The sequence below is a fragment of the Pseudomonas vranovensis DSM 16006 genome, assembly GCF_000425805.1.
Classification (GTDB): Bacteria; Pseudomonadota; Gammaproteobacteria; order Pseudomonadales; family Pseudomonadaceae; genus Aquipseudomonas; species Aquipseudomonas vranovensis.
In genome coordinates this window covers 115344-170582 of the sequence record NZ_AUED01000017.1, presented here as the reverse complement: position 1 = coordinate 170582, position 55239 = coordinate 115344, and the positions used below count along the sequence as shown (strand labels likewise).

At 61.5% G+C, this 55239-nt stretch carries 55 protein-coding genes, 1 tRNA gene, 1 pseudogene and 1 riboswitch (2 of these 58 running past the window's edge); of the genes and pseudogenes, 29 read left to right on the top strand and 28 right to left on the bottom strand.

From position 1 onward, the window contains the following. The 3 genes in view from H621_RS0114685 to H621_RS0114675 are tightly spaced (at most 34 nt apart) and all read left to right on the top strand, a layout consistent with a single transcriptional unit that may run on beyond the window. Nucleotides 1-627 carry the end of an FAD/NAD(P)-dependent oxidoreductase gene (locus H621_RS0114685; protein WP_028944135.1) on the top strand. The gene continues 780 nt to the left of window position 1, outside the view, so the window shows 627 of its 1407 coding nt (coding positions 781-1407); its start codon lies beyond the left edge, outside the window; it ends in the stop codon at nt 625-627. Next, nucleotides 624-983: a RidA family protein gene (locus H621_RS0114680; RefSeq protein WP_028944134.1), complete on the top strand. Its 360-nt coding sequence runs from the start codon at nt 624-626 to the stop codon at nt 981-983. Before H621_RS0114685 ends, H621_RS0114680 begins: the two co-directional genes overlap by 4 nt. 34 nt (nt 984-1017) lie before the next feature. Next, nucleotides 1018-1800 carry a transporter substrate-binding domain-containing protein gene (locus tag H621_RS0114675; RefSeq protein ID WP_028944133.1) on the top strand — a complete coding sequence of 261 codons (783 nt, stop codon included), beginning with the start codon at nt 1018-1020 and terminating at the stop codon, nt 1798-1800. Between the two features lie 18 nt (nt 1801-1818). Here the strand turns inward: H621_RS0114675 and H621_RS0114670 are convergent, their stop codons facing one another. The 6 genes from H621_RS0114670 to H621_RS0114645 all read right to left on the bottom strand — a co-directional run bounded on the left by H621_RS0114670 (nt 1819) and on the right by H621_RS0114645 (nt 11456). Continuing rightward, on the bottom strand, nt 1819-2403 hold the full coding sequence (locus tag H621_RS0114670) for an MliC family protein (RefSeq protein WP_051270543.1): 585 nt from the start codon (nt 2401-2403) through the stop codon (nt 1819-1821). 74 nt (nt 2404-2477) lie between these two features. Next, complete coding sequence (locus H621_RS0114665; RefSeq protein ID WP_028944131.1) at nt 2478-5204, bottom strand: helix-turn-helix transcriptional regulator; 2727 nt, start codon at nt 5202-5204, stop codon at nt 2478-2480. Nucleotides 5205-5408: 204 nt separating this feature from the next. After that, nucleotides 5409-6773 carry a DUF1329 domain-containing protein gene (locus H621_RS0114660; protein WP_028944130.1) on the bottom strand — a complete coding sequence of 455 codons (1365 nt, stop codon included), beginning with the start codon at nt 6771-6773 and terminating at the stop codon, nt 5409-5411. 27 nt (nt 6774-6800) lie between these two features. Beyond that, complete coding sequence (locus H621_RS0114655) at nt 6801-8687, bottom strand: DUF1302 domain-containing protein (RefSeq protein ID WP_028944129.1); 1887 nt, start codon at nt 8685-8687, stop codon at nt 6801-6803. 334 nt (nt 8688-9021) lie between these two features. Next, complete coding sequence (locus tag H621_RS0114650; protein ID WP_028944128.1) at nt 9022-10704, bottom strand: fatty acid--CoA ligase; 1683 nt, start codon at nt 10702-10704, stop codon at nt 9022-9024. A 122-nt stretch (nt 10705-10826) separates the two neighbouring features. After that, on the bottom strand, nt 10827-11456 hold the full coding sequence (locus H621_RS0114645) for a LysE family translocator (protein ID WP_028944127.1): 630 nt from the start codon (nt 11454-11456) through the stop codon (nt 10827-10829). 531 nt (nt 11457-11987) lie between these two features. Here H621_RS0114645 and H621_RS0114635 point away from each other — a divergent pair. The 3 genes from H621_RS0114635 to H621_RS0114625 all read left to right on the top strand — a co-directional run bounded on the left by H621_RS0114635 (nt 11988) and on the right by H621_RS0114625 (nt 14837). Beyond that, on the top strand, nt 11988-12953 hold the full coding sequence (locus H621_RS0114635; protein WP_028944126.1) for a 2-hydroxyacid dehydrogenase: 966 nt from the start codon (nt 11988-11990) through the stop codon (nt 12951-12953). A gap of 50 nt (nt 12954-13003) precedes the next feature. Next, the gene (locus tag H621_RS0114630) at nt 13004-14002 is read left to right on the top strand and encodes a methyltransferase (RefSeq protein ID WP_028944125.1); all 999 of its coding nucleotides are present in this window, start codon (nt 13004-13006) and stop codon (nt 14000-14002) included. A gap of 38 nt (nt 14003-14040) precedes the next feature. Beyond that, nucleotides 14041-14162, top strand: a riboswitch (yybP-ykoY riboswitch). A gap of 87 nt (nt 14163-14249) precedes the next feature. Next, nucleotides 14250-14837, top strand: a complete 588-nt coding sequence (locus tag H621_RS0114625; RefSeq protein ID WP_028944124.1) for a TMEM165/GDT1 family protein — start codon at nt 14250-14252, stop codon at nt 14835-14837. Nucleotides 14838-14902: 65 nt separating this feature from the next. Here the strand turns inward: H621_RS0114625 and H621_RS0114620 are convergent, their stop codons facing one another. Beyond that, nucleotides 14903-15718: a M48 family metallopeptidase gene (locus tag H621_RS0114620; protein WP_028944123.1), complete on the bottom strand. Its 816-nt coding sequence runs from the start codon at nt 15716-15718 to the stop codon at nt 14903-14905. Between the two features lie 154 nt (nt 15719-15872). Here H621_RS0114620 and H621_RS29255 point away from each other — a divergent pair. Next, a pseudogene (locus tag H621_RS29255) lies at nt 15873-17159 on the top strand (methyl-accepting chemotaxis protein); the annotation flags it as partial. A 12-nt stretch (nt 17160-17171) separates the two neighbouring features. Beyond that, nucleotides 17172-18014 (top strand): methyl-accepting chemotaxis protein, encoded by an 843-nt coding sequence (locus tag H621_RS29250; RefSeq protein WP_425337422.1) that lies wholly within the window; start codon nt 17172-17174, stop codon nt 18012-18014. Between the two features lie 44 nt (nt 18015-18058). Here H621_RS29250 and H621_RS0114610 read toward each other — a convergent pair whose 3' ends face one another. From H621_RS0114610 to H621_RS0114600, 3 genes are read right to left on the bottom strand one after another with little or no spacing between them, the layout of a single operon-like run. Beyond that, entirely contained in the window at nt 18059-18679 is a 621-nt protein-coding gene (locus H621_RS0114610; protein ID WP_028944121.1) for an SOS response-associated peptidase, read from the bottom strand. Nucleotides 18680-18692: 13 nt separating this feature from the next. Next, nucleotides 18693-18953, bottom strand: coding sequence for a putative signal transducing protein (locus tag H621_RS0114605; RefSeq protein ID WP_028944120.1), 261 nt, complete (start codon nt 18951-18953; stop codon nt 18693-18695). Further along, the gene (locus tag H621_RS0114600; protein ID WP_028944119.1) at nt 18953-19135 is read right to left on the bottom strand and encodes a CPXCG motif-containing cysteine-rich protein; all 183 of its coding nucleotides are present in this window, start codon (nt 19133-19135) and stop codon (nt 18953-18955) included. Before H621_RS0114600 ends, H621_RS0114605 begins: the two co-directional genes overlap by 1 nt. Before the next feature lie 121 nt (nt 19136-19256). On the opposite strand from H621_RS0114600, the gene H621_RS0114595 reads away from it, so the two are divergent. Then, entirely contained in the window at nt 19257-20423 is a 1167-nt protein-coding gene (locus tag H621_RS0114595) for a 1-acyl-sn-glycerol-3-phosphate acyltransferase (RefSeq protein ID WP_167332118.1), read from the top strand. 40 nt (nt 20424-20463) lie between these two features. Here the strand turns inward: H621_RS0114595 and H621_RS0114590 are convergent, their stop codons facing one another. Next, nucleotides 20464-20724 carry a hypothetical protein gene (locus H621_RS0114590; protein WP_028944117.1) on the bottom strand — a complete coding sequence of 87 codons (261 nt, stop codon included), beginning with the start codon at nt 20722-20724 and terminating at the stop codon, nt 20464-20466. A gap of 147 nt (nt 20725-20871) precedes the next feature. On the opposite strand from H621_RS0114590, the gene H621_RS0114585 reads away from it, so the two are divergent. Next, nucleotides 20872-21078, top strand: coding sequence for a hypothetical protein (locus tag H621_RS0114585; protein WP_028944116.1), 207 nt, complete (start codon nt 20872-20874; stop codon nt 21076-21078). A 65-nt stretch (nt 21079-21143) separates the two neighbouring features. Here the strand turns inward: H621_RS0114585 and H621_RS0114580 are convergent, their stop codons facing one another. Then, the gene (locus tag H621_RS0114580; RefSeq protein WP_028944115.1) at nt 21144-21728 is read right to left on the bottom strand and encodes a YajG family lipoprotein; all 585 of its coding nucleotides are present in this window, start codon (nt 21726-21728) and stop codon (nt 21144-21146) included. A 177-nt stretch (nt 21729-21905) separates the two neighbouring features. On the opposite strand from H621_RS0114580, the gene H621_RS0114575 reads away from it, so the two are divergent. Together H621_RS0114575 and mqo are read left to right on the top strand one after the other, a co-directional pair. Beyond that, the gene (locus H621_RS0114575; RefSeq protein WP_028944114.1) at nt 21906-22139 is read left to right on the top strand and encodes a hypothetical protein; all 234 of its coding nucleotides are present in this window, start codon (nt 21906-21908) and stop codon (nt 22137-22139) included. A gap of 606 nt (nt 22140-22745) precedes the next feature. Then, a complete protein-coding gene (mqo, locus tag H621_RS0114570) occupies nt 22746-24251 on the top strand; it encodes a malate dehydrogenase (quinone) (protein WP_028944113.1) in 1506 nt (501 codons plus the stop codon). A 54-nt stretch (nt 24252-24305) separates the two neighbouring features. Here mqo and H621_RS0114565 read toward each other — a convergent pair whose 3' ends face one another. From H621_RS0114565 to H621_RS0114550, 4 genes are all read right to left on the bottom strand, one after another. After that, a complete protein-coding gene (locus H621_RS0114565; RefSeq protein ID WP_028944112.1) occupies nt 24306-24593 on the bottom strand; it encodes a PA4642 family protein in 288 nt (95 codons plus the stop codon). Nucleotides 24594-24663: 70 nt separating this feature from the next. Then, nucleotides 24664-25131, bottom strand: coding sequence for a hypothetical protein (locus H621_RS0114560; protein ID WP_028944111.1), 468 nt, complete (start codon nt 25129-25131; stop codon nt 24664-24666). Between the two features lie 129 nt (nt 25132-25260). Next, nucleotides 25261-25734 carry a WbuC family cupin fold metalloprotein gene (locus H621_RS0114555; RefSeq protein WP_028944110.1) on the bottom strand — a complete coding sequence of 158 codons (474 nt, stop codon included), beginning with the start codon at nt 25732-25734 and terminating at the stop codon, nt 25261-25263. A gap of 3 nt (nt 25735-25737) precedes the next feature. Further along, on the bottom strand, nt 25738-26295 hold the full coding sequence (locus H621_RS0114550; protein ID WP_028944109.1) for a hypoxanthine-guanine phosphoribosyltransferase: 558 nt from the start codon (nt 26293-26295) through the stop codon (nt 25738-25740). A gap of 165 nt (nt 26296-26460) precedes the next feature. On the opposite strand from H621_RS0114550, the gene upp reads away from it, so the two are divergent. Beyond that, nucleotides 26461-27099, top strand: coding sequence for a uracil phosphoribosyltransferase (gene upp / locus H621_RS0114545; RefSeq protein ID WP_028944108.1), 639 nt, complete (start codon nt 26461-26463; stop codon nt 27097-27099). Between the two features lie 2 nt (nt 27100-27101). Further along, entirely contained in the window at nt 27102-28364 is a 1263-nt protein-coding gene (locus tag H621_RS0114540) for a uracil-xanthine permease family protein (RefSeq protein ID WP_028944107.1), read from the top strand. A 45-nt stretch (nt 28365-28409) separates the two neighbouring features. Here the strand turns inward: H621_RS0114540 and hemH are convergent, their stop codons facing one another. Further along, nucleotides 28410-29423, bottom strand: coding sequence for a ferrochelatase (hemH, locus tag H621_RS0114535; RefSeq protein WP_028944106.1), 1014 nt, complete (start codon nt 29421-29423; stop codon nt 28410-28412). 13 nt (nt 29424-29436) lie between these two features. Beyond that, on the bottom strand, nt 29437-30342 hold the full coding sequence (locus tag H621_RS0114530) for a TIGR01777 family oxidoreductase (protein ID WP_028944105.1): 906 nt from the start codon (nt 30340-30342) through the stop codon (nt 29437-29439). A 183-nt stretch (nt 30343-30525) separates the two neighbouring features. On the opposite strand from H621_RS0114530, the gene H621_RS0114525 reads away from it, so the two are divergent. The 3 genes from H621_RS0114525 (at nt 30526) to phrB (ending at nt 34111) form a co-directional block, all read left to right on the top strand. Beyond that, complete coding sequence (locus tag H621_RS0114525) at nt 30526-31512, top strand: NAD(P)/FAD-dependent oxidoreductase (RefSeq protein WP_028944104.1); 987 nt, start codon at nt 30526-30528, stop codon at nt 31510-31512. A gap of 152 nt (nt 31513-31664) precedes the next feature. Next, on the top strand, nt 31665-32633 hold the full coding sequence (locus H621_RS0114520) for a YbgA family protein (protein ID WP_028944103.1): 969 nt from the start codon (nt 31665-31667) through the stop codon (nt 32631-32633). A gap of 35 nt (nt 32634-32668) precedes the next feature. Beyond that, the gene (gene phrB, locus H621_RS0114515) at nt 32669-34111 is read left to right on the top strand and encodes a deoxyribodipyrimidine photo-lyase (protein ID WP_028944102.1); all 1443 of its coding nucleotides are present in this window, start codon (nt 32669-32671) and stop codon (nt 34109-34111) included. Nucleotides 34112-34151: 40 nt separating this feature from the next. On the opposite strand, the gene H621_RS0114510 is transcribed toward phrB, so the two are convergent. From H621_RS0114510 to hemA, 6 genes are all read right to left on the bottom strand, one after another. Beyond that, nucleotides 34152-34670 carry an acyloxyacyl hydrolase gene (locus tag H621_RS0114510; RefSeq protein ID WP_028944101.1) on the bottom strand — a complete coding sequence of 173 codons (519 nt, stop codon included), beginning with the start codon at nt 34668-34670 and terminating at the stop codon, nt 34152-34154. A 115-nt stretch (nt 34671-34785) separates the two neighbouring features. After that, nucleotides 34786-35586 carry a glutamate racemase gene (murI, locus tag H621_RS0114505; protein ID WP_028944100.1) on the bottom strand — a complete coding sequence of 267 codons (801 nt, stop codon included), beginning with the start codon at nt 35584-35586 and terminating at the stop codon, nt 34786-34788. Next, nucleotides 35579-36334, bottom strand: coding sequence for a molybdopterin-synthase adenylyltransferase MoeB (locus H621_RS0114500; RefSeq protein WP_028944099.1), 756 nt, complete (start codon nt 36332-36334; stop codon nt 35579-35581). Before H621_RS0114500 ends, murI begins: the two co-directional genes overlap by 8 nt. Further along, a complete protein-coding gene (gene prmC / locus H621_RS0114495) occupies nt 36328-37158 on the bottom strand; it encodes a peptide chain release factor N(5)-glutamine methyltransferase (RefSeq protein ID WP_028944098.1) in 831 nt (276 codons plus the stop codon). Before prmC ends, H621_RS0114500 begins: the two co-directional genes overlap by 7 nt. Continuing rightward, entirely contained in the window at nt 37159-38241 is a 1083-nt protein-coding gene (gene prfA, locus H621_RS0114490) for a peptide chain release factor 1 (RefSeq protein ID WP_028944097.1), read from the bottom strand. Continuing rightward, entirely contained in the window at nt 38238-39515 is a 1278-nt protein-coding gene (hemA, locus tag H621_RS0114485; RefSeq protein WP_028944096.1) for a glutamyl-tRNA reductase, read from the bottom strand. The genes prfA and hemA overlap by 4 nt, the downstream gene beginning before the upstream one ends. Nucleotides 39516-39691: 176 nt before the next feature. Here hemA and H621_RS0114480 point away from each other — a divergent pair, with 176 nt between their 5' ends. The 8 genes from H621_RS0114480 (at nt 39692) to ychF (ending at nt 46501) form a co-directional block, all read left to right on the top strand. Next, the gene (locus tag H621_RS0114480) at nt 39692-41413 is read left to right on the top strand and encodes a tetratricopeptide repeat protein (RefSeq protein WP_028944095.1); all 1722 of its coding nucleotides are present in this window, start codon (nt 39692-39694) and stop codon (nt 41411-41413) included. Between the two features lie 4 nt (nt 41414-41417). After that, entirely contained in the window at nt 41418-42035 is a 618-nt protein-coding gene (gene lolB, locus H621_RS0114475) for a lipoprotein insertase outer membrane protein LolB (RefSeq protein ID WP_028944094.1), read from the top strand. A gap of 1 nt (nt 42036) precedes the next feature. Further along, nucleotides 42037-42882 carry a 4-(cytidine 5'-diphospho)-2-C-methyl-D-erythritol kinase gene (ispE, locus tag H621_RS0114470; protein ID WP_028944093.1) on the top strand — a complete coding sequence of 282 codons (846 nt, stop codon included), beginning with the start codon at nt 42037-42039 and terminating at the stop codon, nt 42880-42882. Nucleotides 42883-42916: 34 nt separating this feature from the next. Further along, nucleotides 42917-42991 (top strand) — tRNA-Gln (locus tag H621_RS0114465). A 48-nt stretch (nt 42992-43039) separates the two neighbouring features. Then, entirely contained in the window at nt 43040-43981 is a 942-nt protein-coding gene (locus H621_RS0114460) for a ribose-phosphate pyrophosphokinase (RefSeq protein ID WP_028944092.1), read from the top strand. A gap of 139 nt (nt 43982-44120) precedes the next feature. Next, nucleotides 44121-44717: a 50S ribosomal protein L25/general stress protein Ctc gene (locus H621_RS0114455; RefSeq protein ID WP_028944091.1), complete on the top strand. Its 597-nt coding sequence runs from the start codon at nt 44121-44123 to the stop codon at nt 44715-44717. A 77-nt stretch (nt 44718-44794) separates the two neighbouring features. Then, a complete protein-coding gene (pth, locus tag H621_RS0114450; RefSeq protein WP_028944090.1) occupies nt 44795-45379 on the top strand; it encodes an aminoacyl-tRNA hydrolase in 585 nt (194 codons plus the stop codon). A gap of 21 nt (nt 45380-45400) precedes the next feature. Then, on the top strand, nt 45401-46501 hold the full coding sequence (gene ychF, locus H621_RS0114445; RefSeq protein WP_028944089.1) for a redox-regulated ATPase YchF: 1101 nt from the start codon (nt 45401-45403) through the stop codon (nt 46499-46501). A gap of 122 nt (nt 46502-46623) precedes the next feature. On the opposite strand, the gene H621_RS0114440 is transcribed toward ychF, so the two are convergent. Next, nucleotides 46624-46884, bottom strand: coding sequence for a hypothetical protein (locus H621_RS0114440; RefSeq protein ID WP_028944088.1), 261 nt, complete (start codon nt 46882-46884; stop codon nt 46624-46626). A gap of 118 nt (nt 46885-47002) precedes the next feature. On the opposite strand from H621_RS0114440, the gene H621_RS0114435 reads away from it, so the two are divergent. From H621_RS0114435 to ppk2, 4 genes are all read left to right on the top strand, one after another. Next, nucleotides 47003-47875: a BrxR family helix-turn-helix transcriptional regulator gene (locus H621_RS0114435; protein ID WP_028944087.1), complete on the top strand. Its 873-nt coding sequence runs from the start codon at nt 47003-47005 to the stop codon at nt 47873-47875. Nucleotides 47876-47994: 119 nt separating this feature from the next. Further along, on the top strand, nt 47995-49659 hold the full coding sequence (locus H621_RS27120; protein ID WP_051270541.1) for a hypothetical protein: 1665 nt from the start codon (nt 47995-47997) through the stop codon (nt 49657-49659). Between the two features lie 275 nt (nt 49660-49934). After that, nucleotides 49935-50939, top strand: coding sequence for a hypothetical protein (locus tag H621_RS27115; protein ID WP_156905614.1), 1005 nt, complete (start codon nt 49935-49937; stop codon nt 50937-50939). A 176-nt stretch (nt 50940-51115) separates the two neighbouring features. Beyond that, nucleotides 51116-51925 carry a polyphosphate kinase 2 gene (gene ppk2, locus H621_RS0114420; protein ID WP_028944086.1) on the top strand — a complete coding sequence of 270 codons (810 nt, stop codon included), beginning with the start codon at nt 51116-51118 and terminating at the stop codon, nt 51923-51925. Between the two features lie 75 nt (nt 51926-52000). Here ppk2 and H621_RS0114415 read toward each other — a convergent pair whose 3' ends face one another. The 3 genes in view from H621_RS0114415 to doeB are tightly spaced (at most 31 nt apart) and all read right to left on the bottom strand, a layout consistent with a single transcriptional unit that may run on beyond the window. Continuing rightward, the gene (locus H621_RS0114415; RefSeq protein ID WP_028944085.1) at nt 52001-53386 is read right to left on the bottom strand and encodes an aspartate aminotransferase family protein; all 1386 of its coding nucleotides are present in this window, start codon (nt 53384-53386) and stop codon (nt 52001-52003) included. Nucleotides 53387-53397: 11 nt separating this feature from the next. After that, nucleotides 53398-54870 (bottom strand): NAD-dependent succinate-semialdehyde dehydrogenase, encoded by a 1473-nt coding sequence (locus H621_RS0114410; RefSeq protein ID WP_028944084.1) that lies wholly within the window; start codon nt 54868-54870, stop codon nt 53398-53400. A gap of 31 nt (nt 54871-54901) precedes the next feature. Then, nucleotides 54902-55239 carry the 3' portion of a N(2)-acetyl-L-2,4-diaminobutanoate deacetylase DoeB gene (gene doeB / locus H621_RS0114405; RefSeq protein ID WP_028944083.1) on the bottom strand. It continues 682 nt past the right edge of the window, so only the last 338 of its 1020 coding nucleotides appear in the window; its start codon lies beyond the right edge, outside the window — the gene reads right to left on this strand; it ends in the stop codon at nt 54902-54904.

The window sequence follows — 55239 nt, the reverse complement described above, 5'->3', positions numbered from 1 at the left end:
GGCGTAGTACCCAACACCCAGATCAGTAGCGCCCTGAGACTGGACCACGACTGGGACAAAGCCCAGCACTGCTGGACAGCCCGGCGTAACCGCTGGGGCGAAACCAGCCTGGCAGGTGTGTTCATCGCCGGCGACGGGAGCCGCATCGGCGGTGCGTTGGCGGCCCAGCAACAAGGTCGTCTGGCCGCCCTGGCCATCGCCCGCCAGACAGACTCGATCGAACCCCAGCAGTGGACAGAACGTGAACGCGATTGCCGCAAGCGTCTGGCCCGGCATCTGGCCCTTCGTCCGCTGCTCGACAGCCTGTACCCACCAAGCCCGCAATGCCGGGCGCCCAACGACGACGTGATCATCTGCCGCTGCGAAGAGGTACGCGCCAAAGACATCCGCGCCATGGTCGCCCTGGGCTGTCTTGGGCCCAACCAGACCAAGGCGTTCAGCCGCTGCGGCATGGGCCCTTGCCAAGGCCGGATGTGCGGTTTGAGCGTCACCGAACTGATCGCCAGCGAACGCCGGGTAACGCCGGAACACGTGGGTTACTACCGTATCCGCCCGCCGCTCAAGCCCATCACGCTGGCGCAATTGGCCAGTGAAACACCACATACCCATCGCCTGGAGGCACCATGAGTACCCTTGAACATTTCGACAGCAACCCACGCCTGAGCCGAGTGGTGGTGCACAACGACCTGGCCTGGCTCAGTGGCATCGTCGCGGCCGATTGCAGCCAGTGCATCGAAGGCCAAACCCGCCAGATCCTGCAACGCCTCGATCAGTTGCTCGCCGATGTCGGCAGCAGCCGTGAGCGCCTGCTCAGCGTGCAACTGTGGATGAGCGACATGAAAGCCGACTTCGCCACGATGAATACGGTATGGACCGACTGGCTGAACGGTGCTGCGGCCCCCGCCCGCGCCACGGCCCAGGTAGTGTTCGACGACCCCGCCATTCGTCTGGAACTGATCGCCACCGCCGCATGCCAGGCCTGAACGGCTACTCCTTTACCTGATGCTGGAGCTGATCATGAAAACAACAACACTGCTCACCCGTCTGGCCCTCTCCACCCTGCTGGGGCTATCGCTCGCAGCCCATGCCGAGCAAGAAAGCCTGCGCCTGGGTATCGAGGCGTCTTATCCGCCGTTTGCCTACAAGTCTCAGAACAATGAACTACAAGGTTTTGACTACGACATCGGCGAGGCGTTGTGTGCGCAAATGAAGGTCAGTTGCCAGTGGAAGGAAATCGAATTCGACGGCCTGATCCCGTCGCTCAAAGTACGCAAGATCGATGCGGCGATCTCCTCGGTCTCGATCACCGATGAGCGCAAGCGCTCGGTGGACTTCACCCACAGCTATTACCGCATCCCGGCCAAACTGGTAACGCGTCAGGGCAACGGTATCGAGCAAATCCCGCAACAACTGAACGGCAAACGGGTAGGCGTACAACGCGGGACCAACTTCGATCGTTATGCCACTGAGCAATTTGCCCCGTTGGGTGCCGAAATCGTGCGCTATGGCACCCAGAACGAAGTATTCCTCGACTTGCTGGCCGGGCGGCTGGATGCCTCGCTTGCAGGCATGGTGGCCATTGAAGAAGGGCTGTTCAAACAGGCCGAGGGCGCGGCGTTCCATTTTGTCGGCCCCGACTACAGCGAAGAGCGTTACTTCGGCTACGGTGCCGGCATGGCCGTGCGCAAGAACGACCCCTTGGGGCAACGCCTGAACGATGCCCTGGCGGCGATCAAGGCCAATGGCACGTATGACAGCATCCGCAAGAAGTACTTCAGTATCGATATTTCAGGCAATTGAGCCTCGCAGGCTGCGCATTCACTGCGCAGCCCGGCAGGTCAGCTCCTGGCCATACCACTTCACCTTGGCTTCGCCCTGGTGCTCCCAGAACTCGACGCCTTCACGGGCATACTTGCTGCCGCTGGCCGCGCGCTGGGCAATGGCGATGGTCTGGTCGTCTCCGTAGGTCAGTACGGCGGCCTGCGGATCGAGCTGGTTGTAGAACACGGCGGTAAAGGGCTTGTCGTTGTCATCGCACTCGAACTCGACCGCCGCCGGTACCTGCACCGATCCGGACTTGATCTGCAACTCGACCAGCCGCGTCTGGTACTGCTCGCGCACACAGGCTTCGGCATCGGTGGCTTTCCAGCATTCGTCACGGCCCTTGATCCAGCCGCGCTGGGTGGCCTTGAGCAGCTTTTGCGAATCACTGTCGGCCTGACCCAGGGCTTTTTTGAAGACGACTGCCAGGTCGCGGTCCAGCTTGCTCAGTTCCGGGCTCTGGCACACCTTCAGTTCCATGCCCTGGGCCTTGTCGCAGGAGAACGAAGGTCCGTCCGCCGCCAAGGCCGCCGCGGCCGACAACAAACCGATCAACAGCACCGAGGTGCGTGTGGCAAACATGGGCAAAGCCTCCATCAGGGAAATATCTGCCAGAGAGTACAGCAGATATCCACAGGGCAGGTGCCGGTTAGCCGTCAGCTCAACAGGCCCAAGGCCTTGGCACGGGCCACGGCCTGGGTGCGCCGTTCGACCCCCAGCTTGCTGTTGATATGGCTGGCGTGGGTTTTGACGGTGTGCAGCGAGATGAACAGGCGCTCGCTGATTTCCTGGTTCGAGCAACCCTGGGCGATAAGTTCCAGCACCGCCGTTTCCCGGGCGCTCAAGGCCTCGCAGGTGGCAGTCGTGGCGGTTTCCGCGGCCTGCAGGGCCGGCAGCAAGGCGAGCAAGCCGGCCTGCGCCGCACTGGCAGGTTGCGCCAACAGTTGCTCGCGCAGCCACAGCGGGTGTTCGTGCAGCAAGCGCTGGAAGGGTTGCAGGACGCCGCCACGTGCCGCGTCGAGGCTCAATACCAGCAGGTCGCGGGCCTGGTCTTCGCTGTTGTTTGCCAGCAGCAGCCCGATCCACTGGCACAAGGCGGTGACGCACAGCAACTGTCCGCCACTGGCCTGACCGCGTTCCACCAGCGCCTGCAAACGTCGCCCGGATGGCTCCAGACGCCCCTGAGTGCGCTCAAGCAGGGCTTGCTGCAGTTCGATGTGCAAGGGCAGCAACGGATGGAACTCCGGCGCCGAAGCCGCTTGCTGGCCGCCGTAGGTCTGGCCCAGGCGCAGCAGCCAGGACTCGGCGAGGTCGGTACGGCCCTGGGCCAGCCAGAGCTCACATTTGACCAGGGTAATCATCGCCAGATAGAACACTGGCGGCACATCCCAGATGTGCATCAGCCGCTCGGCCTCGGCCAGTTCGGCGAACGCTTCGGCAAAGCGCCCTTCACGCCCGTCCAGCGAGGCGATCACGCAGTGGCCGATCAGCACACTGATGTCGCGGCAGGCCCGCGCCTCGACCAGGCCGGCGCGCAGGCGGTTGCGCCCGGCCTCCGGTTGCAGGCGGGCGGCCAGCAGGTAGCCCTCGTACAAGGTCAGTCGCGCCCGCACCGCATATAGGCGTTGCGCCGACAGCCCCTGCAAGCGCTGCAGGCCCTGGCGCACTTCATCCTGGGCGCGCACTACCTCGCCACGGGCGTGCAGCACCCGCGCCCGGTCGTAATGGGCCAGGGCCTCGAACAGCGGGTTGCCAACGCGCTGTGCCAGCTCCAGCGCCTCGCGGTTCCAGCCCCTGGCACGCCAGAAATCACCATCGGCAATGGCCAGGTTGGACAGCGTCGACAGGCACACCAGTCGCTGGCCATAACGCTTTTGCGGCAGGCTGTGCAGCGCTTCGCTGCAATAGGCCAGGGTGGCCTCGCGATCGCCGCGCCCACGGGCAATCACGCCACTGAGCGCCAGCCACTGCGCCAGCATGGATTTTTGTGCCGTCGCCGACGGCGCCGGCAGGAACCGGCTCAGATGGCTGGCCAGCTCTTCGGCAGCATCCAGTTGCCCGGCCAGGCCCAGGGCCCAGCTGTACAGGACGATCAGGCGCGGTGTGCTGATCAGCAGGCTGTCGGGCAGGTCCATCTTCCAGCGCAGCAGCATGCCCACGTTCTGCTCGGCCAGCAGTTGCTCCTCGGACAGGTTCTGCACCAGGTTGGCGGCAACATCCAAGTGCCCCGCCCGCAGGGCCTGCTCTACTGCTTCATCGAGCAAACCCTGGCCATGGAACCAGCGGCAGGCGCGCAGGTGCAGGCTCGACAACGGCAGGCTGGTCTGGCGACTGCGCAGCAGATCGGAAAACAGGTGGTGATAGCGGAACCAGCGCCCATGCTCGTCCAGCGGCACCAGGAACACTTGGTGCGCTTGCAGGTAACGAATGATCTCGGCGCTGTCATGGCTTTCGCGCAGGGCATCACACAGCTCGCTGCAGAAGCGCTCCTGGCAGGCGGTGTCGTTCAGAAAGCCCTGGACTTCGGGTGGCAGGATGTCGATCACCTCTTCGAGCAGGTAGTCGCGAATCAGTCCTTCACCGCCATGCAGTGCCTGGGGCAATGCGCTGTCGGCCCCCGATTCGCTGGTCGCCAGTTGCCAGAAGCGCAAGCCGGCCACCCAGCCATCGCTGCGCTGGATCAGGTTGTCCAGCGCCTGGCCGCGCAGGGCCGTGGGTTGTTGACCGAGCACCGCCAACGACTCGTCCGGGGTCAGGCGCAGGTCTTGTTCGTTGAGCTCCAGCAGTTGGCGCGACAGGCGCAAGCGGGCCAGGTGCCAGTCCGGGCGCTGGCGGCTGGTGACCAGCAACACCAGGCCCGGCGGCAGGTGATTGAGAAAAAACTGCAGGCAGCGATCAAGCACCGGGCCCTGGGCCAGGTGATAGTCGTCCAGTACCAACAGCAAGGGATTGTGCGGTTGCAGGTGGCGGGCCAGTTCGTCGAGCAGGCCGTCGAGCCACTCCTCGAAGGCGAAGGGTTGGTGGCGCTGGCGCATCTTGAGCAGGCCCAGGGCCTGATTGCCCACCGCCGGGCAATACTGCTGAAGGCCTTCGAGCAACCGTTCGAGGAAACGCCCCGGATCGCTGTCCCGCCGGCTCAGGCCCAGCCACAGGCTGCTCCAGTGGTTGGGCAGGCCCTGGCAGAACTCCACCGCCAGCGAGCTCTTGCCGAAACCGGCCGGCGCATTGACCAGCAACAGCCGCCCGCCCAGCCCGGACTGCAGACGCTGGCACAATCGCGCCCGCGGCACATGCCCGTCAGGCAGTGGCGGGCGATAGAAACGCCCTTCCAGGGCACTCATGGCCTGGCTGGAGAACCCTTGCGTACGGGACAGATCAGTCATCGCCGGCTCGTTTTAGTTAGGGAATCTTCGGCAGTACGGGTCAGGGCAGACTAGCGGTTATAACGACGCATTTGAAGATGATTGCCCCTCATTGCAGAAAAAAGACTACATCAACGAACGACATTGTTTATTTCAGCATGTGACACAAACAGAAACGCCCCGGCAAGCCGGGGCGTTCTGGGAGATCACACGGAGGTTTGAAGCTTAGCGCACACCTTCCTGGCGAAGCGCTGCGGGCTGGAAGTCACTGAGGGTGGCCGTGAAACCGAAGTCATACGCCCGTTTTTCCTCGTTCTTCATGCCCAGTGCCAAGTAGCGACCCGACTGCAGGTCGTAGATGGCTTCCAGGGTGTACCACGGCACCTGGACGTTGTAATAGTCCTGGGAGTGGGCCTCGGAAACGCGCCACAGTTGGTTGCGACCGTCATACTGGTCGATCACTGCAGCCTGCCAGGTGTCTTCGTCGATGTAGAAGTCACGCTTGGCGTAGATATGACGCTGGCCTGGCTTGAGGGTTGCTACCACGTGCCAGACACGGCGCAGCTCGTAGCGGCTCAGGTCCTGGTTGATGTGACCGGGCTTGATGATGTCCGCATACTTGAGCTTTGGATCGTCGAGCTTGTAGCTGTTGGAGGCGATGTACATCTCCTTCTTGCCTTCCAGTTTCCAGTCGTAACGGTCTGGCGCGCCGTTGAACATGTCCAGGTTGTCGGAGGTACGCAGGCCGTCGGCCGCGGTACCCGGACCATCGTAGGACACTTGCGGGGCCTGGCGTACACGACGCTGGCCGGCGTTGTAGACCCACGCCTTGCGCGGTTCCTTGACCTGGTCGAGGGTCTCGTGGACCAGCAGTACGGTACCGGCCAGGCGCGCTGGCGCCGTCACCTTCTGCTTGAAGTAGAACAGCACGTTGCCAGGGTTGGCCGGGTCGTAGCCCTTGATGCGGTCACGGAAGACGAACTGGTCCTGGAAGTACACCAGGCTGAACGAGCCGTTCTGCTGTGGCGTGGCCTGGGTCACCAGGCGGGTCACGCTGCCGCCGCGGTAACGGGTGATGTGGTTCCAGATCACCTCGACACCGTCCTTGGGAATCGGGAACGGCACGGCAGTGTCGAAGTTCTCCAGGCCGTTGCCACCGGCTACCAGCTTGGTGGTGGTGGCGTTCTTCTTGATCGCGGCGAACACTTCATCCGGCACTGTGGAGCCACGATGGGTCGGGTACACCGGGATCTTGTAGGTGTCCGGGTAGCGCTTGAACATCGCGACCTGGCCAGGGGACAGTTTGTCCTTGTACTGGTCGACGTTCTGCGCCGTGATGGTGTACAGCGGCTTCTCGTTGGCATAGGGGTCAGCCAGGAAGCCCTTGGCATCGACCGCGCCCGCCGTCTTGCCCAGCGGCTTCCAGGCGCTGATCGAACCATCGGCGTTACCGGCCTTTTCAGCACCCATCGGGGTCAGCGTGCTACCCAGCTTGGCCGCCTCGTCGGCGGACACCGCCGCCATGACGCTGGTGGCCAGCAGCGACAAACCCAATACACCGGCTTGCAGCAGATTCTTGGTCATTTTCATATTCATGCTCGTCCTGAATCCGTGTTCTTAGAAGTTCACGCCGAAGCTGAGGGCGATGAAATCGCGATCATCCACAGTGGTGTACTTACCGTCGAAGAAGTTGGTGTACGACAGGCTGGTGGTGTAGGTGTTCTGGTACTCGGCGTCCAGGCCCAGGCTGATTGCCTTGCGCCCTTCCTCGAAGTTGCCGCCAGGGCCCGGGGAGTAGCCGGAAACGTCGTGGGACCAGGCCACGTTGGGCTTGAGGTTGACCCCGGCGAAGACGTCCGGGTAGTCCCAGATCGCCCGGGCACGGTAGCCCCAGGAAGTGCTGGTGGTGTAGCCGTCGTTCTCGCACTTGCGGCTGAGGTTGGCGGTCGAGGCGCCTGGGCCGGCACCGGCGATGGTGCTGGTGTTGAGCGCAACGCAGGTGTCCTGGCCGCCAGTGGCCGGCAACGGACCTGGACCGTAGACCGGGTCACGGCCATAACGGACTTCATGGGCGTTCTCCAGGCCGCCGACATGGGTCACGCCCACTTCACCTACCAGGGTCAGACGGCTGGCGCCCATGACCTGGTCGAAGAAGTGCGTCAGGGTGGTCTGGAACTGGGTCACTTCCTTGCGGCGGTAGCCGTTCAGGTCCTGGCCCGGTACACCGTTGAGCAGGGAGGCGTTGGCCACCGCACCGCCAATCGGACGCACACCGGCGAACAGGATGTCGGTGGTGTTGAGCTGTACCGGCGCGTTCGGACGGTAGCTGATTTCACCGCTCCACGCCGTGCCGGTAGGTAAGGTGGTGGAGAAACTCAGGCCGTACAGGCGAATGTCTTCAGGGTATTCGACGAAGTACTCGGAGTTGCCTGCCACGATCAACGGAGCCAGTGGGCGCAACTGCGCAGGCAGGCTGGCGAGGCTTGCGTACACCGACGGGTCGGCGCCGTGGGCACTGAAGATCGGCGCGCGGCTGTGATAGTTCATGAAGTAGGCGCCGAACTCGGTATCCAGCGGTTCGAACATATAGCGCAGGGCCACGCCGAACTGGCCGCTGTCACGGGCATCACGGTCAGCGCCGCGGCGCACCATCACGCCTTCTTCGTTGATGTTCACGCCACGGCTGGCGAGGAACTGCTGGGCCGCTGCCGGCACGGTGCGGCTGCTGTTGAGCACGCGCAGGTTGTCGGTACAGCCGTCGGCGATGATGTCCGGCTGGGAGAAGAAGGTGCCGCAGTTGTCGACGACCGTCTGGTCCCATTCGATCTGGTAGAAGGCTTCGGCCGAGAGCGTGTCGGTCAGGCTCTGGGAAACATAGAACATGTTGACCGGGATCAGGCCTTCCTTGACCTCGGCGCCGGGACGTCGAAAGGCGGCCACGTCGACCGGGTTGATCGAGTTGATACCGTTCTGGATAAAGGTACTTTCACCCCAGCTGACCACCTGCTTGCCCAGGCGCACCGAGCCTGGCTGATCGGCGATCGAGTAGTTGTGGTAGACGAAGGCGTCGAGGATCTGGCCGCCGGAGGACTGGGCGCCCTCTTTGCGGTTGTCGTCGCTGATGTCCTTGAACTCGCGGTGTTCATCCTTGAGCTCGAAGTCGTACCAGTACTTGCCCCGGACAAACACACCGGTATCACCGTACTTGAGCTCCAGGTCGTGGATGCCCTTGAAGATCTTCGAGAAGGTTTCACCGCGCTTGAAGTTCAGGTGGCCATCGTCGGAGGTCTGGGACAGGCCCTTGCCGCCGTTGTTGACGCCGATCAGGTTCTCGTTCGGCTTGGCGGTCGACCAGCTGGCGCCCACGGATAGCGACGAGTCGAATTGACCTTCGATTTCACCGATGTTGAAGCTGACGCCGAATGCAGGACCGGCGAGCGTAGAAGCGAGGCTGACGGCCAGTGGCAGTTTTGCCCGGCGCCAGAACAGATTTACTGATGTCATCGACGCTACTCCATGTACTTTTATTTTTATGGCAGTGAGTCCTTTGCAGAAACGACCCGTTCGACCTGGTGTGAGCTCACCGAATGGCCGCGCGAGTGGCTTTGGCACATGCATGTGCACCCCCCGTTCCTGAAAATCCCCTGACCCGACTATAGCCAGCAGGTACTGGCGCTTGATCCCTCTAAAGTGTGATTTGCATGCTTGCCCCTTCGATGCGGTCGCTATGCCCCACCGCGGCACAACCTCGGGAAGGATGGCTGAAAAATCTCGTTTGACAAGGCCGTCATGTGTCTAGCCTGCGGGTCACGCCCTATCGGGCGTGACCCGCTTGCATTCAGAGGGTGGACAGAAATGTACTGTTACTTGCCTGCCACTGGGTGATGTCCAGGCGGATACGCTTCTTGTCGAGCTTGCCGACACTGGTCTTGGGAATTTCGGTAACAAGGGCAATCTGGCTGGGAATCGCCCACTTGTTGATATGTCCCAGCTCCACGAACGGCTTGAGGTGTTCCTTGAGCAGCTTGGCGTCGACGCTCTGGCCTTCGTGTACCACCAACAGGGCAAACGGGCGTTCGCCCCACTGCGGATCGGCCACGCCGACCACGGCCACTTCGCGAATGGCGGGGTGTCGGCTGATCAGGTCTTCAAGCTCAAGGGACGAGATCCACTCGCCACCGGTCTTGATCACATCCTTGATGCGGTCGCGGATATCGATCACACCCATGCTGTCGAGGGTGGCCACATCGCCTGTGTGCAACCAGCCGCCTTCCCACAGTTCGCGACCTTTTTCCGCTTCGCGGAAGTAGCCCATGGTCAGCCAGGGCGCACGCAGCACCAGCTCGCCCTGGGTTTCACCATCGGCCGGGAGGAAGTTGCCTTCGCCATCGACAATCGCCGCCTCCACCATCGGTACCGGTACCCCGGCCTTGATCCGGTAGGTAATGCATTCGTCTTCGCTGCCCGCCAACAGTTCGTCGTTGAGGTGGGCGGCAGACACCAAGGGGCACGTCTCCGACATGCCGTAGGCCGCGGTCAGCTGGATGCCTCGGGCCTTGGCGGCCTCATACAGGGCGCGGTTGAGCGAACTGCCGCCAATGATGATCTTCCAGCCGCCGAAATCCTGGCCCTGCGCACCCTTGGCATTGAGCAGCATCTGCAGGATGGTCGGCACGCAGTGGGAAAAGGTGACCTTCTCGTTGCGCCACAGCTCGCACATCATTTCCGGCTCGTAGCGCCCCGGATACACCTGCTTGATCCCGAGCATGGTCGCCACATAGGGAATGCCCCAGGCGTGAACATGGAACATCGGGGTGATGGGCATGTACACATCATCGCTGCCCAGCAGGCGCACGCTGTCGATACTGCCGGTGACAGCGGCGGCGGCCAGGGTGTGCAGCACCAGTTGGCGGTGAGTGAAGTACACCCCCTTGGGGTTACCGGTGGTGCCGGTGGTGTAGAAGGTGGTGGCCACCGAGTTCTCGTCGAAATCCGGGAAGTCGTAGACCGGGCTAGCCGCTGCCAGCAACTGCTCGTACTCCCCCACCAGGTTCGGCAGGTCGGCAGTCTTGGCATCGCCATCGGTCAGCAGAAGGGTTTTCTCCACCGTGGTCAGCTGCCCGGCAATCGCCTGGTAGAGGCCGACGAAGTCGCTGTTGACCAGCACGAAGCGGTCGTCGGCGTGATTCATGGTGTAGAGGATCTGCTCGGGTGACAGGCGCACGTTGATGGTGTGAACCACCGCGCCAATCATCGGGATGGCAAACATGCACTCCAGGTAACGATGGCTGTCCCAGTCCATCACCGCCACGGTGTCACCGCCCTTGACCCCGGCCTCGGTGAGTACGTTGGCCAGACGGGCGATGCGCTCGTTGAGGGTCAGGTAGTTGTAGCGCAACCGGTCGCGGTAGACGATTTCGCGGGTTTTCTCGTAGCGGCTGCCGGACAGCAACAAACGCTTGATCAGCAGCGGATACTGATAGGCGCCCTCGGCGGGAGGAATGACACGAGTCTGCAACATAAGAGTCCCTTTTCTAGAGTGCACAAGCGGGGCAAGACATAACCCACTCTAGAACGCCGCAACGCCGGCCAAATCAGCCAAAGGAATGATTTGACCGGCAAAGGGTTAGCGGCAAATCGCTATCAGTGCATCTCGGTCAAGGCGATTTTCACACCCAGGGCAATCAGCACCGCGCCCATGGTGCGGTCGAACCAGTGCCCCATGCGGGCAAAGCCGGCACGCACGCGCTGCTGGCTGAACAGCATGGCCACCAGGCAGAACCACAGGCCGGTGGCTGCAGCCAGGTACACGCCGTAACCGGCCTGAATGGCCAGCGGGGTGTGCGGATTGATCACCACGGTGAACAGCGACAGGAAGAACAGCGTGGCCTTGGGGTTCAGGCCGTTGGTCATGAAGCCGGCGACAAAGGCGGCGCGCGGTGTGCGTTCGACGGTCGAGGCCTGGATCGCCTCGCTGCCCGGTGCGGCTGGGCCCGCACGCAGCGCCTTGAAGCCGATGTACAGCAGGTAGGCGGCAGCCAGCCACTTGAGTGCGTTGAACAGCACGATCGACTGCGACACGATCAGGCCGATACCCAGCAGCGAGTAACCCACATGCAGGAAAATCGCCATGCCCACGCCAAAGGCCGTCCAGGTGCCGGCGCGACGGCCGTGGGTCACGCTCTCGCGTACCACCACGGCAAAATCGGGACCGGGGCTGGCCACGGCCAGCAGGTGAATCAAGGCAACAGTGAGAAATTCAGCCCAATACATGGGGGCTCCTTGCGCTGAGGGATGAAAAAGAAAAGTACATTACGCCTTGGACACACAAAGTAACAACCTGTGCAGGAGCAACGGTCTTGAACCACGACCGCTACGCGGTCGATCGAAGGCTGTCGCCAGCGGCTACCCCGGTTTGCCTTGCCACCTGTAGCCGCTGCCGAGGAACGAGGCTGCGATCGACGGCGCAGCGCTCGCCACTCAGGTCGCTTGACTCTCCCCTCGGGGGCAACCCCTGGCCTCATCGCTTTTCAGGATGCTCCCACCTTCGATGAGCAAACGTGTACGGGTCATTCTCGGCCATCCTTCACGCCAAAGCTTTTGCGCCGCCTTGAGCACTGCCTATGCCACCAATGCCCGCACCGGATGCCGGGGCTGCAACAAATGCGCCGTACCGCCCTGGGCTTCTGTGGAATCAGGCCGCAAAAGACGTTAACGTTCGGCCCGATCATCCGCCTCGAACAGACCCGCTACGACTGCATCACCTATCCCACCTGAGCCCCTCGTCAATCATTGGAGCCGCCCATGTCCGCCCCTCGCCGCGCCGTATTCCTCGACCACCTTTCCCTGGACCTTGGCGACCTGAGCCTGGCGCGCCTGCGCAGTTGCTTCGACGAGCTGCAGCTGTTCCCGGCCACCCCGCCCGATCACGTTGCCGAGCGCTTGCAAGGTGCAACCGTGGCCATCAGCAACAAGGTGATGATCAATGCCGCCACCCTGGCCGCCTGCCCTGATCTCAAGCTGATTCTGGTAGCCGCCACCGGTACCAACAATGTCGACCTGCAGGCCGCCCGCGCCCAGGGCGTCATGGTCAGCAATTGTCAGGGCTATGGCACCCCGTCGGTCGCCCAGCACACCCTGGCCCTGCTGCTGGCCCTGGCCACGCGCCTGCCGGACTATCAAAAAGCCGTGGCGGCAGGTCAATGGGGCCAGGCCAAGCAGTTCTGCCTGCTGGACTTCCCTATCGTCGAACTGGAAGGCAAGACCCTCGGCCTGCTCGGTCATGGCGAACTGGGTGGCGCAGTAGCGCGCCTGGCCGAGGCCTTCGGCATGCGTGTGCTGCTCGGCCAACTGCCAGGGCGCCCGCCACGGGAAGACCGCCTGGCGCTGGATGAGCTGCTGCCACAAATCGATGCCCTGACCCTGCACTGCCCTCTCAATGAACACACCCGCAACCTCATCGGCGCCCGCGAACTGGCGTTGCTCAAGCCGGGCGCCTTTGTCATCAACACGGCGCGCGGCGGCCTGATCGACGAACAGGCACTGGCCGACACGTTGCGCGCCGGGCACCTCGGCGGCGCGGCCACCGATGTGCTGACGGTCGAGCCACCGGTCGATGGCAACCCGCTGTTGGCGCATGACATCCCCCGCCTGATCGTCACGCCGCACAGCGCCTGGGGCGCGGTGGAGTCGCGCCAGCGCATCGTCGAGCAACTGAGCGAGAACGCCGAGGCCTTTTTTGCCGGCAACCCGCGCCGACAGGTCGGCTAAGCCAGCGCCAGCTCTGGTAAACTGCGCCACTTTTTCAGGAGCCGCCGTCCATGGACCCGCGCAGTGAAGTGTTGCTTCGTCAGGCCGAACTTTTCCAGGGCTCGCTGCTGCTGGCTGGCCTGCCCGCCGACGATCTGCTCGGCAAGCTGCCGGCCGCCGGTGGCTGGTGCTGGCATGCCGGGGATCAGGCTGCGCTCGATGCCCGCTTCGGCGGTCGTAGCCACTTTGGCGTAGAAGCACCGGCCCATGGCTTCGACGCCGCCGTGCTGTTTCTGCCCAAGTCCCGCGACCTGGCCAACTACCTGCTCAATGCCCTCGCCTCGCGCCTGGCCGGGCGCGAACTGTACCTGGTCGGCGAAAAACGCGGGGGGATCGAAGGCGCAGCCAAGCAACTGCACGCCTTCGGCAAGCCGCGCAAGCTCGACAGCGCCCGTCATTGCCAACTGTGGCAGGTCACGGTCGAACACGCCCCTGAGGCCAGGCCACTGGAAAGCCTGGCTGAGTACTTCCAGTTGCCGCTGGTCGATGGTGCATTGCAGATCGTCACCCTGCCGGGTGTGTTCAGCCACGGCCGCCTGGACCGGGGCACCGCGCTGCTGCTGGAGCACCTGGACCACCTGCCGGTCGGCAAGGTGCTCGATTTCGGCTGTGGCGCAGGTGTGCTCGGCGCTACCCTCAAGCGCCGCTACCCGCAAAGCCAGGTGACGATGCTGGATGTCGACGCCTTTGCCGTGGCCAGCAGTCGCCTGACCCTGGCGGCCAATGGCCTGGACGCCGAGGTGATCTGCGGTGATGGCATCGACGCAGCCCCCCGTGGCCTGGATGTGATCCTGAGCAATCCACCGTTCCATACCGGTGTTCATACCAATTACCAGGCATCGGAAACCCTGCTGAAAAAATCAGCCGATCATCTGCAAAAAGGTGGCGAACTTCGCCTTGTTGCCAATAGCTTCCTGCGCTACCAGCCGCTGATCGAAGGCGCGCTTGGCAACTGCCAGGTACGTGCCGAAGGGCAAGGCTTCAAGATCTACCAGGCAACACGGGGATAAAAACAGCGCTTGCCGAAACGGATTTGCCTAGGCAGAATCCGCTCCGTCCTAGGGGAGTAGTCTCCCGCGAGCGCCCTGCTCGCCCGGTACGCGTCAACATACTTGGTCCACAGACCATGGCGCGTACGACCCACGGTCCGCACAGACGGACCCAGGGTTTGACAAGACCTATGACACGCACACCTTACCCGGGGCGGGAAGGCTGTACGTGTCATAGCCGTGTCGACCCGCCCCCGTAGGAATCCTGATGCTGGAATCATTGCTCGTACCGACCGCGATCGTGGCCCTCGCCGAAATTGGCGACAAGACCCAACTGCTCGCGCTCATCCTCGCCGCCCGCTTTCGCAAGCCCTGGCCGATCATCGCCGGTATCATCGCCGCCACCCTGGCCAACCATGCCGCAGCGGGTGCCGTTGGCGCCTGGGTCAGCACCTTCTTCTCCGCCGCCACCCTGCACTGGATCCTTGCTGCCAGCTTTGCTGCCACTGCGCTGTGGACATTGATTCCCGACAAAATGGACGATGACGAAGCCAGCACGGCCCGTCGCTTCGGTCCGTTCCTGACAACCCTGATTGCGTTCTTCATCGCTGAAATCGGTGACAAGACCCAGGTAGCCACGGTCATGCTGGCAGCCCAGTATCCGCACCTGATCATGGTCATTATCGGAACCACCCTGGGCATGCTGATTGCCAACGTACCGGTGGTATTGGCGGGCAACTTCGCCGCCGAGAAACTGCCGCTGACCCTGATCCGTCGCCTGGCGTCGGCCGCCTTCTTCGTACTGGCGGGCGTGGCGGTGTATTCGGCGATGCAGGTCAGTGGCTGGTTTGGGTAATTGATCGCGGGACAACCCCGCTCCCACTGTTTTTTGGGAGCGGGGTTGCCCCGCGATGCTTTCAGTTACTTCTTTGCCTGCTCATACAACGGCATCACTTTAGGAATCGCCGCCCGCAGCGAAGTCTGGCGGCTGTCAGAGGCCGGGTGAGTGCTCATGAACTCAGGCTGCGAGCCACCGGAAGCGGCGGCCATCTTGTCCCACAGGGTGATGGCAGCATTCGGGTTGTAGCCAGCACGGGCCGCCAGTTCCAGGCCGATCAGGTCGGCTTCGTTCTCGTTGGCGCGACTGTTGGGCAGGGTCATGCTGTACTGCACCACGGTGTCGGCAAGCGCCAGGCTGTCCTGGCCCAGGCCCAGCAAGGCCCCGGCGCCGGAGCGCGCCATCTGGATGCCGTAGGCCTTGGACATGGCTTCACGGCCATGTTCACGCAAGGCGTGGGCGATTTCATGGCCCATGACCGCGGCGATCTCGTCATCGGTCAGCTTGAGCTTGTCGATCAGGCCGGTGTAGAAAAAGATCTTGCCGCCCGGCCCGCAGTTGGCGTTGAGCTCGTCGCTCTTGATCAGATTGACCTCCCAGTTCCATTGCGCCGCATCCGGGCGGAACTTGGGCGCCTGGGCAATCAGGCGGTCGGCGATCACCTGCACACGCTTGGCCGTGGCGCTGGTCTTGTCGACGGCGCCCTGGTTGGAGGCCTCGCTCAAGGTCTGCTGGTAAGACTGTGCATACATCTGATTGACCTCGTCGGTCGACAGCATGCTGAACATGTATTGCTTACGCTCGACACCCACGGCGCCGCCGCTGGTGGTGTTCACTGCCTGGCATCCAGCAAGCAGTACGCTGGCACTCAGGGCGCCAATGACAAAAGACTTACGCATGAAAACACTCCATTCGAACATGCCGCGTATCCTAGGCCGACTCGATTGAGCCCGCTACACCCCCGACGAAGAATTCTCCAGACGGCACTCATGCTTTGACCTGCACGGGCCGATAACGCAAGGCAGACGAATTTTCTTGCGCGTGGAGCCTTTCATGAAGTTCAGGTCGATCCAGTTTTCCGTCGCCGCCCTCGCCGGTGCCATTGTCTTGAGCATTGTCGCCGCCCTGGTGCTCTACGCCGTGTATTCCGGCCAGCGTACCCAAGAGCTGGTGCAAACCCGCACCCAGCAGCAGTTCGAGGCGGTGATCGAGCAGCGCCTGACCGCCCTGGCCCGCACCCAGGTGAGTGAAATCCAGCGCGGCCTGGAAGCGCCTCTGCTGATCGCTCGCGGCCTGGCCACCACTAACGCCATGCTGGGCATGAAGGATGCCAGCGGCAATCCCCAACTGGTCATCGAACGCCCGCAACTGATCGCGCTGCTCAAGCAGACCGTCGTGACCAATCCGCTGATCCTGGGCACCTATCTGGGCTGGGAAGCCGGCGCCCTGGACAACGACGACAACCGTTTCGTCGGCACCTCCATCACCGGCATCGACAGCGTCACCGGCCGCTTCCTGCCCTGGTGGTTCCGCAATGATGACGGCAGCCTGGGCCTGGACAAGCTGGCCGACGTCAACGACCAGACCATCCTGGCCACGGGTGTGCGCGCCAGTGAGTACTACCTGTGCCCACGGGAGTCGAAGAAGGCCTGCGTGATCGACCCGGCGCCTTACGAGGTCGGCAACAAGGTGGTGATGCTCGCGTCATTCGTCGAGCCCATCATGATCGATGGCAAGTTCCAAGGCATCGCTGGTGCCGACCTGTCGGTGAACTTCATCCAGGAACTGCTCAATACGGCGGATCAGCAACTGTATGACGGTGCCGGCGAGCTGGCACTGGTGTCTGGCAACGGCCGCCTGGTGGCGTTCACCAAAGACCCGGGCAAGTTCGGTGCAAAAGCCAGCGAGGCCCTCGACGCGGGCGCCGCTGCCACACTGAGCCAGCTCAGCGGTGAAACCCTGCGCTACCAGGTCAATCAGGGCGCCAATCGCATCGAGCTGTACCTGCCCTTCAAGATCGGCAACACCGACGCTCGCTGGACTCTGCTGCTGGAGTTGCCGCTGAGTGCGGTAATGGCCGACATCAATAAACTGCAGGATGAACTCAGTGCCCAACGCCGCACCGACCTCACCGGCATGACCGTGGTGGGCCTGGGTATTGCGGCCCTGGGCCTGCTGGTGATCTGGCTGCTGGCCCACGGCATCGCCCGCCCACTGCGCCAGATGGTCGCCATGCTCGATGACATCGCCCAGGGCGAAGGCGACCTGACCCGGCGCCTGAGCAGCGACCGCGCCGATGAACTGGGCTCGATCGCCAAAGGCTTCAATACCTTCCTGAGCAAGCTGCAGGCGATGATCAGCCAGGTGGTGGCCTCGGTGCAGAAGGTCAGCGACTCCTCGGAGCACACCGCCGACATCGCCATCCGCACCAACCAGGGCGTACACAAGCAAATGGCCGAGATCGACCTGGTGGCCACCGCCGTACACGAAATGACCGCCACCGCCCAGGATGTGGCACGTAACGCCACTCATGCCGCCCAGGCCGCCAGCAACGCCGACCAGGCCGCCCACCAGGGCCTGCAGATTGTGCGTGATACCTCCCACTCGATCAGCGCCCTGGCCGACGAGATTGGCCGGGCGGTAAGCGTGGTGCAGACCCTGGCCCGCGACAGCGAGAACATCAACGCCATCCTCACCGCCATCCGCGCCATTGCCGAGCAGACCAACCTGCTGGCCCTGAACGCGGCCATCGAGGCAGCGCGTGCCGGTGAACAAGGCCGTGGCTTTGCGGTGGTGGCCGACGAGGTGCGCAACCTGGCGCAGAAAACCCAGCAGGCCACCGAAGAAATCCAGCAGATGATCCAGCAACTGCAGCAAGGTACTCGCGATGTGGTACGGGTGATGGAAGACAGCCAGGGCAAGACCGACGACAGCGTGCAACAGGCCGCACGCGCTGCCCAGGCGCTGGAAAGCATCACCCAGGCGGTGTCGGTGATCAACGACATGAACACCCAGATCGCCAGTGCGGCAGAAGAGCAGAGCGCGGTGGCCGAGGACATCAACCGCAATGTGATCAATATCGGACAGGTGGCCAATGAAGTGGCCGGTGGCGCGGATGAGTCGAGTACCGCCAGTGCCGAATTGACCAAGCTGGCCGAGCAACAGCGACGCTTGATCAATCAGTTCAGGGTTTGAATTCATCGCCGCCGCGGGAGCGGGCTTGCCCCGCGAAAGCGCCGTCAAGCCGGAGTCAAACACTCCGGCCCATTGAGCTTCGGATCATTCACAAAATTGGCCAGCACCCGCTCACGCAAGGGGGCCTGGGTGCTGGCCAGCAATTCAAACAGCCGCGCCGAGGGTGTCTCGGGATCCAGCCACATCGCTTGCCCTGCAGCATCGAGGATCAGCGGGCGACGCTGATTCACTGCAGCCTGGGTCACCACCGCCGTGCTCAACCAGACCTGGTCCTGCACCGGGTACGCCTCCCAGATCGCCGCAAAGAACAGCGAAGAGCCCTCTCCCGGTGTCAACCAGTACGGTCGCTTGCGCTGGGTACCGCGCCACTCGTAGAAACCATTGGCCGGCATCAGGCAACGGCGCACCCGAAAAGCCTCGCGAAACATCGGCTGCTCGGCCAGGGTCTCGGCCCGAGCATGGGCGGGCGTGCGCGAAAGGTCAGTGAGCCAGGCCGGGGTCAATCCCCAGCGCGCTCGTGCAAGCGCCGGCTGGCCGTCGAGCTGGCGCTGGATCAGTACCGAGTTACCCGGGGAAATGTTCCATTGCGCCTGCTGGTCGGTCGGGAACCCCGGCAATGCAGCAAAGGCAGGAGACCAGCGAAACAGCGCATAACGTCCACACATGAGGGATAGAGACCTAGCAAATCAGGGTTCCGGGAACACTCTCCGGCTCGTCGCCAACCAGTGGCTGGGCAGCATTGTACGCGGCGATCAACTGGCGTGCGTAATCGGCCTGGTCATCCGCCACTGCCAGCCCCAACAACCCCTGCATCGGCAGGTCCCCCATGGCGCCGATCAGGTCGCGCCCCACCAGGTGAACCGTGACCCCCTCACTGTCTAGCATCCCCATCAGCATTTGCGCTTCCAGCAGGCTTTCCGGCTCATAGATTCGTTGCATCAGTCATTCTCACCGTAGACATCAAGCATCCATTCGTCACCATGCACCTGTAATACAAAGCGGATGGGCTTGCAGCACACCTGGCAGTCCTCGATGTACTCCTGGTCACCACCGGACAGGTCCACTGTCGTCTCGACTTCTTCACCGCAATAAGGACAATCGTAGAACGCAGCTTCGAGCATCGCGGCCTCCACAGTGACTTGTGCGTATAATTGCCGGTCTATTTACAGGACCTGCGCGTGCTCGAACCGTTTTTCGAGCCCCGGCCCTACCTATTACCCTAGCCGTTTCCAACAAGAGAGCATGATGGGCGAATTCGATGCCATCCGACCGTACGACGACGCTGAGGTCCCTGCCGTTCTGGCACGCCTGCTCAGCGACCCGGCATTTCTCGATATCCTCACCCACTTCCGCTTCCCGCGCATGGCCGGTGCCTTCGGTTGGCTGCTCAAGCCGCTGATCGCCCGGCGCCTGCGCAAAGAGTTCGCCGGGGTCAGCTGCGTCTCGACCCTGCAGGACAAGGTCGAGTACTACGTCGACCACACCATTGAGCGCGCCACCGACGGGGTGACCTACACCGGCGTCGAACTGCTCAAGTCCGGCACCGCTTACCTGTTCCTGGCCAACCATCGCGACATCGTCATGGACCCGGCGTTCGTCAACTATGCGGTATATCACGCCGGCCTGCCCACGCCACGGATCGCCATCGGCGACAACCTGCTGCAGAAGCCGTTCGTCAGCGACATGATGCGTCTGAACAAGAGCTTTATCGTTCACCGCTCCATTACCGGCCGCCGGGAAAAGCTCGCTGCCTACCAGCTGTTGTCGGCGTATATCAATCATTCGATCCGCAACGACGGCCAATCGATCTGGATCGCCCAGGCTGAAGGGCGGGCCAAGGACGGCGACGATCGCACTGATTCGGCGATCCTCAAAATGTTCCACATGAGCCGCAAGGACGAGCCGTTCGGCACAGTGATCCAGTCACTGAACCTGAGCCCGGTGTCGATCAGCTACGAATACGACCCGTGTGACCAGGCCAAGGCCCGGGAGCTGTTCATTCGCGCCACCACCGGCACCTACAGCAAGGCACCGGGTGAGGATGACCTGAGCATTGCCCAGGGCATTACCGGCTACAAAGGCCGGGTACACATCAACTTCGCCCCGCCAGTGACCGCGTTCTTCGAGGACACCAAGCAATTGGCGGTAGAGATCGATCGGCAGATCCTGGGTGGCTACCGGCTGTTCCCGGTGCACTACCTGGCGTATGCACAGTGGGCCGATGCCGATCCGGCACTGGAGGTGCCCAAGGCCGACAAGCTGTTCCCGGCCGATGAGCTGGCCCGTGCCCAGGCCGAATGGCAGCGCCGCCTGGACGCCTGCCCGGCCGAGCACCGGCCGTACCTGGTGTTGCAGTATGCGATGCCGGTGCGCAATCAGTATCGGGTCAAGGCGGGCTTGGGGCTGTAGCGCGATCGCGGGGCGAGGTCTCGACTTGCCCCGCGAAGTTTCATACCCAGGTACTGAACCAGGACAGCAGCAGGGCCAGCGCCAGGAAGGCAAAGCCCAGAATGTAGTAGAAGCGGTTGATACGCAGGGTCATGCCATCGACCACCGCCTCATCGCTCACAGCGCCCGCAAGGGCCTGGGCCTCGCGACGCCGGGCACTGTGCAGCAGCAGGCCGCCAGGGCAGGTAATCAGCAGCGCCAGCACGTTGATCAGCTTGGCCGGATGGGCGGCAATCAGCGCCCAGAGCATTTGCAACGACATTACACAACCTCGAAGTCATACATCGGCGGGCATTCTAACCAAGCCTGCGTACAAGTCCTGTGCTTTTCGACCAACGACAAGCTGCGTCATACGATCGTCATCCACACGCGCGAACATACCGACCCTCGTGACCAAATGGAGCTTGTGATGTTGCACGCCGAAAACCAGGACCGCCTCTACCTGATCGCCCCAAGTGAAGAACAGCAAGCGTTGATCGACGGTTTGGCCTTCAACGTCCAGGACCGCCAATGGTTGGTGTATTGCGCCTTGGGTGGCCACGCCCACGACGACCTGCCCGAGGTCGACGGCCAGACTGGCATCAGTGTGCTGGACTTCTACGTCGAGGCGGCCTGAACCTGCGCGCACAAAAAAAGCCCGATGCCTGCGGTGCAGCCATCGGGCTTTTTTATGCGTCGGGTTTACTCGCCCAGGATCTGGCCGATGGCCTGGTCCTTGAACAGGCGAGTCAGGGCGTCGCTGAGTACGTCGCTGACCAGCTTGGTATTGGTTTCCTGGTTCGGCGCCATGCCGAAGCGCTGGTCCAGGGAGGCGCCGTAGCGGCCGCTGTAGCGACGGTTGGCATTGGAGACGTCAGCCTTGAAAGTGGCGCCAATGGTGGCTTCGGTCACGTACATGCCCTCCTTGGGCGACTGGTACTTGAGCTCGGCCAGGGTCACGGTCAACTGCGGTGCGTTGTAGGCATTGGGCGTCGGGGTGAAGCCGAGCAGGCGTACAGCGGCTTCGGCCTGGGCCTGCAGCTTGGGCAGGATGTCATTGCCGGTCACGGTGATGGCGCTGGTTTCAGGGTACAGGCCACCGCGGGTGCCCAGGGTTTGGGTACCACGGCCATCAACAACCTTGACCACTACCGGCTGGCCGTGGCCGACCGGGGCGAGCTGGGCGGTCAGCTTAGGTTGCGGACTGAGCTGTTGCGGGCTGTGGGCACAACCGACCAGGGTCAGACTGGTCACCGCGATCAAACCGAACAACAAACGTTGCAACATGCTCATTTCTCCAGGATAGGCAGCAAAGGCCGCCAGTATAACCAGCACGGCGCAGCCCAGCTATCAGCGTGCCACTGGCGATTAGGACCGCCATTCAAGCCAGCGGTTCGCTGTCACAATCGCTTCATCACCCCGCGGCTATGCTGGCGCCCAGAACACTCAACGAGGAATTACGCCATGTCCCGGTTCTGGACTTCCCTGTTTGGCCGCCCACATATGCGCAGCTTCGCCCGTCTCGATAATCAGGGCCGTTGCCTGGCGTTCAAGCAGTGCGCGGTGCCACCTGGTGGCGCCGAATGGGTGGAAATCGACGAAATTCGCCTGGCCTGGCTCAACCGCCCCCTGCCCGCCAGCGCACGGGTTTGCACGCCTGCGCGCGGCAACTGGGTGCAACGCAGCCTGGCCGCCTGACGGTTGCTTCAATAAAAGTCGCTAATAAAGATCATTTCTGCCCGCGACATCGTTATAATCTCCCCCCGATTATAAGGACGTCTCCTGATCGGGCCTCGCAGCACCGCCAATGTTCATCATTGCGCATCCTCCGCACCGCCCACAGAGAGCCTTCCACACAGGTCTTGCACCAGCCAGTGTGCCTGCGTCATTTGGCCCTCTGCTCTGCCTGAACCTGCCGGGCCTGCCATCGCGCAGTCCCTTTTGAGGTTCACGACTCCAAAAGAGCGTGAAAAAACGGGTTTTCACAACTTCACGAGAGTGTGGCGAGCAATGAACAGTCTGGCATGTGCAAAAGCACCTAAAGTGTCCCGAACAGCCCTGAACAGCTGGCAAACGTGCTCATCCAGGATGAGTGCCTGAGGCCGGTCCATAACGCACGACGGACACCTTGACCATAAGTCGAATTGCCGCACCGGCCTTAAAATGCGTTCATAGGCAACGCAAAGCCCGGTTGGCGGTGTCCGCTGAAGTTGCAAAAACTGCGAAGAATCGGACATGGCGATCCTGGCAAAGCCAAGGATCCTATGCTGTCAATTTGGTGCTGTAGATTTTGGAGACGCGTTAATGGCGCAGAACGAAGCAGTCGATGTAGTACTGGTAGGGGCAGGCATCATGAGTGCCACCCTGGCCGTACTGCTCAAGGAACTCGACCCGGCAATCAAGCTGGAAGTCGTCGAGTTGATGGATTCGGGTGCCGCGGAAAGTTCCAACCCGTGGAACAACGCCGGGACCGGCCATGCCGGGCTGTGTGAACTGAACTACACGCCGCAGGCCGCCGACGGCAGCATCGACATCAAGAAAGCGGTGCACATCAACACCCAGTTCGAGGTTTCCCGGCAGTTCTGGGCCTACCTGAGCAAGAAAGGCGCATTCAGCTCGCCACGGGCGTTCATCAACCCTGTGCCGCACCTGAGCTACGTCGAAGGTGACAAAGGCGTGAGCTTCCTGAAGAAGCGCTTCGAGCTGCTCAAACAGCACCATGCCTTCTCCGAGATGGAGTACACCGAAGACAAAGCGCTGATGAGCGAGTGGATGCCGCTGATGATGCCGGGTCGCCCTGCCGACCAGAAAATCGCCGCCACCCGCGTCATGAAAGGCACCGACGTCAACTTCGGCGCCTTGACCAACAAGCTGCTCAAGCACCTGGCCAACGCGCCGGATGCCCAGGTCAAGTACTGCAAGCGTGTTACCGGCCTGCGCCGAAACGGCAGCGGCTGGACTGTCAGCATCAAGGACGTCAACAGCGGCAGCAGCCGTGAAGTCGACGCCCGCTTCGTGTTCCTCGGCGCCGGTGGCGCGGCACTGCCGCTGCTGCAAGCCTCGGGTATCGAAGAAAGCAAAGGCTTCGGCGGCTTCCCGGTCAGCGGCCAGTGGCTGCGTTGCGACAACCCGGAAGTGGTCAAGAAGCACCAGGCCAAGGTCTACAGCCAGGCAGCCGTCGGCTCGCCGCCGATGTCGGTGCCACACCTGGACACCCGCGTCGTCGACGGCAAGACCTCCCTGCTGTTCGGTCCTTACGCAGGCTTCACCACCAAGTTCCTCAAGCACGGCTCGTTCCTCGACCTGCCGCTGTCGGTACGCATGGGCAACATCGGCCCGATGCTGGCTGTGGCCCGCGACAACATGGACCTGACCAAATACCTGGTGAGCGAAGTGATGCAGTCGATGGAACAGCGTCTTGATTCGCTGCGTCGCTTCTACCCCGAGGCCAAAGCCGAGGACTGGCGCCTGGAAGTGGCCGGTCAGCGTGTGCAGATCATCAAGAAAGACCCGAAGAAAGGTGGCATCCTGCAGTTCGGTACCGAACTGGTGGCCGCCAAGGACGGTACTCTCGCCGCCCTGCTCGGTGCCTCCCCGGGCGCCTCGGTAACGGTGTCGATCATGCTGGACCTGATCGAGCGCTGCTTCCCTGAGCAAACCAAGGGTGCCTGGGCTGCCAAGCTCAAGGAAATTTTCCCGGCCCGGGAAAAGGTCCTGGCCGCCGATGCTGCGCTGTACCACAAGATCAGCGCGCACAACGACGAGGTCCTGGGCCTGGTCGAAAACAGCCCGGCGCAAAACTACGCGTAACGCACCGGCATAAAAAAACGCCCTTCGGGGCGTTTTTTTATGGGCGCGGTTCAATCAACCACGGGCTTTGCCGATGATCTCGATGTACTCGGCGCCATTGCGCTGGTCGCGGATCTGATCGACGAAGGTCTGGCCGTGCTCGTCCTTGCCGTCCAGGTCCAGCCCGGCCTCGACGAAGAAGCCGACAAAGCGCTCGAAGTCATCGATGCGCAGACCACGATAGGCCTTGACCAGCTTGTGCAGCGAAGGCGAAGTCGCATCAGCCGGCTCGTACTGCAGGAAGGATTTGACGTACTCGTCGCTGATCTCATCCCCAATCACTTGCTTTTTGTCTTTACGCATTACCGACTCCAACTGAACCATCACGGACATTTTCACGGGCCGGCAGTTTACCCCTGCCTAGCCCCGGCGCTCAACGCGCACGTACGGCCCCGGTGTGCAGATCGGCCCAGACATGGCCATTGGAATAGCTGAGGAACTGTACATAGACGGTGTCGTTGCGCAGCAAGTCGAGGATCACCTGGTACTGGCTGAGTGGGTAGTTCAGGTTCAGGACTTTGCTCTTTTCGTCGAACACCGGCTTTTTCAGGCTTTTGCTTTCGCCGTCGAAGCTGATCAACACCTGGCTCAGGGTGGCCCCCTTGCTCAACGGCTTGCCCTTGAGGCGCAGCGTCAACGGCGCTGTCACCGGAATGGGTTGCTGGTTGGACTGGCGCTGGTTGCCGACCACTACCGAGTAACTGGTGACTTGCAGCAGTTGCTGGGTCTCGGCGGCTTCCTGGCGCAGGGACAAGTCATCCGGCGGCAGGAACTGATTGTGCAGGGGGGCAGCAGCCAGAGGCATGCTCAACAGCAGAAGAAGAGGGGCAATCGCACGCATGGCAGGCTCCTTGGGGCGGCCTGGCACTTTAGCAGATTGTGGGAGCGGGCTTGCCCCGCGATGCGATGTGGCTGATAGACCACAGTCGCGAGCATGTCGAGCCGTCGCACCGCCGCTCCTGCAGTGATCTCAGGCGAACTGCGCGCGCATCCAGGCCTGGTACTCGGCCACGCCCGGTTCACCTTCACGAGGCGCCCAACCGGCCAGTTCACCGTCGCCGACGGGGCGATAAGGGCCGGACTTGCACTCGAACATCACGCTGTCCGCTTCCAGCACCACCAGGCCATGAAAGGTACCCGGCGCCAAGTCGACACCCAGGCAATCGCCACCGGCCTCGAGCACCCGCTTGTCGAGCACCGCACCCTGCTCATCGAAGATCAACAGGCCCAGCTTGCCGCGCAGCACGATCAGGCACTCGGCCTTGTCGGCCGACAGGTGCCGATGCGGCGGGATGTAGGTGGAAGGCTGCAGCCCCACCGCCATGCGGTGGCAAGGCTCTTCCATCTCGTGGAAGTTGTGATGCTGGCGACCACGGGGGTTGGCCGCCGAATCGGCTGCCAGCTCGGAAAACAACGATTGATCGAGAAAACCGGGCTGGCGCATGAGTCAGAGTCCTTTTACGGCAAAGATACCGTTGGCGTTGCGCCAGTAACCCTTGTAGTCCATGCCATAGCCGAACACATAGCGGTCGACGCAGCTCAGGCCGCAGAAGTCGGCCTTGAGTTGGGCGCTGGCCTTGCGGTCGTGGTCCTTGTCGATCAGTACGGCGGTATGCACGGCGCGGGCACCAGCATGCTTGCAGAAGTCGATAATGGCACTGAGGGTATGACCCTCGTCAAGAATGTCATCGATGATCAGTACGTCGCGGTCGATGAACGAAACTTCCGGCTTGGCTTTCCAGAACAGATCACCACCGCTGGTCTGATTGCGGTAGCGGGTGGCGTGCAGGTAGGAGGACTCGAGCGGGAACTGCAAATGAGTGAGCAGTTTGCCGGCGAAGATCAGGCCACCGTTCATCACACAGAACACCACCGGGTTGCGCTCGGCGAGCACGTCGCTGATCTGCGCGCCAACGCGGGCAATGGCGGCCTCGACTTCGGCTTCGGTGTAAAGGCAGTCAGCCTCTCGCATGACTTGACGGATATGCTCGAGATCAGCGGACATGGCGCTCTCCAAGGGGCAGCAATTGAGAAAAGCGGGCAAAGGTACGCATCCAGGGGCGTCAGATCAAGCATTTATGGACTAACGTCCAGAATGCCTATAGGACACAGGTGGCTGAATAGATTAATCTACCGCCGTTTTTTTGCCCGCCCCCCGGAGCCTTTCCCTATGCCTACCCGTGAGATCCGCCACCCGCTGATCCGTCACAAGCTCGGCCTGATGCGCCGTGCCGATATCAGCACCAAGAACTTTCGCGAACTCGCCCAGGAAGTCGGCACGCTCCTGACCTACGAAGCGACCAAAGACCTGCCACTGGAAACCTACGAAATCGACGGTTGGTGCGGCAAGGTCCAGGTCGAGAAAATCGCCGGCAAGAAGATTACTGTAGTACCGATCCTGCGTGCCGGCATCGGCATGCTCGACGGCGTGCTCAGCCTGATCCCGGGTGCCAAGGTCAGCGCCGTGGGCGTTGCCCGCAACGAGGAAACCCTGGAAGCACACACCTACCTGGAAAAGCTCGCCCCGGAAATCGACGAGCGCCTGGCCCTGATCATCGACCCGATGCTGGCCACCGGCGCCTCGATGGTTGCCACCATCGACCTGCTGAAGAAAGCCGGCTGCAAGGACATCCGCGCGATGGTGCTGGTTGCCGCCCCCGAAGGCATTGCCGTGGTCGAGAACGCCCACCCGGACGTGCAGATCTACACCGCCTCGATCGACGAGTGCCTGAATGAACACGGCTACATCATCCCGGGCCTGGGCGATGCCGGTGACAAGATCTTCGGCACTAAGCAGAAGGACGCCTGAACATGCAGCAGGAGTTCAACGACCCGCTTTGGCGCCAGGTCCTCTCTGGCGCGCAGATGCTGTTCGTCGCCTTTGGTGCCTTGGTGCTGATGCCGCTGATCACCGGCCTCGACCCTAACGTCGCGCTGTTCACTGCGGGCCTGGGAACTCTGCTGTTTCAGGTGGTGACCGGCCGTCAGGTTCCGGTCTTCCTGGCTTCAAGCTTTGCCTTCATCACCCCGATCATTCTCGCCAAAGGCCAGTTCGGCCTGGCCGAGACCATGGGCGGGATCATGGCCGCAGGTTTCGTCTATACCTTTTTGGGCCTGGCGGTGAAGATCAAGGGCACAGGCTTTATTGATCGCCTGCTGCCGCCCGTGGTGATTGGCCCGGTGATCATTTCCATTGGCCTGGCCATGGCGCCGATCGCCGCCAACATGGCCATGGGCAAGGCCGGAGACGGCACCGAGCTGCTGCCTTACAGCACGGCCATGATGATCTCCATGCCAGCCCTGCTGACCACGTTGATCGTCGCCGTGTTCGGCAAGGGCATCTTCCGCCTGGTGCCGATCATCGCTGGTGTCCTGGTAGGCTTTGGTCTGTCGTTCTACTTTGGCGTCGTCGACACCGCCAAGATCGCCGCTGCGCCTTGGCTGGCGCTGCCGAACTTCACGGCGCCGGCGTTCAACTGGCAGGCAATCCTGTTCATCGTGCCGGTTGCCCTGGCGCCCGCCATCGAGCATATCGGCGGCGTCATTGCCGTGGGTAGCGTGACCGGTCGCGACTACCTGAAGAAGCCCGGCCTGCATCGCACCCTGCTTGGCGACGGTATCGCCACCACCACTGCCGGCCTGTTTGGCGGTCCGCCCAACACCACCTACGCCGAAGTCACGGGCGCGGTGATGCTGACCAAGAACTACAACCCGAAGATCATGACCTGGGCGGCGATTTTCGCCATCACCCTGGCCTTCATCGGCAAGTTCGGCGCGCTGCTGCAAAGCATTCCGGTGCCGGTGATGGGCGGCATCCTGTGCCTGCTGTTCGGCTCGATCGCGGCGGTAGGCATGAACACCATGATCCGCCACAAGATCGACCTGGGCGAAGCTCGCAACCTGGTGATCGTCTCGGTAACGCTGGTGTTTGGTATTGGTGGCGTGCTGGTGGGTACCGGCACCGGCCCTGATGATTGGGGCCTCAAGGGTATTGCCCTGTGTGCGGTGGTCGCCATTGCGCTGAACCTGCTGCTGCCGGGGAATGACGGCTGGAAGAACAAGGTTCAGGACTGAACAGCATCGCGGGGCAACGTCTCGACTTGCCCCGCGATCATTTCATCAAGCCTGCTCGCACATCCCCTTCAACGCCTGTACCCATTGCGGGTGATCATTCAGGCACGGCACAAGCACCAACTCCTCCCCGCCCGCCTCGATAAACTGCTCGCGACCGCGATCGCCAATCTCCTCCAGCGTCTCGATACAGTCGGCGACAAAGGCCGGGCACATCACCAGGAGCTTCTTCACACCCGCCTTGCCCAGTTCGTCCAGGCGGGTCTCTGTGTAGGGTTCGATCCACTTGGCCCGCCCCAGGCGCGACTGGAACGACACCGACCACTTGCCATCCGGGATCCCCATCTGCCGGGCGAATGCCTGGGCAGTACGGATGCACTGGCCGCGATAGCACACCGCGAGCATCTCAGGCGAGGAATCGCGACAGCAGTCCGGGTCCTGGAAGCGGTGGCTGCCGGTAGGGTCGAGTTTCTTCAGGTGCCGCTCGGGCAGGCCGTGGAAGCTCAGCAGCAGATGGTCGTAGTCCTGCTCAAGGTAAGGTTTGGCACTGGCCACCAACGCATCGATGTACGCCGGGCGGTCGTAGAACGGCTGCAGCACACGCATTTGCAGCGGCAGTTTCTGTTCTGCGATCACCTGGCGCGCCTGCTCGACCACCGTGGTCACGGTGCTGTCGGCAAATTGTGGATAGAGCGGTGCCAGGGTGACCTGCTTCACGCCCTGTGCAGCCAGGCGCGCCAGGACGGTCGGCAACGAAGGCTCGCCGTAACGCATGGCCATTTCCACCGGGCCATGGTTCCACTGCTCGCGCATGGCCTCCTGCAGGCGACGGGTCAGTACCACCAACGGTGAACCTTCATCCCACCAGATCGAGGCATAGGCATGGGCCGATTGCTCAGGGCGCTTGATCAGGATCAGCGACACCAGCAGGCGCCGCACGGGCCACGGCAGGTCGATGACGTAGGGATCCATCAGGAACTGATTGAGGTAGCGGCGCACATCGGCCACCGAGGTGGAGGCCGGCGAACCCAGGTTGACCAGCAGCAGAGCGTGATCCGTCATGCAACGTCCTATTTCAGAGGCGACTGGACAACTCATCCAGGGCCGATTGCAAATCATTGAAGCGGAAGGTGAAGCCGGCTGCGAGCAAACGCACCGGTCGCGCCCGCTGTCCGCCCAGCAGCAGGGTCGACAACTCACCCAACCCGGCCTTGAGCACCAGCGCCGGCAGCGGCAGGATTGCCGGCCGATGCAGTGTTCGCCCCAAACGCTTGGCGAACTCACGGTTGCGCACCGGCTCCGGGGCGCACGCATTATAAGGACCGCTGGCGTCCTTTTGCTGCAAGAGAAAATCAATCAGGGCGATCTGGTCGTGTATATGGACCCACGGCATCCATTGGCGACCATCCCCGATCGGCCCGCCCAGCCCCAGTTTGAACGGTGTGCGCAGGCGCGACAAAAAGCCGCCTTCGCTCGACAGCACCAGCCCGGTGCGCACCAGCACCACACGTATGCCCAGGGCCTGGGCGCGTTGCGCGGTTTCTTCCCAGGCAATGCACAGCTGGCTGGCGAAATCTTCCTTGACCGGCTGCGAGGCCTCGGTCAGCTCACGTTCGCCAGCGTCGCCGTACCAGCCCACCGCAGAGCCCGATATCAGCACCTCGGGGCGCTGCTGTCGCTGCGCAAGCCAGGCCAGCAACTGTTCGGTGAGGGTGATCCGACTTCCCCACAATAGCCCCCGCCGCCGTGCCGTCCAGGGCCGGTCGGCAATGGGCGCACCAGCCAGATTGATCACCGCATCCAGCGATTCATCCTCGCCCAATTCATCCAGTCGGGCGATGCCGCGCACACCGGTACCGCACAATCTGCCCACCTGTTCGGGGCGTCGACTCCACACCGTCAGCTGATGCCCTTGGGCCAACCAGTGCTGACAAAGCTGTTGGCCTATCAACCCCGTACCGCCGGTCAGCAATATATGCATGGCTGTGTCCTCACTTGGCGCGCCAGTGGTCTATTTTTAAGAACAAGGCACTTTTTTGACCGATCGCTCTCGGATAAACATAGGACAACCTGTCGCAACGAGCGGAACCACCTCGCGCAGGGTTCTTGAGCGGTACAGGTTTGTCCGGCAGCGTAGTCCAACCATCAGGTTCGAGAGGCCATTATGAGTGTACCTATTGCCATTATCGGTGCCGGTATCGCCGGACTGTCAGCGGCCCAGGCTCTTCAAAAAGCAGGACAGACCGTCCACTTGTTCGACAAGGGGCACGGCAGTGGTGGTCGCATGGCCAGCAAGCGCAGCGATGCCGGTGCCCTTGACCTGGGCGCCCAGTACTTCACAGCTCGCGATCGACGCTTCGTCGACCAGGTCCAGCAATGGGTTGCCGCTGGCTGGGTGGCAGAGTGGAAGCCCCAGCTCTACAACTACCACAATGGCGTGCTGAGCCCCTCACCGGACGAACAGACCCGCTGGGTCGGCGTACCCCGCATGAGCGCCATTACCCGCGGCTTGCTCAAGGACCTGACCGTCAACTTTACCTGCCGTATCGCCGAAGTGTTCCGCGGCAAGCACTACTGGCACCTGCAAGACACCGAAGGCTGCAGCCACGGCCCGTTCAGCCGGGTGATCGTTGCGGTCCCCGCTCCCCAGGCCACCCAACTGCTGGCGGCCACGCCCAAGCTCGCCGCCACTGCAGCCGGCGTGCAGATGGACCCGACCTGGGCCATTGCCATGGGCTTCGATACCCCGCTCGATACACCAATGCAGGGTTGCTTCGTGCAGGACAGCTCCCTTGACTGGCTGGCCTGCAACCGCAGCAAGCCCGGGCGTGACACCCACATGGACACCTGGGTCCTGCACGCCACCTCCAGCTGGAGCAAGCAGCACATCGACCTGAGCAAGGAGGATGTAATCGAACAACTCTGGGGGGATTTCGCCGAATTGGTCGGCTGCGTTGTGCCGGCCCCCAGCTTTTCCCTCGCCCATCGCTGGTTGTACGCCCGCCCGGCCGGCAACCATGAGTGGGGCGCCCTGGCCGATGCCGACCTGGGCCTGTATGCCTGCGGCGACTGGTGCTTGTCTGGCCGTGTGGAAGGCGCCTGGCTCAGTGGCCAGGAAGCGGCACGACGGCTACTCGAACACATGGAATGACCTCTTCACGGGGCTGCCACCTGCGCTGCCCCGCTGCCTTGCGGCCACCCTGCACGAAAGCCGTGCACGCCAATTGACTTGCACACGTCTGCCTCTATGATGGGGTTATTTGTACAAATAATAAAATTTGTACAATTTCTCAGGACGTAGCCATGAAGGCGCCACCGTTTGCCAGCAAACCCAGAATCGCAGTCAGCGCCTGCCTGGCAGGCACTTCAGTGCGCTATAACGGTGGACACAAAGCCTCTCGCCTGTGCAATGAAACACTGGCCGAACATTTTGAACTTGTACAAGTCTGCCCTGAAGTCGCCATTGGCCTGGGTGTACCCCGCGAGTCCATTCGTCTGGTCGGCGACCCGCATGACCCGCACGCTGTCACTCGTCGTGATCCCACCCTGGACCTGTCCGGCCCGCTGAAGGCTTACGGCGAACAGATGGCCGACGAACTGGATGACATCTGCGGCTATATCTTCATGCACAAGTCGCCTTCCTGTGGTCTTCAGCGGGTCAAGGTGTACCAGGCCAACGGATACCCGGCACACGAAGGGGCACGCGGCCTGTACGCGGCTGCCTTTTGTGCACGGCGCCCCGATCTGCCGGTGGAGGAAGACGGCCGCTTGTGCGACCCGGTACTGCGCGAAAACTTCATCACCCGCGTCTACGCCTATGACGACTGGCAGCGGTTGCGGGCCGAGGGCCTGAGTCGCGGCGTGCTGATCGCTTTCCATGCTCGCTACAAATACCAACTGATGGCCAACCACCCACAGCAATACAAGGTGTTGGGCAAACTGCTGGGTAGCATGACTCGCGACGACGACCCCGAGGTACTCGGCCCCCGCTACTTCAGCCAACTGATGCAGGCATTGAGCCGCTGCGCCAGCCGCGGCAACCACAGCAATGTGCTGCAGCACCTGAGTGGCTACCTGCGCAATGCACTCAGCCAGGATGATCGGCAGGAAATACGCCAACTGATCAACCAGTACCACGCCGGCATCATCCCCCTGGTGGTGCCTCTGACCCTGCTCAAACACCATTTGCGCAGCCACCCCGATCCCTATGTGCTGCAGCAGGTCTACCTGCAACCGCACCCCCAGGACCTGAGCTTGCACAACGGCATCTGATGCCCCGCGACAAAGGCAGTTGACCAAGGACCACCATGCAATTGATCTGGTTGCGCAGCGACCTGCGCGTACATGACAACACCGCCCTCGCCCGCGCCTGCGCGCATGGCCCGACACTGGCCATCTGGCTGTACAGCCCGCAACAATGGCACGCCCATGATGATGCGCCCTGCAAGGTAGACTTCTGGCTACGCAATGTGCACGAAGTGAGCGAGCGGCTGGCTGAACTGAATATTCCCTTGCTGATCCGCAAGGCCGATCACTGGGCGCAGGCGCCGGCGGTGCTGCTGCAGGTATGTCGCGAGCACGGGGTACAGGCACTGCACCTGAACGAAGAGTATGGCGTCAACGAAACTCGCCGAGACCAGGCTGTCGGCCAAGTACTTGCGCAGGCCGGCATTGCGCTGCATCGGTACCTGGACCAGTTGCTGTTCAAGCCTGGCAGCATCCTGACCCGCAATGGCGGTTACTTCCAGGTGTTCAGCCAGTTTCGCAAAGTCTGCCTGGAGCGCCTGCACCTGGGCCTGCCCGCGCTGCAGAGAACCATAGAGCGCCAGGCCCTGGGGACCGTTGCCAGTGATCCGGTCCCCGAGGCCGTTGCAGGCTTTCCCTCGCCCCCCGACAGCCTTCGTGACCTCTGGCCTGCTGGCGAACCAGAAGCCCATCGGCGCCTGCAACGATTCGTCGAGGACGCTGTCGACGACTATCAGGTCCAGCGAGACATTCCTGCCGTTGCCGGTACCAGTCAACTGTCAGCCTACCTCGCAGCCGGGGTGATCTCACCCAGGCAGTGCCTGCACCAGGCACTGGCGCACAATCAGGGCGAGATCGACAGTGGCAACCGCGGGGTGCAAACCTGGCTCAACGAGTTGCTGTGGCGCGAGTTCTACAAGCACATATTGGTCGGCTACCCCAGAGTGTCCCGCCACCGTGCCTTCCGCCAGGACACCGAAGCCCTGCCGTGGCGCCATGCCCCTGAAGAATTGAAGGCTTGGCAAGAAGGCCGTACCGGCATCCCGATCATCGATGCGGCCATGCGCCAGTTGTTGGCGACCGGCTGGATGCATAACCGCCTGCGCATGATCGTGGCGATGTTCCTGACCAAGAACCTGTTGATCGACTGGCGTGAAGGCGAGCGGTTTTTCATGCGTCACCTGATCGACGGTGATCTCGCGGCCAACAACGGCGGCTGGCAGTGGAGCGCATCGACGGGCACCGATGCTGCGCCTTACTTTCGTATCTTCAACCCGATCAATCAGTCCAGGCGCTTTGACAGCCGGGGGAGTTTTATCAAACAGTGGCTGCCTGAACTGGCCAATGCCGACGAGAAATACGTGCATAACCCGCTACCGGATGGCGGGCTGTTTACGAGCAACGACTACCCGCCACCTATCGTGGATCTGGGCAGCAGTCGTCAACGTGCATTGGAGGCGTTCAAGAGCCTCGCCGCACGCCAGCACCCAGGCTTCGAACCTTGAACACGCCTGGCCCTGCGATCAACGCAGGGCCAGCGCGGGACTACAGCGGCATACGGTAGTGCAGGGCGTAGCTTTCCACGCCATCGTTAGGCGTTTTTATCCCGGCATTGGAATAGTGGATGGCACGCACGCCGACTTCCTGTCCGCCGGTAAAGCGCAGGCCAAAACCGATACGGTCTTCAAACTGGAACGAGGTGCCCAGTTCGTTGTTTTCAATCTCGGTACTGGAGAACGCCGCTACGCCAACACCTACCTCGACGTAAGGTTTGACCGACTCACCGGCGAACTCGTAAACAAACACCGGCGAGAAGGAAAGACTGTGGTTACTTGCCGTCTTATCACCATCCCAATAGGTGTAGGCGCCATCCCAGTAACCAGTAAGCCGACCTACGCTAGTTTGCCACCAACTGGCATCCCAGTTCGATTCCAGACCCAGGCGGTAGGTCATGGTCGACTCGCCGGTTTGCCCAACTGCAAACGAGATATCAGCTGCTTGCGTGGTTAACGATTGCCCCAGGGTAACGGCTGCAACAGCAGCCAAACAAAGCAGTTTCTTCATGAGAAACGTCCTTTTCCTAATGCTGTAGTTGGTTCTTTTGTCTCGCTGGACAAATTTTTAGAAATCGTCGGCGTTGCGTTAGTTCAGCCAATGTTCAGTGCTTTTCACACTTTTTTTACATTGTGAAGCTTCGCACACTGTCAGATTTATTCCACAACATTGGAAGGATCTTTCGCAAATGTTCTGGACTCGCGCTGGTCCAGAACTGCGCGTCACGGGCGGGCCCTGTCGACAACAAGTGACGCTCACCGAGCAGGCGTTGCAATTGGCGGGCAACCGCGGCGCCGGTGTCGATAATGGCGGTGGAAGCCGGCACCATTTGCGCCAGCAATGGCTTGAGGAAGGGGTAATGGGTGCAGCCCAGAATCAGGGTGTCGCAACCGGCATCGAGCAAGGGACGCAGGTAGCCCTGTAGCAGATTACGCAGTGCGGGGCTGTTCAGGTCACCCGCCTCGATGCATTCGACCAGGCCCGGGCAAGGCTGAGTGACAACCCGCACATCGCTGGCGAAGCGGTCGAGCAAGGCGGCGAACTTGGCGCTCTGCAGGGTGCCAGTCGTAGCCAGCACACCGACCACGCCACTGCGGGTTGCTGCCGCAGCGGGCTTGACCGCAGGCTCCATACCCACCAGCGGCCAGTGCGGGTACTGCTCGCGCAGATCGGCCACGGCTGCCACGGTGGCAGTGTTGCAGGCCAGCACCATGGCCTTGGCGCCCCGTTCGCGAAAGAACTCGGCCACCAGGCGGCAGCGCTCGCGAATGAACTCAGGGGATTTTTCGCCGTAGGGAATATGCCCACAGTCGGCCACATAAAGCAGCGATTCGTTGGGCAGCAGACGCTGGATTTCTGCCAGCACCGACAGGCCACCCACGCCCGAGTCAAAGACGCCGACGGGCGCCGAGGCCTGATCAGCCATGGTCCGCGCCACAGACGCTGCAGCCGGGGTCGCGCTTGACCCGCAATTCCCGGAAGCGGCTGCCCAAGGCATCGATCAGCAACAGGCGCCCTACCAACGGCTCGCCGAATCCGGCCAGCAGCTTGAGCGCTTCCAATGCCTGCAGGCTGCCCACCAGGCCAACCAATGGACCGATCACCCCGGCTTCGCTACAGGTCAGCTCGGCCTCGCTGCCATGTCCATAAAGGCAGTGGTAGCAAGGGCTTTCGGGGCGGCGTGGGTCGAACACCGACAGCTGCCCTTCCAGGCGGATTGCCGCACCACTGACCAAGGGTGTGCCCTGGGCCACGCAGGCAGCATTGACCGCCTCGCGGGTGGAGAAGTTATCGGAACAATCCAGCACCAGGTCCACTGCCTGGACCGCAGCGGCCAGGGAGTCTTCATCCAGGGCACTGCGGTGAGCAACCAGACGAATCTCGGGGTTGATCGCCTGCAAGCGGGCCAACGCCGAATCGACCTTGCTCAGGCCAACCGAGGCGGAGTCGTGCAGCACCTGACGTTGCAGGTTGGTTACATCAACCGTGTCGAAATCGGCCAGGTGCAGCTCTCCGACACCGGCAGCTGCCAGGTACAAGGCCACCGGCGAGCCCAGGCCGCCGAGCCCGACAATCAGCGCGCGGCTGTTCTTCAGGCGCAACTGGCCGTCGATATCGACCTGAGCCAGGAGGATCTGCCGGCTATAGCGCAATAGTTCCTGATCACTTAGCACGACAGTCGCCCCAGGCTGATACGTTCATTGCCGCCCAGGTCGATGCGGCTTTCGATCTGTTCAAAATCGTGGCGCGCCAGCAGTTCACGTACCGCTGCGCCCTGATCGTAACCATGTTCGAGCAACAACCAGCCGCCAGGCTGCAGGTGCGCCGGGGCCTGGCTGATGATCGTGCGCAGGTCGTCCAGGCCATCGACACCGGCCACCAGGGCACTGCTCGGCTCGAAACGCACATCGCCAGCAACCAGGTGCGGGTCTTCGCTGGCAATGTAGGGCGGGTTGCTGATGATCAGCTCATAGCGCTCGCCTTGCAGGGCATCGAACCAGTGGCTGCTGCGCACCTGGACATTGTTCAGTTGCAAGCGCTGGCGATTGCGCTCGGCCAGGGCCACGGCCTCAAGCACGCGGTCCACGGCCGTGACCTGCCACTGGGGCCGCTCGCTGGCCAGGGCCAGGGCGATGGCACCAGTGCCCGTGCCCAGGTCCAGCACCCGCACAGGCGTGGGCGGCAGCAATTCAAGGGCAGTCTCGACCAGCAACTCGGTGTCCGGACGTGGGATCAGGGTATGCGGCGCCACTTCAAGGTCCAGGTTCCAGAACCCTTGCTGGCCCAGAATGTAGGCCACCGGCTCGCCGCTGCGGCGGCGCTGCAGGTACTGGGCGAACGTCAGCGCCGCTTCGCTGCTGACAATCCGCTCGGGCCAGGTATGCAGGTAGCTTCGCGACTTGCCGATGGCCGCGGCCAACAGCAGTTCCACATCCAGACGCGCCGTTGGCGAATCCGGCAGCTCCGCAGCGCGAAGCAGGCTGGCGATAATCGTCATTTACTCACCCAGTGCAGCCAGTTGGTCAGCCTGATACTCGGCCAGAAGCGGTTCGATCACCGCGTCCACCCCACCGGCCAACACTTCATCCAGCGAATACAGGGTCAGGTTGATACGGTGATCCGTCACCCGGCCCTGTGGATAGTTGTAGGTACGAATTCGTTCGGAGCGGTCGCCCGAGCCCACCAGCAGCTTGCGCTCGCTGGCGATGGCATTCTGTGCCGCGCTGGTCTGCATGTCGTTGAGCTTGGCCGACAGCCAGGACATCGCCCGAGCGCGGTTCTTGTGCTGGGAACGCTCTTCCTGGCACTCGACGACGATACCGGTCGGCAAGTGGGTGATGCGGATCGCCGAGTCGGTCTTGTTGACGTGCTGGCCACCCGCGCCCGAGGCACGGTAAGTGTCCACGCGCAAGTCGGCCGGGTTGATCTCGATCGCCACTTGCTCATCCGGCTCGGGCAGCACCGCCACGGTGCAGGCCGAGGTGTGGATACGGCCCTGGGATTCTGTTTCCGGCACTCGCTGCACGCGGTGGGCGCCAGACTCGAACTTCAGCTTGCCGTAGACGCTGTCACCCTCGACCCGGGCAATGATCTCCTTGTAACCGCCATGCTCGCCTTCATTCTCCGAGAGAATCTCCAGGCGCCAGCCACGGCGCTCGGCGTAGCGCGAATACATGCGGAACAGGTCGCCGGAGAAGATCGCCGCTTCGTCACCGCCGGTACCGGCGCGGATTTCCAGGAATACGTTGCGCCCGTCGTTAGGGTCCTTGGGCAGCAGCATGCGCTGCAGTTGGCCTTCCAGCGCGGCCAATTGCTCCTTGGCCTCGCGCACTTCCTCGACGGCCATTTCGCGAAGATCGGGATCGCTGTCCTTGAGCAACGCCTGGGCGCCGGCCAGATCATCCTGGACCTTGCGCCACTGGGCATAGGTCGCCGCAACCGGCTCGACCTCGGCATACTCACGCGAATAGGCGCGAAAACGCGTCTGATCGGAGATGACTTCGGCATCGCCCAGCAGGGCGGTCAATTCCTCGAAACGGTCCTGGAGGGTATCCAGCTTATTGAGCAGCGACGCTTTCATTGCGGGGTTTTATCCGTCGAACCCTCATTGAGGGCAAAGAGTTCCTGAGCCATGGCCAACGCATCGAGGCGGCCTTCGGCAGAGAGCTTTTTCAGTTGCACACTGGGCGCATGCAGCAATTTGTTGGTCAGCCCGCGCGCCAGCTGCACCAGCACCTCATCGGCGCTGGCACCGTTGGCCAGCAAGCGCTGGGCCTTTTGCAGTTCTTCGTCGCGCAGGCGTTCGCTCTGCTGACGATACGCCTTGAGCACGTCCACCGCAGCCAGCTCGCGCAGGCGCACCATGAAATCCTCGGCGCCGACGGTCACCAGCTCTTCGGCGGCCTGGGCTGCACCCTGCCGGCTCTTGAGGTTCTCGGCGACCACATCGTGCAGGTCATCGACCGTGTAGAGGTAGACGTCGTCGAGCTCGCCGACCTCGGGCTCGATGTCGCGCGGCACGGCGATATCGACCATGAAGATCGGTTTGTGCCGACGTTGCTTCAAGGCACTTTCCACCGCGCCCTTGCCCAGGATTGGCAGTTGGCTGGCGGTGGAACTGATCACAATGTCGCTGTTGACCAGCTCCTGGGGAATATCGGCCAGCAGCACCGCATGGGCACCGAACTGCTCAGCCAGGGTACTGGCCCGCTCCAGGGTCCGGTTGGCTACCACAATCCGTCGCACCCCCTGCTCGTGCAGGTGGCGGGCGACCAGGGTGATGGTTTCACCCGCGCCGATCAAAAGTGCCTGGCTGCGCCCCAGGTCGCTGAAGATCTGCTTGGCCAGGCTGACAGCGGCAAAGGCCACCGACACCGGGTTTTCGCCGATGGCGGTATCGGTGCGCACCTGCTTGGCAGCGCTGAAGGTGGCCTGGAACAAGCGACCGAGCAGCGGACCGATGGTCCCGGCCTCGCGGGCAACCGCATAGGCCGACTTCATCTGCCCAAGGATCTGCGGCTCGCCAAGCACCAGCGAGTCAAGCCCGGAAGCCACGCGCATCATATGCCGCACGGCGTCATGATCTTCGTGGATATAAGCGCTCGCGCGCAATTCATCGAGACTCAGCTGATGATATTCGGCCAGCCAGCGCAGAACGCTTTCTGCGCCCAGGTGGTCCTGCTCTATATAGAGCTCACTGCGGTTACAGGTCGAAAGGATCGCAGCCTCGCGGCTGGCGGTCAGTCGGCAGAGCTGCTGCAAGGCGTCCACCAGCTGCTCAGGGGTAAACGCCACGCGCTCGCGTACGTCTACCGAGGCAGTCTTATGGTTGATACCGAGGGCAAGAAAGGCCATGCAAGGTCGCTGATTATGACGAGAAGCCGATAATTGTCCTACTTCGCAGGTTTCAGAACAACCACCGCTCGCTATTGTCTCTATAGACTACCCCTACCGAGACCTTCGCTTATGGGTTTGCCCCGGCGCTTGTGTCATGATGATCCGACCGCTGGTAAGCCGCCCAAATCCTCATTATGAATAGATCCTACGCGTTGCTCCTTGCCTTGGCCCTGCTCCAGGGCTGTCAGACCCTGGACTCCACCGATGCCCAGGCGCCTGCCCTCGATGCCGTGCAACAGCAGCCAGACAAACCCGTGGTCTATGGATCGTTCAGCCAGGACACCGTCTACAACCTGCTGGCCGCAGAGCTGGCCGGCCAGCGCAACCGTTTCGACATCGCCCTCGACAACTACGTCAGCGAAGCCATCAAGACCCAGGACGCCGGGATTTCCGAGCGGGCCTATCGCATCGCCGAATACCTGGGCGCCGACCAGCCCGCCCTGGACACCGCCCTGATCTGGGCCAAGAACGCCCCCGACAGCCTCGATGCCCAACGCGCCGCCGCCATCCAGCTGGCTCGCAGTGGCCGCTATGACGACTCGATGGTCTACATGGAGAAGGTGCTGCAAGGCCAGGGCGACACGCATTTCGATTTTCTTGCCCTGTCGGCCGCTGAAACCGACCAGGACACCCGCGACGGCCTACAGAACAGCTTTGACCGCCTGCTGAAAAAATACCCGGACAACGGCCAACTGGTATTCGGCAAGGCCCTGCTGCTTCAGCAGGACGGCAACGCCGAAGCCGCCCTGAACCTGCTTGAAGAGCACCCGGCCGACGATGGTGAAATTGCCCCGGTGCTGTTGCGCGCCCGCCTGCTGCAAAGCGTGGGTCGCGGCGAAGAGGCCCTGCCGCTGCTGCAAAAAACCATCCGCCAATACCCGGACGACAAGCGCCTGCGCCTGACCTACGCGCGCACACTGGTCGAACAGGATCGCCTGGACGACGCCAAGGTCGAGTTCTCGAGCCTGGTCCAGCAATACCCGGACGACGATGAGCTGCGCTATTCCCTGGCACTCATTTGCCTGGAAACCAAGAACTGGGACGAAGCCGCCGGCTACCTGCAAGAGTTGATCGAGCGCGACAGCCATGTGGATGCCGCGCACCTGAACCTGGGCCGCATTCATGAAGAGCGCAACCAGCTCGAAGAAGCCCTGAACGAGTACGGCCTGGTAGGCCCGGGCAATGACTACCTGCCGGCGCAGTTGCGCCAGGCCGACATACTCGTGGCCAACGGCCGCAGTGCCGAAGCCTCGCGTCGCCTGGCCATGGCCCGCGATGTCCAGCCCGACTATGCCATCCAGCTGTACCTGATCGAAGCCGAGGCCCTGGGCAACAACGACAAGGATGCCCAGGCCCTGGGCGTGCTCGAAACAGCGCTCAAGCAGTATCCGGACGACAACAACCTGCTCTATACCCGCGCCATGCTGGCCGAAAAGCGCAATGACCTGGGCCAGATGGAAAAGGACTTGCGCAGCATCATCGCCCGCGAGCCGGAGAACGCCATGGCCCTCAATGCCCTGGGCTACACCCTGGCCGATCGCACCACACGCTATGCCGAAGCCAAGGCCCTGATCGAGAAAGCCCACCAGATCACCCCGGACGACCCCGCCGTGCTCGACAGCCTCGGCTGGGTCAACTACCGGATGGGCAACCTCGACGAAGCCGAGCGCCTGCTGCGCCAGGCGCTCGAGCGCTTTCCCGACCACGAAGTCGCCGCGCACCTGGGTGAAGTACTGTGGGCCAACGGCAAGCGCCGCGAGGCCCGACAAACCTGGGCCAAGGCCTTCGAGACCCAACCCGACAGCCCCATCCTGCGCAAGACTGTTCTGCGCCTGACCGGATCCGAGACTCTTTAAGCCTATGTTTTTGCGCCACTGCATCACCTTCAGCCTGATCGCCCTGCTTGCCGGTTGCGCCGGCTTCGGCTCCCGCGAGGCCCTCCAGGGCCAAGGCAGCCCGCAACTGTGGCGTGAACACAAACAGCAACTCAGCACCCTGGACGGCTGGCAGATCAACGGCAAGGTCGGTATTCGCGCACCCAAAGACTCCGGCAGCGGCACCCTGTTCTGGCTGCAGCGCCAGGACTACTACGACATTCGCCTGTCGGGCCCGCTGGGTCGTGGTGCAGCCCGACTGACCGGTCGCCCCGGTGGCGTGGTGCTGGAAGTGGCCAACCAGGGCCGCTACGAAGCCAAGAACCCCGAGGCCCTGCTGGCAGAACAACTCGGCTGGGAACTGCCGGTTTCGCACCTGGTCTGGTGGGTGCGCGGCTTGCCTGCCCCCGACAGCAAGAGCCAGCTGACCCTTGGCAGCGACAGCCGCCTGGCCAGCCTCAAGCAGGATGGTTGGGACGTGCAGTACTTGAGCTACACCGAACAGAACGGCTACTGGTTGCCCGAGCGCTTCAAGCTGCACGGCCAGAATATTGATGTGACGGTAGTGGTCAAGGACTGGCAGCCACGCCAGCTGGGGCACTGACATGACCCGGTTGACCCTGCCAGCGCCCGCCAAGCTCAACCTGATGCTGCACATTCTCGGCCGTCGCCCCGACGGCTATCACGAGTTGCAGACGCTGTTCCAGTTCCTCGACTATGCCGACGAACTCGAATTCGCCGTACGCGATGATGGCCAGATCCACCTGCACAGCGACCTCCAGGAGGTCCCCCACGACAGCAACCTGATCGTCAAGGCCGCGCGCAAATTGCAGCAACTCACCGGCTGCACGCTGGGCGCCGACATCTGGCTGAAAAAAATCCTGCCCATGGGCGGCGGCATCGGCGGCGGCAGCTCGGATGCCGCTACTACCCTGCTGGGCTTGAACCATCTGTGGAAGCTGGACTGCGGTGAAGATCAACTCGCTGAACTGGGCCTGAGCCTGGGCGCCGACGTACCGGTTTTCGTGCGTGGCCACGCAGCATTTGCCGAGGGCGTGGGCGAGAAGCTGACCCCGGTCGACCCCGAAGAGCCTTGGTACCTGGTGCTCGTTCCACAAGTATTTGTTAGTACAGCAGAAATTTTTTCACACCCGCAGTTGACACGTGATTCTTTGCCCCTTAAGATGCGCCCCGTTCCCAAGGGAAACAGTCGTAATGACTGTCAAGCGGTAGTTGAGCAGAGTTACCCAGAAGTACGTAACTCACTGAATTTGCTAAGCAAATTCACTGAAGCAAGACTCACCGGAACTGGAAGTTGTGTGTTTGGGGCCTTCCCAAGCAAAGCTGAAGCTGATAAAGTTTTGGCCCTTCTTGCAGATACCCAAACAGGATTTGTAGCCAAAGGCAGCAACATCTCAATGTTGCACCGAACGTTGCAAAGTCTGCACTAGGAATCGAGTACAAGGTACTCGCAGCAACAGATACAGGGGCGTCGCCAAGCGGTAAGGCAGCAGGTTTTGATCCTGCCATGCGTTGGTTCGAATCCAGCCGCCCCTGCCATTTTCCTTATACTCATCCAGGTATACCCTCAGCCTTCAGGTACTGCGCGTGTCCAAGATGATGGTCTTTACGGGGAACGCCAACCCCGATCTGGCTCGGCGTGTCGTACGTCAGCTGCATATCCCACTGGGTGATGTTTCTGTCGGTAAATTCTCCGACGGCGAAATCAGCACTGAGATTAATGAAAATGTCCGCGGTAAAGACGTTTTCATCATTCAGCCGACTTGCGCGCCAACCAACGATAATCTGATGGAACTGGTAGTGATGGCCGATGCCTTCCGCCGCTCCTCAGCGTCCCGAATCACTGCCGTGATTCCTTACTTCGGATATGCCCGCCAGGATCGCCGTCCGCGTTCGGCGCGTGTAGCTATCAGCGCCAAAGTCGTCGCTGACATGCTCACCGTCGTTGGTATCGACCGTGTTCTCACCGTCGACCTGCACGCTGACCAGATCCAGGGTTTCTTCGATATTCCGGTAGATAACATCTACGGCTCCCCCGTTCTGGTGGATGACATCGAAGACCAGCGTTTCGAGAACCTCATGATCGTGTCCCCGGACATTGGCGGCGTCGTGCGTGCACGTGCTGTTGCCAAGTCGCTGGGTGTCGATCTGGGTATCATCGACAAACGCCGTGAAAAGGCCAATCACTCCGAAGTGATGCATATCATCGGCGACGTCGAAGGACGTACCTGTATTCTCGTCGACGACATGGTCGATACCGCCGGCACCCTGTGCCACGCGGCCAAAGCCCTGAAAGAACACGGCGCTGCCAAGGTTTACGCCTACTGCACGCACCCTGTCCTGTCGGGTCGGGCGATCGAGAATATCGAGAACTCCGTGCTGGACGAACTGGTGGTTACCAATACCATCCCGCTGTCCGCTGCTGCACAAGCCTGTGCGCGTATCCGCCAACTGGATATCGCACCGGTGGTCGCTGAAGCGGTTCGCCGCATCAGCAACGAAGAATCGATCAGCGCGATGTTCCGCTGAGGGCCCTGCCCTCGCGAACATCACGTTGACGTAAAGCGCCCCGCCCCAACACTTGTTGTTGGGGCGGGGCTTTTTTGCCCATCCCGCTTTGGCGCTGGTCGCAAACGCCACTCGGGAATGGCTATTTTGGAGATACAAAATGACTGATTTCACTCTGAACGCTCAAGCGCGTACTGACCTGGGGAAAGGTGCGAGCCGCCGCCTGCGTCACTCCGCCAACACTCCTGCTGTTGTTTACGGTGGTGGCAAAGCCGCTGAATCCGTAACCATCCTGGCCAAGGAAATCACCAAGCTGTTCGACAACGAAGCTGCCTTCAGCCACGTTATCGAACTGAACGTCGACGGCACCAAGCAGAACGTTATCGTCAAGGCTCTGCAACGTCACCCGTCCAAGCAGTTCATCATGCACGCTGACTTCGTCCGCGTTGTAGCTGGCCAGAAACTGACCGCTGTTGTTCCTGTGCACTTCATCAACGAAGAAGCACCGGTCAAGAAAGGCGGCGAAATCTCCCACGTAGTGGCCGAGATCGAAGTTTCCTGCGAAGCCAAAGACCTGCCTGAGTTCATTGAAGTTGACCTGGCCAAGGCTGAAGTCGGCACCATCATCCACCTGTCGGACCTCAAAGCGCCTAAAGGCGTAGAGTTCGTAGCTCTGGCCCACGGTGATGACAAAGCTGTTGCCAACGTTCACGCTCCGCGTGTTGCGCCTGAAGCTGCAGAAGGCGCTGCTGAGTAATCCACTCGGCACGCCGGCGTTGATCGGGTTACAGTGCCCCGCACTGTAGCCCCCAACTCCAAGGAAGAGCCCCTGACGTGACCGCCATCCAACTGATCGTCGGCCTGGGAAACCCCGGCCCCGAATACGAACAGACCCGGCATAACGCAGGGGCTCTTTTCGTAGAACGCATTGCCAGCGCCCAGCGTGTCAACCTGACTGCTGATCGCAAGTATTTCGGCCTGACGGCTAAATTCAGCCATCAGGGCAACGACGTCCGTCTGTTGATCCCCACCACCTACATGAATCGCAGCGGCCAGGCCGTTGCTGCACTGGCGAATTTTTTCCGCATCCCGCCAGATGCCATCCTGGTGGCCCACGACGAACTCGACCTGCCCCCAGGCGTCGCCAAGCTCAAAAAGGGCGGCGGCCATGGTGGGCACAACGGCTTGCGCGACATCATTGCGCAACTCGGCAACAACAACGACTTTCACCGTCTGCGGCTTGGCATCGGCCACCCGGGTGACAGCAGCAGGGTCTCCGGCTTTGTCCTGGGCAAGGCGCCACGCGCCGAACAGGAAAAACTGGATGCCAGTATCGATTTTGCCCTCGGCGTGCTGCCGGACATCCTCGCCGGCGACTGGACGCGTGCGATGAGAGAGCTGCACAGCCAGAAGGCCTGACTCCACGAAGAGGGATTCACCATGGGTTTCAATTGCGGCATCGTCGGTTTGCCCAACGTCGGCAAGTCCACCCTGTTCAACGCCTTGACCAAATCCGGCATCGCGGCAGAGAACTTCCCCTTCTGCACCATCGAGCCGAACAGCGGCATCGTGCCAATGCCTGATGCACGCCTGGATGCCCTGGCCGCCATCGTCAAGCCAAACCGCGTGCTGCCGACCACCATGGAATTCGTCGACATCGCAGGCCTGGTCGCCGGCGCCTCCAAAGGTGAAGGCCTGGGCAACAAGTTCCTTGCCAACATCCGCGAGACCGACGCCATCGCCCACGTGGTGCGCTGCTTCGAAGACGAGAACGTGATTCACGTCTCCAACAGCGTCGACCCCAAGCGTGACATCGAGATCATCGACCTGGAACTGATCTTCGCCGACCTCGACAGCTGCGAGAAGCAACTGCAAAAGGTTGCGCGCAACGCCAAGGGCGGTGACAAAGACGCCCTGGCGCAGAAAGCCATCCTCGAGAAACTGATCCCGCACTTCACCGAAGGCAAGCCTGCGCGCAGCCTGATGAAGGACATGGCAGACGACGAGAAGGCACTGATCCGCGGCTTCCACCTGCTGACCAGCAAGCCGGTGATGTACATCGCCAACGTTGCTGAAGACGGCTTCGACAACAACCCGCACCTGGACGTCGTGCGTGCCATTGCCGAAGAAGAAGGCGCAGTGGTCGTGCCGGTGTGCAACAAGATCGAAGCGGAAATCGCCGAGCTCGACGAAGGCGAAGAAAAGGACATGTTCCTAGAGGCCCTGGGCCTGGAAGAACCAGGCCTGAACCGCGTGATCCGCGCCGGTTACGGCCTGCTCAACCTGCAGACCTACTTCACCGCCGGCGTTCAGGAAGTACGCGCCTGGACCGTACGCGTCGGCGCTACCGCGCCACAGGCGGCCGGTGTGATCCACACCGACTTCGAGAAAGGCTTTATCCGTGCCGAAGTGGTCGCCTATGACGACTTCATCCAGTACAAGGGTGAAGGCGGCGCGAAAGAAGCCGGCAAATGGCGCCTGGAAGGCAAGGACTACATCGTCAAGGACGGTGACGTGATGCACTTCCGCTTCAACGTCTAAGCCGCTTCCGCTGCACAGAAAACCCCTTGAGGATTTAGGCCTCAAGGGGTTTTTCTTTTCCATCAGGATTCAAGAGAACACATAGGAGATGGAAGCCCGTGCTTTTTATTTACCCGTGACTTTTATCGAGATCCCTCAAGATTCCGGCTTTGCAAAACTACCAGTTGTTTACGCAATTGCTCCAAGTGTGCTTTCTCCGCCCGCAACGCCGAGCGCAACTCCCGATTCTCCATTTCCCAGATCCGCGCCCAACGCGCGTTCTTTTGGCAGCCGAGCGCCATTTTCCAGAGCTCACACAATCTAAGGTACTGCAGCAAAAGCGCTAGCAATATTGCCCCCATCATTACCATTGCCCCCACCGAAACCACTTCAGACATATCCATGCTCACTTCCTTTCGTGAATTCGATTCACCCCAAGACAGGAACACGATATGTAGTGTTTAGCGACAGATCTAGAATGTAGACTTATACAGGTAAAGTATTCGCACACATGGAGAGGTTATGAAGCGCAAGCAGTCCATCAAACAAGTTCGCTGGGACCTGGCACTTCGCTATCGCTTGATCGAGACCGTTGCCTGGTGGGAAGGCCGGCTGACCACGGGGCGCCTGATCCAGAGCTTCGGCATCAGCCGCCAGCAGGCGTCCAAAGACATCAACACCTACATCACTGAACATGCGCCTCGAAACTTGACATATGACAAACAGCTCAAGGGCTATGTACCGAGCAAATCCTTCAAGCCGCTGTTTATCGACGACAGTGCCAGCGCCTATCTACACCTGCTTTATCAAAACAACGAACGGGCTCCACACATCGAAGGCCTGGCACTGGCCTATGCCCACACCAAGGTTCTGGAGGTTCCGGACCGGCCCATTCGCCCCGAGGTCCTGCGTCCACTACTCAAGGCCTGCCGCGATGGCCTGCGCCTGGAAACCGAGTACGTGTCGCTCAACTCCCCGAATGTGGATGTACGTCTTATTGCCCCTCACACGCTGGTCTACACCGGCATGCGCTGGCATGTGCGAGCCTATTGTGAAAAGAACGGCCAGTACCGGGACTTTGTACTCAGCCGCCTGCGGGGCCAGCCAGAACTGCTTGATGTATCGCAGAACACCCGTTCACTGGATGAGGACTGGAACACTGAAGTACCAGTCATCATCGCGCCCGATGGACGATTGAACGATGCGCAAAAAGCGATCATCGAGACCGACTTCGGCATGACGGATGGACATTTGCTGGTACCCAGCCGCAAGGCACTGGTGAAATATGTTTTGCAGCGTTACCAGATCGATCACAGAAACCTGGACCCTAATCCTGAAGCACAGCAAATCGTGGTTTCCAACCTTAAGGAATTGAGACCGTGGCTGTACGATTGACCACGGAGTGATAGCATAATGCCTTGAATGGATAATGGCACTTGGCTATATTCGCGCCATATCAAGGCGCATCGGTGACAAGAGCCATGCCTGCCTCATTCCTGCAAGGAGCACGCTCTATGACCAGCCTCGCCCTGGACCCTCTGTCGCAGGCCATCCGCCACGCTACGCCGGATGTCAGCTATAGCCTCCTGCAGCAGTATGAGCAGGTGGTGGTCAAAAGCCTCCTGACCTCGTTTGGGCTGGACTTTCTCCTGGCCAACGACCGACGAGGTGGACATGTTGACACCTTGCACACTGTCCGGGCCGATTCGGTCGGCTACGCTGATGTGCGCAATGAGGCACGCTTCAACGCGCGTGGCGAGTATGACAGCGCAGCCTACCACTCCACCGACACCTACATTCAGGTGGGGCGAGAGTACAAAGCAGGTAAACAGGCCGGTACTCTGAACGACGCCTATACCGGCCAGGCCTTTGCCGCCAACGCCGATGTACACCGCGACCACACCATCTCGGCCAAGGCAATACACGATGATCCGGCGCGAGTCCTGGCGGGCCGAGACGGTGTCGAGCTGGCCAACCAGCGCAGCAACCTCAATGCCACCGACGGGTCGGTAAATACCTCGAAGAAGGACAAGAGCGCCGAGCAGTTCATCAACTACCTCGACCAGAACGAAGCTGGTCGCAAGGCCGAGATCAGTTCACTGAAATCAAAGCAGCGCACCGTCGGGCTCGATGACAAGGAGCGCAAGACGCTGAATAAGCTTGAGAAACTCGACGCCGTCGACCCTGCCAAGCTGCGTGAAAAAGACAAGATTGCCCGCGAAGCTTACGAAAAAGACTTGGCCAGCAGCTACTACAACAGTAGCGAGTTCCTAGCTGCCAGTGCCAGCGCCAGCCTCAACCAGGGGCTGCGCATGGGCGCTCGCGAGACGCTCGGCATGATTATGCTCGAAGCCTGGAATGCGGTGCGCCAAGAACTGCCACACATTTTGGAGAGTTTGAAAGGCAACTTTGATCTCGGTCTGTTCCTGCAGCATCTGGGCAACACTTGCAGAGGTGCTTTCGAGCGCGTTCAGGCCAAGCGTGGCGAATTGTTGACTCGCTTCAAGGACGGCATGCTGGCTGGTGCACTGTCGTCGGTGATGACCACCTTGATCAACATTTTCTTCACCACTGCAAAGAATGTGGCCAAGATTCTCCGCGAGTCCTGGGCAACTATTGTCGAGGCGGTAAAGACGCTGGTCTTCAATCCGCAGCACCTTCCCTTCGGCGAGCTGCTGCGTGCGGTTTCCAAGATCGTCGCCACCGGTGTCTCGGTCTGTACTGGCGCTCTGGTCCAGGAGGCCATCTCCAAGGTGCCAGGTCTTCAGGTACCAATTCTGGGCGAAATCCTGTCGACATTCGTAGGCGCATTGGCAGGCGGCTTGTTGAACATTTCGCTGCTCTACTTCATTGACCATTCGCCACTGGTCAACCAAATTGTCACGTTCGCCAACGGCCTGAAGTCCAGCATCGACTACACACTGGACTATTACAAAGCGGTGAGCCAGCGGCTGGAAGCCTACACCGCACAACTGGCGGGCATCGACTTCCAGCAGTTGCAAGCGGACCTGGACAAGCTGCAACAGATCAATGCCAATCTGGCGCGGTCGCAAAACAATGCAGAGCTCAACGACGCACTGTTTGAAGCGATGAACACCTGCAAGATCGATATGCCCTATCAGGACCGCCAAGGCCTGGACGATTTCATGAACGACAAAGATGCCGTGCTGGTGTTCTGACCCAGCATGTCGCGCTTCAATTGCGATGCATGTGGACTGTGCTGCCAGAACTTGGGCGCCAATCCACTTTACAGCGACCTGGATGACGGAACGGGCGTCTGCCGCCATTACGACCGCGCCAATCGTCGTTGCGGCACCTATGCACAACGTCCCCTCAAGTGTCGGATCGACGAAAGCTACGAGCACTTCTACGCACATCACATGACGCGAGAGCAGTTTCATGCACTCAACCAGGCGGCGTGTGAAACCCTCAAGAGCAAAAGGACAGGATAGACATGCCATTACCGTTATTGTTGATCGGTGCAGCTGTAGTTGCAGGCGGGGCCGGGATTGCCGGCGGGGTCAAAGGTGCCAAGAAGATCTCTGAAGCCAAGGGTATCGTCAGCGATGCCGAGGGTCGATACAACCGCGCAAAAGACCAACTGGATAACGACCAGAAGCAGACCGAAATGTCTCTGCAGACGCTGGGCACCCTGAAGCTGGACGTCAGCCGCAGCTTTGGACGCTTTGCCGCAGCCTACGAGAAGATCAAGAACAAGCCGGAGTTCAAAGAGTTCCACGGCGAAGACATCCGCTTCTCCAAGCACCAACTGGACGAAATCAAGCAGATCTCCATTTCCGCTATCGACCTATTGGGCAGCTCCGCACTCACCGCAAGTGCTGGCGCGCTGGCCGGCTTCGCGGCCTATGGCGGAACCATGGCCCTGGGCGTGGCATCCACCGGTACAGCCATAAGTTCGCTTTCGGGTGTCGCCGCCTACAATGCGACCCTGGCCGCTCTGGGTGGCGGCGCTCTTTCCGCAGGAGGGGGTGGCATGGCCCTGGGCTCGATGGTTCTGTCGGGGGCGGTTGCCGGGCCCGTGCTTGCAGTTGGCGGCCTACTGCTCAATGCCAAGGGTAACTCCAGCCTGGAGAAAGCCGAAGAAATCCGCAAGGAAGTGGACAATGCTGTCCAGTTGATCAAAGAGTCGACGGTTTATCTCAAAAAGCTCAGGCTGATCAGCGACAAGATCATTGGTGAGCTGACCATCACATTCAACCTGTACGTCAAACATCTCACTCGCCTTGAACAGTTAATCCAGCGCCAAACCGACTACAACGCCTTCAGCCAAGACGAAAAAGACCTGCTATCCAACAACATCATGCTGGTCAAGTTGCTGACCGATCTGGTTCAGACGGTGTTGGTGAAAAAGAAAAACGGCAAAGACGTGGTACTGCAGGACAATATCCACAAAGAATTGGCGCACTCCCAGGATATCCGCGGCAAACTCGCGGCCTGAACGACAAGACTGCGGTAAAGACCATGAACAGAGCCCCGGCAACCCCGGAGTTCTGTTCATTTCCCTGCACTATCCCTCAGCGTCTCAAGTAATCCTCTTTCATTGCCTCGGGTCAGCGTTCTCCTTCAACAGCCCTGCCTATACTCAATTCCACTTTCACTGACCAGGCAACCTCCATGAGCAAGAAAAAAGACAAGGCCCGTGACGCAGAACGACTACCTCGCAAGGACTACGAAAAGGAACTCAAGAACCTGCACGTCGAGCTGGTCAAGCTCCAGCAGTGGGTCGTGGCCAAGGGCCTGAAGGTCTGCGTCATTTTTGAAGGCCGTGACGGCGCCGGCAAGGGCGGGACCATCAAGGCCATCACCGAACGGGTCAGCCCGCGGGTGTTCCGCGTTGTGGCGCTACCGGCGCCGACCGAGCGGGAAAAGAGCCAGATGTATTCCCAACGCTACCTTGAGCACATGCCTGCGGCAGGCGAGGTAGTGATCTTCGACCGCAGCTGGTACAACCGCGCCGGCGTCGAACGGGTCATGGGCTTCTGTACTGAAGACCAGGCGAAGAAATTCCTCGACGTCGTACCGCTGTTCGAACGGATGCTGGTGGAGTCCGGCATCATTGTCATCAAGTACTGGCTTGAGGTCAGCCCCGAAGAGCAACAGCGCCGGTTGGAAGAGCGCATCACCGATGGCCGCAAGATCTGGAAGCTCTCGCCCATGGATCTCAAGTCGTTCAATCGCTGGGACGACTACACCCGCGCCCGCGACGAGATGTTCGCCGCCTCCGACTCCTCCTGGGCCCCGTGGTACATGGCACCTTCCGAAGACAAACGGCGGGTGCGGCTGAACATCATCAGCCATCTGCTCAAGCAGATTCCCTACAAGGACATCACCCAGGACGAGAAGATCAAGCTGCCCAAGCGCGGCAAGATCGGCCAGTACAAGAGCATCGACTACCCGTTCCGGAAGATTCCCCAACGCTTCTGACCAGCGCCATGAATACAAAACCCCGTCTTCGGTTGCCGAGACGGGGTTTTGCCTTTTCAGGGGGCGCCGGCAGGTTTAGCCCAGCACTTTGCCTGCTACCTCGTCGACCGCATCCTTGGTGATGGCGACGATCAGGTCGGCATCCTCGCGGGTCAGCACCAGCGGCGGTGCGAAGCCCAGGATGTCACCATGAGGCATCGCCCGGGCGACCATGCCACGCTCAAGACAGGCAGCGGACACTTGCGGACCGATCTTGAAGCTCGGGTCGAATGGCGTGCGTGCTTCACGGTCGGCCATGAACTCCACCGCCGCGAGCATGCCGTCGCCACGCACTTCGCCCACCAGCGGGTGACCTTCCAGCGCTTCGCGCAGTGCGCGGTTGAGGTAGGCCCCCACCACCTCGGCATTCTCGGTGAGGTTCTCTCGTTCCAGGATGTCCAGGTTGGCGAGTGCCGCCGCGGCGCATACCGGGTGCCCGGAGTAGGTCCAGCCGTGGCCCATGGCGCCCTCTTTCTGCGAGCCCTGGTCGATCACGCTCCACACTTTCTCACCGACAATCACCGCCGACAATGGCGCGTAGGCGCTGGTCAGGCCCTTGGCGGTGGTGATCAGGTCGGGCTTCATGCCATAGCGCTGGCTGCCCATTTTCGAACCCAGGCGACCGAACGCACACACCACTTCATCAGCGATCAGCAGCACGTCGTACTTGTTCAGCACCGCCTGGATCGCCGCCCAGTAGCCCTTGGGCGGCACGATGATGCCGCCGGTCCCCATCAGCGGCTCGCCAATGAACGCCGCCACGGTGTCGGGACCTTCGGCCAGGATCATCTTTTCCAACTCGTTGGCGCAGTACTGCACGAACGCGGTTTCATCCATCCCGGCCGGGGCCTTGCGGTACCAGTGCGGGCAGACAGTGTGCTTGATGCCTTCGGCCGGCAAGTCGAAATTCTGGTGGAAACTGGCAAGGCCGGTGAGGCTGCCGGTCATGATCCCCGAACCGTGGTAGCCGCGGTCGCGGGAGATGATTTTCTTTTTCTGCGGGCGGCCCAGGATGTTGTTGTAGTAACGCACCAGCTTGATCTGGGTTTCGTTGGCATCGGAACCGGAGAGCCCGTAGTAGACCTTTTTCATGCCCTCGGGCGCCCAGTCGATGATGCGGCTGGAAAGCTCGATGATCGCCTCGGTCGAGTGGCCCACATAGGTGTGGTAGTACGCCAGCTCCTTGGCCTGCTTGTAGATCGCCTCGGCCACTTCGGTGCGGCCGTAGCCGATGTTCACGCAGTAGAGGCCGGCAAAGGCGTCGATCAGCTCGCGGCCCTCGTGGTCGCGCAGGCGGATACCTTCTGCGCCGGTGATGATTCGGCCCTTGAGCGCACCGCTGGCGTGATCATGGGCGTGGGTTGACGGATGCATGAAATGGGCACGGTCTTGTTCGAACAGTTGGCTGAAATCTTGGCTCATGGCAACGCTCCTTAAAGTTGACCTTGGTGGTGCAGGCAGAAGTACTTGGTTTCGATAAAGGGCTCAAAGCCTTCGCTACCGCCCTCGCGGCCCAGGCCCGAAGCCTTCATGCCGCCGAAGGGGATCGGGTGGCCAGTGAATTTCACGCCGTTGACCGCGACCATTGCGTGGTCCAGCCGCCGGATCAGCGGGTACACCTGGTCAAGGCGGTTGGAGCAGATATAGGCCGCCAGCCCGTACTCGGTGTCATTGGCCATGGCGACCGCCTCATCGAGGGTGTCGAACGGCATGACGCCGGCAATCGGGGCGAAGTTTTCTTCCTGGTAAATGCGCATCTGCGGGCTCACATCGACCAGCACGGTGGGCTGATAGAACCAGCCGCCCAGTGCGTGCCCTTCACCGCCCACCAGGCAACGGGCACCTTTGTGAATGGCGTCCTCGACCCGGGTGCAGGTGGCATCGAACGCGCCCTGGTGCATCAGTGGGCCGACATCCACCGGCATCTCTTCGCCGCCCACCATCGCCGGCCCCACACGCAACGCCCGCACCGCTTCGGCGAAGCGGGCGACGAAGGCCGGGTATAGCGGTCGTTGCACCATGATCCGGTTGGCGGCGCAGCAATCCTGCCCCGAGGTCTGGAACTTGGCCGCCACCGCGACCTTCACCGCCAGCTCCAGGTCGGCATCGGCGCAGACGATAAAGGGGGCATTGCCACCCAATTCCAGGGCTACTTTCTTCACGTCCTGCGCGGCGGCCTGCAGCACCAGCTTGCCCACCCGGGTGGAGCCGGTGAAGCTGACCGAGCGTACCCGGGAATCACGCACCAGGGTTTCCATGGTCATCTGTGGTTCGCCGATCACCACGTTGAAGACACCGGCGGGAAAACCTGCCTCTTCTGCCAACTGGGCCAGGGCCAGGGCCGAGAACGGTGTTTCATGGGCGGGCTTGACCACCACGGTACAGCCAGCGGCCAGCGCGGCAGCGGCTTTGCGGGTAATCATCGCGCTGGGGAAGTTCCACGGTGTAAGCAAGGCGCAGACGCCCACCGGTTCCTTCACCGTCCCCAGGTGAGCACCTGGGATATGGCTGGGGATGGTCTGGCCGTACAGGCGCCGCGCCTCTTCGGCGAACCAGGGGATAAAGCTGGCCGCGTAGGCGATCTCGCCCCGTGCCTCGACCAGTGACTTGCCCTGCTCTTCACTGAGGATCCGCGCCAGCTCTTCCTGATGATCCAGGATCAGCTCGGCCCAACGGCGCAGCAGCGTCGCCCGCTCTTCCAGGCTCCGGGCGCGCCACGCTCCGAAAGCACGCTGGGCGGCGTCGACGGCAGCAACGATCTGTTCGTGCTCAAGCATTGGCACATGGCCAATGACCTGGCGGGTGGCTGGGTTGTGCACGGCAATGCTGTTGCCCGTGGCGCTGTGCAGCCATTGGCCGTCCACATGACAGAGGGTCTTGAACGTCAGCGCATGCTTGTGTGGCATATCGAGTTCTCCAAACCGTGTGGGTAATGCGCTACTGCAGGACCTCGGCGACTACCGCGAGGGTATCGCCACACTGCACCAGCCCCGGAAAATGCCGCGCAGCCAGCAACCCGCTGCGCCGGGCGCGGTACTCGACCGGCGTGGCACCGCTGCGCTTGATATCGTGGATACGGGCGATCACCTCGCCCTGCTCGACCCGCTCGCCCAGGTCGCGGCACATCTCCAGCAGACCGTCGTGCTCACTGGCCACGAAGCAGTCGTCACCCGGCATGTCGAGCATGATCGAGTCGCCGGGCAGTACTTCGCCTTCAAGGATTCCCGTGTGTACCAGCACGTTACGCACTCCGCACTCGGCCACGGCCACGCTCC

Excerpts from the sequence above, each read along its gene's own strand:
- upp (WP_028944108.1), top strand. The coding sequence starts at position 26,461 with ATGCCTACCCGTGAGATCCGCCACCCGCTGATCCGTCACAAGCTCGGC.
- H621_RS0114435 (WP_028944087.1), top strand. The coding sequence starts at position 47,003 with ATGAAGCGCAAGCAGTCCATCAAACAAGTTCGCTGGGACCTGGCACTT.
- phrB (WP_028944102.1), top strand. The coding sequence starts at position 32,669 with ATGCAATTGATCTGGTTGCGCAGCGACCTGCGCGTACATGACAACACC.
- H621_RS0114680 (WP_028944134.1), top strand. The coding sequence starts at position 624 with ATGAGTACCCTTGAACATTTCGACAGCAACCCACGCCTGAGCCGAGTG.
- H621_RS0114525 (WP_028944104.1), top strand. The coding sequence starts at position 30,526 with ATGAGTGTACCTATTGCCATTATCGGTGCCGGTATCGCCGGACTGTCA.
- H621_RS0114565 (WP_028944112.1), bottom strand. The coding sequence starts at position 24,593 with ATGCGTAAAGACAAAAAGCAAGTGATTGGGGATGAGATCAGCGACGAG.
- H621_RS29250 (WP_425337422.1), top strand. The coding sequence starts at position 17,172 with ATGATCAGCCAGGTGGTGGCCTCGGTGCAGAAGGTCAGCGACTCCTCG.
- H621_RS0114560 (WP_028944111.1), bottom strand. The coding sequence starts at position 25,131 with ATGCGTGCGATTGCCCCTCTTCTTCTGCTGTTGAGCATGCCTCTGGCT.
- mqo (WP_028944113.1), top strand. The coding sequence starts at position 22,746 with ATGGCGCAGAACGAAGCAGTCGATGTAGTACTGGTAGGGGCAGGCATC.
- H621_RS0114675 (WP_028944133.1), top strand. The coding sequence starts at position 1,018 with ATGAAAACAACAACACTGCTCACCCGTCTGGCCCTCTCCACCCTGCTG.
- H621_RS0114455 (WP_028944091.1), top strand. The coding sequence starts at position 44,121 with ATGACTGATTTCACTCTGAACGCTCAAGCGCGTACTGACCTGGGGAAA.
- H621_RS0114630 (WP_028944125.1), top strand. The coding sequence starts at position 13,004 with ATGGACCCGCGCAGTGAAGTGTTGCTTCGTCAGGCCGAACTTTTCCAG.
- H621_RS0114595 (WP_167332118.1), top strand. The coding sequence starts at position 19,257 with ATGATGGGCGAATTCGATGCCATCCGACCGTACGACGACGCTGAGGTC.
- H621_RS0114480 (WP_028944095.1), top strand. The coding sequence starts at position 39,692 with ATGAATAGATCCTACGCGTTGCTCCTTGCCTTGGCCCTGCTCCAGGGC.
- H621_RS0114665 (WP_028944131.1), bottom strand. The coding sequence starts at position 5,204 with ATGACTGATCTGTCCCGTACGCAAGGGTTCTCCAGCCAGGCCATGAGT.
- H621_RS0114440 (WP_028944088.1), bottom strand. The coding sequence starts at position 46,884 with ATGGATATGTCTGAAGTGGTTTCGGTGGGGGCAATGGTAATGATGGGG.
- H621_RS0114625 (WP_028944124.1), top strand. The coding sequence starts at position 14,250 with ATGCTGGAATCATTGCTCGTACCGACCGCGATCGTGGCCCTCGCCGAA.
- H621_RS0114600 (WP_028944119.1), bottom strand. The coding sequence starts at position 19,135 with ATGCTCGAAGCTGCGTTCTACGATTGTCCTTATTGCGGTGAAGAAGTC.
- H621_RS0114530 (WP_028944105.1), bottom strand. The coding sequence starts at position 30,342 with ATGCATATATTGCTGACCGGCGGTACGGGGTTGATAGGCCAACAGCTT.
- H621_RS0114510 (WP_028944101.1), bottom strand. The coding sequence starts at position 34,670 with ATGAAGAAACTGCTTTGTTTGGCTGCTGTTGCAGCCGTTACCCTGGGG.
- H621_RS0114410 (WP_028944084.1), bottom strand. The coding sequence starts at position 54,870 with ATGCCACACAAGCATGCGCTGACGTTCAAGACCCTCTGTCATGTGGAC.
- prmC (WP_028944098.1), bottom strand. The coding sequence starts at position 37,158 with ATGACGATTATCGCCAGCCTGCTTCGCGCTGCGGAGCTGCCGGATTCG.
- H621_RS0114620 (WP_028944123.1), bottom strand. The coding sequence starts at position 15,718 with ATGCGTAAGTCTTTTGTCATTGGCGCCCTGAGTGCCAGCGTACTGCTT.
- H621_RS27120 (WP_051270541.1), top strand. The coding sequence starts at position 47,995 with ATGACCAGCCTCGCCCTGGACCCTCTGTCGCAGGCCATCCGCCACGCT.
- H621_RS0114585 (WP_028944116.1), top strand. The coding sequence starts at position 20,872 with ATGTTGCACGCCGAAAACCAGGACCGCCTCTACCTGATCGCCCCAAGT.
- ispE (WP_028944093.1), top strand. The coding sequence starts at position 42,037 with ATGACCCGGTTGACCCTGCCAGCGCCCGCCAAGCTCAACCTGATGCTG.
- H621_RS0114635 (WP_028944126.1), top strand. The coding sequence starts at position 11,988 with ATGTCCGCCCCTCGCCGCGCCGTATTCCTCGACCACCTTTCCCTGGAC.
- H621_RS0114555 (WP_028944110.1), bottom strand. The coding sequence starts at position 25,734 with ATGCGCCAGCCCGGTTTTCTCGATCAATCGTTGTTTTCCGAGCTGGCA.
- H621_RS0114670 (WP_051270543.1), bottom strand. The coding sequence starts at position 2,403 with ATGTTTGCCACACGCACCTCGGTGCTGTTGATCGGTTTGTTGTCGGCC.
- ychF (WP_028944089.1), top strand. The coding sequence starts at position 45,401 with ATGGGTTTCAATTGCGGCATCGTCGGTTTGCCCAACGTCGGCAAGTCC.
- H621_RS0114590 (WP_028944117.1), bottom strand. The coding sequence starts at position 20,724 with ATGTCGTTGCAAATGCTCTGGGCGCTGATTGCCGCCCATCCGGCCAAG.
- hemH (WP_028944106.1), bottom strand. The coding sequence starts at position 29,423 with ATGACGGATCACGCTCTGCTGCTGGTCAACCTGGGTTCGCCGGCCTCC.
- lolB (WP_028944094.1), top strand. The coding sequence starts at position 41,418 with ATGTTTTTGCGCCACTGCATCACCTTCAGCCTGATCGCCCTGCTTGCC.
- H621_RS0114415 (WP_028944085.1), bottom strand. The coding sequence starts at position 53,386 with ATGAGCCAAGATTTCAGCCAACTGTTCGAACAAGACCGTGCCCATTTC.
- H621_RS0114610 (WP_028944121.1), bottom strand. The coding sequence starts at position 18,679 with ATGTGTGGACGTTATGCGCTGTTTCGCTGGTCTCCTGCCTTTGCTGCA.
- H621_RS27115 (WP_156905614.1), top strand. The coding sequence starts at position 49,935 with ATGCCATTACCGTTATTGTTGATCGGTGCAGCTGTAGTTGCAGGCGGG.
- H621_RS0114645 (WP_028944127.1), bottom strand. The coding sequence starts at position 11,456 with ATGTATTGGGCTGAATTTCTCACTGTTGCCTTGATTCACCTGCTGGCC.
- H621_RS0114550 (WP_028944109.1), bottom strand. The coding sequence starts at position 26,295 with ATGTCCGCTGATCTCGAGCATATCCGTCAAGTCATGCGAGAGGCTGAC.
- prfA (WP_028944097.1), bottom strand. The coding sequence starts at position 38,241 with ATGAAAGCGTCGCTGCTCAATAAGCTGGATACCCTCCAGGACCGTTTC.
- H621_RS0114650 (WP_028944128.1), bottom strand. The coding sequence starts at position 10,704 with ATGTTGCAGACTCGTGTCATTCCTCCCGCCGAGGGCGCCTATCAGTAT.
- hemA (WP_028944096.1), bottom strand. The coding sequence starts at position 39,515 with ATGGCCTTTCTTGCCCTCGGTATCAACCATAAGACTGCCTCGGTAGAC.
- H621_RS0114575 (WP_028944114.1), top strand. The coding sequence starts at position 21,906 with ATGTCCCGGTTCTGGACTTCCCTGTTTGGCCGCCCACATATGCGCAGC.
- ppk2 (WP_028944086.1), top strand. The coding sequence starts at position 51,116 with ATGAGCAAGAAAAAAGACAAGGCCCGTGACGCAGAACGACTACCTCGC.
- H621_RS0114605 (WP_028944120.1), bottom strand. The coding sequence starts at position 18,953 with ATGCAACGAATCTATGAGCCGGAAAGCCTGCTGGAAGCGCAAATGCTG.
- H621_RS0114540 (WP_028944107.1), top strand. The coding sequence starts at position 27,102 with ATGCAGCAGGAGTTCAACGACCCGCTTTGGCGCCAGGTCCTCTCTGGC.
- H621_RS0114580 (WP_028944115.1), bottom strand. The coding sequence starts at position 21,728 with ATGTTGCAACGTTTGTTGTTCGGTTTGATCGCGGTGACCAGTCTGACC.
- H621_RS0114655 (WP_028944129.1), bottom strand. The coding sequence starts at position 8,687 with ATGACATCAGTAAATCTGTTCTGGCGCCGGGCAAAACTGCCACTGGCC.
- H621_RS0114520 (WP_028944103.1), top strand. The coding sequence starts at position 31,665 with ATGAAGGCGCCACCGTTTGCCAGCAAACCCAGAATCGCAGTCAGCGCC.
- murI (WP_028944100.1), bottom strand. The coding sequence starts at position 35,586 with ATGGCTGATCAGGCCTCGGCGCCCGTCGGCGTCTTTGACTCGGGCGTG.
- H621_RS0114660 (WP_028944130.1), bottom strand. The coding sequence starts at position 6,773 with ATGAAAATGACCAAGAATCTGCTGCAAGCCGGTGTATTGGGTTTGTCG.